The organism is Antiquaquibacter soli (genome assembly GCF_030580675.1).
GTDB classification, from domain to species: domain Bacteria; phylum Actinomycetota; class Actinomycetes; order Actinomycetales; family Microbacteriaceae; genus Rhodoglobus; species Rhodoglobus soli.
The window spans coordinates 112,999-168,426 of record NZ_JAUQUB010000001.1 but is presented as its reverse complement, the minus strand read 5'-3'; the positions used below and the strand labels follow the sequence as shown (position 1 = coordinate 168,426).

At 70.4% G+C, this 55,428-nt stretch carries 54 protein-coding genes (2 of these 54 cut by a window edge); 17 read left to right on the top strand and 37 right to left on the bottom strand.

Going from position 1 to position 55,428, the window contains the following annotated elements:
• A protein-coding gene (locus Q5716_RS00765) for an MFS transporter (protein ID WP_434056572.1) crosses the window boundary here: on the top strand, positions 1-1,198 show its 3' portion. It extends 149 nt beyond the left edge of the window; the window shows 1,198 of its 1,347 coding nt (coding positions 150-1,347); its start codon lies beyond the left edge, outside the window; its stop codon occupies positions 1,196-1,198.
• Between the two features lie 61 nt (positions 1,199-1,259).
• On the opposite strand, the gene Q5716_RS00760 is transcribed toward Q5716_RS00765, so the two are convergent.
• The 4 genes from Q5716_RS00760 to Q5716_RS00745 form a co-directional block, all read right to left on the bottom strand.
• Entirely contained in the window at positions 1,260-2,327 is a 1,068-nt protein-coding gene (locus Q5716_RS00760) for an LPXTG cell wall anchor domain-containing protein (RefSeq protein WP_305001183.1), read from the bottom strand.
• A 106-nt stretch (positions 2,328-2,433) separates the two neighbouring features.
• Positions 2,434-3,282: a transglutaminase family protein gene (locus tag Q5716_RS00755; protein WP_305001182.1), complete on the bottom strand. Its 849-nt coding sequence runs from the start codon at positions 3,280-3,282 to the stop codon at positions 2,434-2,436.
• Positions 3,279-4,208, bottom strand: coding sequence for an alpha-E domain-containing protein (locus Q5716_RS00750; RefSeq protein WP_305001181.1), 930 nt, complete (start codon positions 4,206-4,208; stop codon positions 3,279-3,281). Before Q5716_RS00750 ends, Q5716_RS00755 begins: the two co-directional genes overlap by 4 nt.
• Entirely contained in the window at positions 4,202-5,863 is a 1,662-nt protein-coding gene (locus Q5716_RS00745; RefSeq protein WP_305001180.1) for a circularly permuted type 2 ATP-grasp protein, read from the bottom strand. The genes Q5716_RS00750 and Q5716_RS00745 overlap by 7 nt, the downstream gene beginning before the upstream one ends.
• A gap of 122 nt (positions 5,864-5,985) precedes the next feature.
• On the opposite strand from Q5716_RS00745, the gene Q5716_RS00740 reads away from it, so the two are divergent.
• Both Q5716_RS00740 and Q5716_RS00735 read left to right on the top strand, forming a co-directional pair.
• On the top strand, positions 5,986-6,381 hold the full coding sequence (locus Q5716_RS00740; RefSeq protein WP_305001179.1) for a DUF4260 family protein: 396 nt from the start codon (positions 5,986-5,988) through the stop codon (positions 6,379-6,381).
• Between the two features lie 25 nt (positions 6,382-6,406).
• Positions 6,407-6,913 carry a TetR/AcrR family transcriptional regulator gene (locus tag Q5716_RS00735; protein WP_305001178.1) on the top strand — a complete coding sequence of 169 codons (507 nt, stop codon included), beginning with the start codon at positions 6,407-6,409 and terminating at the stop codon, positions 6,911-6,913.
• A 5-nt stretch (positions 6,914-6,918) separates the two neighbouring features.
• Here Q5716_RS00735 and Q5716_RS00730 read toward each other — a convergent pair whose 3' ends face one another.
• The 3 genes from Q5716_RS00730 to Q5716_RS00720 are packed head-to-tail and all read right to left on the bottom strand — an operon-like array spanning position 6,919 to position 8,512.
• Positions 6,919-7,869, bottom strand: coding sequence for a quinone oxidoreductase family protein (locus Q5716_RS00730; RefSeq protein WP_305001177.1), 951 nt, complete (start codon positions 7,867-7,869; stop codon positions 6,919-6,921).
• Entirely contained in the window at positions 7,866-8,093 is a 228-nt protein-coding gene (locus tag Q5716_RS00725) for a helix-turn-helix transcriptional regulator (protein WP_305001176.1), read from the bottom strand. Before Q5716_RS00725 ends, Q5716_RS00730 begins: the two co-directional genes overlap by 4 nt.
• Entirely contained in the window at positions 8,093-8,512 is a 420-nt protein-coding gene (locus Q5716_RS00720; RefSeq protein WP_305001175.1) for a hypothetical protein, read from the bottom strand. The genes Q5716_RS00725 and Q5716_RS00720 overlap by 1 nt, the downstream gene beginning before the upstream one ends.
• A 167-nt stretch (positions 8,513-8,679) precedes the next feature.
• On the opposite strand from Q5716_RS00720, the gene Q5716_RS00715 reads away from it, so the two are divergent.
• On the top strand, positions 8,680-9,306 hold the full coding sequence (locus tag Q5716_RS00715; protein WP_305001174.1) for an alpha/beta hydrolase: 627 nt from the start codon (positions 8,680-8,682) through the stop codon (positions 9,304-9,306).
• Here Q5716_RS00715 and Q5716_RS00710 read toward each other — a convergent pair.
• The 7 genes from Q5716_RS00710 to Q5716_RS00680 all read right to left on the bottom strand — a co-directional run bounded on the left by Q5716_RS00710 (position 9,303) and on the right by Q5716_RS00680 (position 16,505).
• Complete coding sequence (locus Q5716_RS00710; RefSeq protein ID WP_305001173.1) at positions 9,303-10,316, bottom strand: LacI family DNA-binding transcriptional regulator; 1,014 nt, start codon at positions 10,314-10,316, stop codon at positions 9,303-9,305. The genes Q5716_RS00715 and Q5716_RS00710 overlap by 4 nt on opposite strands.
• A 137-nt stretch (positions 10,317-10,453) precedes the next feature.
• The gene (locus tag Q5716_RS00705) at positions 10,454-11,308 is read right to left on the bottom strand and encodes a phosphogluconate dehydrogenase C-terminal domain-containing protein (RefSeq protein WP_305001172.1); all 855 of its coding nucleotides are present in this window, start codon (positions 11,306-11,308) and stop codon (positions 10,454-10,456) included.
• Entirely contained in the window at positions 11,305-12,102 is a 798-nt protein-coding gene (locus Q5716_RS00700; RefSeq protein WP_305001171.1) for a sugar phosphate isomerase/epimerase family protein, read from the bottom strand. The genes Q5716_RS00705 and Q5716_RS00700 overlap by 4 nt, the downstream gene beginning before the upstream one ends.
• On the bottom strand, positions 12,099-12,839 hold the full coding sequence (locus Q5716_RS00695; RefSeq protein WP_305001170.1) for a triose-phosphate isomerase family protein: 741 nt from the start codon (positions 12,837-12,839) through the stop codon (positions 12,099-12,101). The genes Q5716_RS00700 and Q5716_RS00695 overlap by 4 nt, the downstream gene beginning before the upstream one ends.
• Positions 12,839-13,306 carry a ribose-5-phosphate isomerase gene (locus Q5716_RS00690; RefSeq protein ID WP_305001169.1) on the bottom strand — a complete coding sequence of 156 codons (468 nt, stop codon included), beginning with the start codon at positions 13,304-13,306 and terminating at the stop codon, positions 12,839-12,841. Before Q5716_RS00690 ends, Q5716_RS00695 begins: the two co-directional genes overlap by 1 nt.
• Positions 13,306-15,057, bottom strand: coding sequence for a dihydroxyacetone kinase family protein (locus tag Q5716_RS00685; protein ID WP_305001168.1), 1,752 nt, complete (start codon positions 15,055-15,057; stop codon positions 13,306-13,308). Before Q5716_RS00685 ends, Q5716_RS00690 begins: the two co-directional genes overlap by 1 nt.
• A 77-nt stretch (positions 15,058-15,134) precedes the next feature.
• Entirely contained in the window at positions 15,135-16,505 is a 1,371-nt protein-coding gene (locus tag Q5716_RS00680; protein WP_305001167.1) for an MFS transporter, read from the bottom strand.
• 155 nt (positions 16,506-16,660) lie between these two features.
• On the opposite strand from Q5716_RS00680, the gene Q5716_RS00675 reads away from it, so the two are divergent.
• A complete protein-coding gene (locus Q5716_RS00675; protein WP_305001166.1) occupies positions 16,661-17,395 on the top strand; it encodes a FadR/GntR family transcriptional regulator in 735 nt (244 codons plus the stop codon).
• Positions 17,392-18,207: an SMP-30/gluconolactonase/LRE family protein gene (locus tag Q5716_RS00670; protein ID WP_305001165.1), complete on the top strand. Its 816-nt coding sequence runs from the start codon at positions 17,392-17,394 to the stop codon at positions 18,205-18,207. The genes Q5716_RS00675 and Q5716_RS00670 overlap by 4 nt, the downstream gene beginning before the upstream one ends.
• A gap of 6 nt (positions 18,208-18,213) precedes the next feature.
• Here Q5716_RS00670 and Q5716_RS00665 read toward each other — a convergent pair whose 3' ends face one another.
• On the bottom strand, positions 18,214-18,621 hold the full coding sequence (locus Q5716_RS00665) for a carboxymuconolactone decarboxylase family protein (RefSeq protein WP_305001164.1): 408 nt from the start codon (positions 18,619-18,621) through the stop codon (positions 18,214-18,216).
• A 10-nt stretch (positions 18,622-18,631) separates the two neighbouring features.
• The gene (locus Q5716_RS00660; RefSeq protein ID WP_305001163.1) at positions 18,632-19,381 is read right to left on the bottom strand and encodes an SDR family NAD(P)-dependent oxidoreductase; all 750 of its coding nucleotides are present in this window, start codon (positions 19,379-19,381) and stop codon (positions 18,632-18,634) included.
• 288 nt (positions 19,382-19,669) lie between these two features.
• Between Q5716_RS00660 and Q5716_RS00655 the strand changes: the two genes are divergently transcribed.
• The 4 genes from Q5716_RS00655 (at position 19,670) to Q5716_RS00640 (ending at position 23,619) form a co-directional block, all read left to right on the top strand.
• Entirely contained in the window at positions 19,670-20,968 is a 1,299-nt protein-coding gene (locus Q5716_RS00655) for an ABC transporter substrate-binding protein (protein ID WP_305001162.1), read from the top strand.
• Positions 20,969-21,087: 119 nt separating this feature from the next.
• Positions 21,088-21,969: a carbohydrate ABC transporter permease gene (locus Q5716_RS00650; RefSeq protein WP_305001161.1), complete on the top strand. Its 882-nt coding sequence runs from the start codon at positions 21,088-21,090 to the stop codon at positions 21,967-21,969.
• Positions 21,970-21,977: 8 nt separating this feature from the next.
• Positions 21,978-22,862, top strand: coding sequence for a carbohydrate ABC transporter permease (locus tag Q5716_RS00645; protein WP_305001160.1), 885 nt, complete (start codon positions 21,978-21,980; stop codon positions 22,860-22,862).
• Positions 22,863-22,983: 121 nt separating this feature from the next.
• Complete coding sequence (locus Q5716_RS00640; protein ID WP_305001159.1) at positions 22,984-23,619, top strand: NAD(P)H-hydrate epimerase; 636 nt, start codon at positions 22,984-22,986, stop codon at positions 23,617-23,619.
• Between the two features lie 123 nt (positions 23,620-23,742).
• Here the strand turns inward: Q5716_RS00640 and Q5716_RS00635 are convergent, their stop codons facing one another.
• The 6 genes from Q5716_RS00635 to Q5716_RS00610 all read right to left on the bottom strand — a co-directional run bounded on the left by Q5716_RS00635 (position 23,743) and on the right by Q5716_RS00610 (position 27,228).
• Positions 23,743-24,183, bottom strand: a complete 441-nt coding sequence (locus Q5716_RS00635) for a nitroreductase family deazaflavin-dependent oxidoreductase (protein ID WP_305001158.1) — start codon at positions 24,181-24,183, stop codon at positions 23,743-23,745.
• Between the two features lie 44 nt (positions 24,184-24,227).
• Positions 24,228-24,467 (bottom strand): hypothetical protein, encoded by a 240-nt coding sequence (locus tag Q5716_RS00630; RefSeq protein ID WP_305001157.1) that lies wholly within the window; start codon positions 24,465-24,467, stop codon positions 24,228-24,230.
• Complete coding sequence (locus Q5716_RS00625) at positions 24,464-24,904, bottom strand: MarR family winged helix-turn-helix transcriptional regulator (RefSeq protein WP_305001156.1); 441 nt, start codon at positions 24,902-24,904, stop codon at positions 24,464-24,466. The genes Q5716_RS00630 and Q5716_RS00625 overlap by 4 nt, the downstream gene beginning before the upstream one ends.
• 54 nt (positions 24,905-24,958) lie before the next feature.
• A complete protein-coding gene (locus Q5716_RS00620; RefSeq protein WP_305001155.1) occupies positions 24,959-25,738 on the bottom strand; it encodes an endo alpha-1,4 polygalactosaminidase in 780 nt (259 codons plus the stop codon).
• Positions 25,739-25,837: 99 nt separating this feature from the next.
• Positions 25,838-26,677 (bottom strand): NAD-dependent epimerase/dehydratase family protein, encoded by an 840-nt coding sequence (locus Q5716_RS00615; RefSeq protein ID WP_305001154.1) that lies wholly within the window; start codon positions 26,675-26,677, stop codon positions 25,838-25,840.
• Positions 26,678-26,682: 5 nt separating this feature from the next.
• A complete protein-coding gene (locus tag Q5716_RS00610; RefSeq protein WP_305001153.1) occupies positions 26,683-27,228 on the bottom strand; it encodes a cupin domain-containing protein in 546 nt (181 codons plus the stop codon).
• 194 nt (positions 27,229-27,422) lie between these two features.
• Here Q5716_RS00610 and Q5716_RS00605 point away from each other — a divergent pair, with 194 nt between their 5' ends.
• The 7 genes from Q5716_RS00605 (at position 27,423) to Q5716_RS00575 (ending at position 36,760) form a co-directional block, all read left to right on the top strand.
• Positions 27,423-30,005, top strand: coding sequence for a glycoside hydrolase family 78 protein (locus tag Q5716_RS00605; protein ID WP_305001152.1), 2,583 nt, complete (start codon positions 27,423-27,425; stop codon positions 30,003-30,005).
• A 116-nt stretch (positions 30,006-30,121) separates the two neighbouring features.
• A complete protein-coding gene (locus Q5716_RS00600; protein WP_305001151.1) occupies positions 30,122-31,642 on the top strand; it encodes a sugar ABC transporter ATP-binding protein in 1,521 nt (506 codons plus the stop codon).
• Positions 31,642-32,631, top strand: coding sequence for an ABC transporter permease (locus tag Q5716_RS00595; protein ID WP_305001150.1), 990 nt, complete (start codon positions 31,642-31,644; stop codon positions 32,629-32,631). The genes Q5716_RS00600 and Q5716_RS00595 overlap by 1 nt, the downstream gene beginning before the upstream one ends.
• Positions 32,624-33,673 (top strand): ABC transporter permease, encoded by a 1,050-nt coding sequence (locus tag Q5716_RS00590; RefSeq protein WP_305001149.1) that lies wholly within the window; start codon positions 32,624-32,626, stop codon positions 33,671-33,673. The genes Q5716_RS00595 and Q5716_RS00590 overlap by 8 nt, the downstream gene beginning before the upstream one ends.
• Before the next feature lie 55 nt (positions 33,674-33,728).
• Positions 33,729-34,763 (top strand): rhamnose ABC transporter substrate-binding protein, encoded by a 1,035-nt coding sequence (rhaS, locus tag Q5716_RS00585; protein WP_305001148.1) that lies wholly within the window; start codon positions 33,729-33,731, stop codon positions 34,761-34,763.
• A gap of 71 nt (positions 34,764-34,834) precedes the next feature.
• A complete protein-coding gene (locus Q5716_RS00580; protein ID WP_305001147.1) occupies positions 34,835-35,854 on the top strand; it encodes a LacI family DNA-binding transcriptional regulator in 1,020 nt (339 codons plus the stop codon).
• A 102-nt stretch (positions 35,855-35,956) separates the two neighbouring features.
• Complete coding sequence (locus tag Q5716_RS00575) at positions 35,957-36,760, top strand: NAD-dependent epimerase/dehydratase family protein (RefSeq protein WP_305001146.1); 804 nt, start codon at positions 35,957-35,959, stop codon at positions 36,758-36,760.
• Between the two features lie 81 nt (positions 36,761-36,841).
• Here the strand turns inward: Q5716_RS00575 and Q5716_RS00570 are convergent, their stop codons facing one another.
• From Q5716_RS00570 to Q5716_RS00500, 15 genes are all read right to left on the bottom strand, one after another.
• Positions 36,842-37,849, bottom strand: coding sequence for a LacI family DNA-binding transcriptional regulator (locus Q5716_RS00570; RefSeq protein WP_305001145.1), 1,008 nt, complete (start codon positions 37,847-37,849; stop codon positions 36,842-36,844).
• Positions 37,850-38,022: 173 nt separating this feature from the next.
• Positions 38,023-38,439: a hypothetical protein gene (locus Q5716_RS00565; RefSeq protein WP_305001144.1), complete on the bottom strand. Its 417-nt coding sequence runs from the start codon at positions 38,437-38,439 to the stop codon at positions 38,023-38,025.
• Between the two features lie 23 nt (positions 38,440-38,462).
• On the bottom strand, positions 38,463-39,113 hold the full coding sequence (locus Q5716_RS00560) for a tetratricopeptide repeat protein (protein ID WP_305001143.1): 651 nt from the start codon (positions 39,111-39,113) through the stop codon (positions 38,463-38,465).
• Between the two features lie 66 nt (positions 39,114-39,179).
• Positions 39,180-39,791 carry a hypothetical protein gene (locus Q5716_RS00555; protein ID WP_305001142.1) on the bottom strand — a complete coding sequence of 204 codons (612 nt, stop codon included), beginning with the start codon at positions 39,789-39,791 and terminating at the stop codon, positions 39,180-39,182.
• Positions 39,792-39,795: 4 nt separating this feature from the next.
• A complete protein-coding gene (locus tag Q5716_RS00550; RefSeq protein ID WP_305001141.1) occupies positions 39,796-41,310 on the bottom strand; it encodes a D-apionate lactonase family protein in 1,515 nt (504 codons plus the stop codon).
• A complete protein-coding gene (locus Q5716_RS00545; RefSeq protein WP_305001140.1) occupies positions 41,307-42,065 on the bottom strand; it encodes an SDR family NAD(P)-dependent oxidoreductase in 759 nt (252 codons plus the stop codon). The genes Q5716_RS00550 and Q5716_RS00545 overlap by 4 nt, the downstream gene beginning before the upstream one ends.
• Complete coding sequence (locus Q5716_RS00540) at positions 42,062-43,810, bottom strand: DUF5605 domain-containing protein (protein ID WP_305001139.1); 1,749 nt, start codon at positions 43,808-43,810, stop codon at positions 42,062-42,064. Before Q5716_RS00540 ends, Q5716_RS00545 begins: the two co-directional genes overlap by 4 nt.
• Before the next feature lie 7 nt (positions 43,811-43,817).
• Entirely contained in the window at positions 43,818-46,595 is a 2,778-nt protein-coding gene (locus Q5716_RS00535; protein WP_305001138.1) for an alpha-L-rhamnosidase, read from the bottom strand.
• Complete coding sequence (locus Q5716_RS00530; protein ID WP_305001137.1) at positions 46,592-48,076, bottom strand: glycoside hydrolase family 43 protein; 1,485 nt, start codon at positions 48,074-48,076, stop codon at positions 46,592-46,594. The genes Q5716_RS00535 and Q5716_RS00530 overlap by 4 nt, the downstream gene beginning before the upstream one ends.
• 14 nt (positions 48,077-48,090) lie before the next feature.
• Positions 48,091-49,200 (bottom strand): serine hydrolase domain-containing protein, encoded by a 1,110-nt coding sequence (locus tag Q5716_RS00525; protein WP_305001136.1) that lies wholly within the window; start codon positions 49,198-49,200, stop codon positions 48,091-48,093.
• Positions 49,200-51,626 carry a beta-glucosidase family protein gene (locus tag Q5716_RS00520; protein WP_305001135.1) on the bottom strand — a complete coding sequence of 809 codons (2,427 nt, stop codon included), beginning with the start codon at positions 51,624-51,626 and terminating at the stop codon, positions 49,200-49,202. The genes Q5716_RS00525 and Q5716_RS00520 overlap by 1 nt, the downstream gene beginning before the upstream one ends.
• Positions 51,623-52,501, bottom strand: a complete 879-nt coding sequence (locus tag Q5716_RS00515) for an ATP-binding cassette domain-containing protein (RefSeq protein WP_305001134.1) — start codon at positions 52,499-52,501, stop codon at positions 51,623-51,625. The genes Q5716_RS00520 and Q5716_RS00515 overlap by 4 nt, the downstream gene beginning before the upstream one ends.
• The gene (locus Q5716_RS00510; protein WP_305001133.1) at positions 52,498-54,285 is read right to left on the bottom strand and encodes a dipeptide/oligopeptide/nickel ABC transporter permease/ATP-binding protein; all 1,788 of its coding nucleotides are present in this window, start codon (positions 54,283-54,285) and stop codon (positions 52,498-52,500) included. Before Q5716_RS00510 ends, Q5716_RS00515 begins: the two co-directional genes overlap by 4 nt.
• Positions 54,282-55,223, bottom strand: a complete 942-nt coding sequence (locus Q5716_RS00505) for an ABC transporter permease (protein ID WP_305001132.1) — start codon at positions 55,221-55,223, stop codon at positions 54,282-54,284. The genes Q5716_RS00510 and Q5716_RS00505 overlap by 4 nt, the downstream gene beginning before the upstream one ends.
• An 87-nt stretch (positions 55,224-55,310) precedes the next feature.
• On the bottom strand, positions 55,311-55,428 hold the end of the coding sequence (locus Q5716_RS00500) for an ABC transporter substrate-binding protein (RefSeq protein WP_305001131.1). Its footprint extends 1,400 nt past the window's final position; 118 of the gene's 1,518 nt are visible here — the last part of the coding sequence; the start codon falls outside the window, past its right edge — the gene reads right to left on this strand; its stop codon occupies positions 55,311-55,313.

The window sequence follows — 55,428 nt, the reverse complement described above, 5'->3', positions numbered from 1 at the left end:
CGGCGTCACGATGGCGCTCCAGTTCGGGCCGCTCCTGCTGCTCATGCCCGTCGCCGGGCTCATGGCCGACCGCTTCGACCGAAAGCGGCTGCTCGCGTGGACGCAGGGTGCGCAGCTCGTGCTCGCGCTGGGTCTGGGCATCCTCGTCGTCACCGGCCTCGCCACGCTCCTCACCGTCTTCGCGTTCGCGCTCGGGCTCGGCATCGCCACCGCGATCGACGCTCCCGTTCGGCAGGCGTTCGTCTCCGAGCTCGTCGACGACGAGAACCTGCCGAATGCGGTCGCCCTCAACTCGATGTCGTTCCAGGGGGCGCGGCTCGTCGGGCCGGCCGTAGCGGGAGTGCTCGTGGCGCTCATCGGGGCCGGCCCCGTGTTCCTTCTCAACGCGGCGTCCTTCGCCGGCGTGCTCACGTCGCTCGCGTTCATCAAGCGATCCCAGCTCGTGCCGGCCCCGCGGCTCGAACGGGCGAAGGGGCAGATCCGCGAGGGGCTCGCCTACGTGCGCTCGCGACCCGACATCGTCGTGGTGCTCGCGGTCGTGTTCATCATCGGCACGTTCGGCTTCAACTTCCCCATCCTCGTCTCGACGATGTCGACCGTCGAGTTCGGCGGCGGGTCGGAGCAGTTCGGCATCCTCTCCTCCGTCATCGCGATCGGCTCGCTCGTCGGGTCGCTGCTCGCCGCCCGTCGTGAGAAGGCGCGCTTCGGGGTCATCGTCATCGGCGCCGCGGGCTTCGGCCTCGCGTGCCTCGCGGGGGCGTTCTCCCCCACGCTGTGGGTCTTCTCGGGGCTGCTACTGCTCGTCGGCGCCGCCGGCCTCACGACCATGAACACCGCCAACGCCTACGTGCAGACCACCACCGACCCGGCTGTGCGCGGGCGCGTCATGGCGCTGTACCTGGCGCTGTTCGCGGGAGGCACCCCGATCGGCGCGCCGATCGTCGGCTGGGCGGCGAACGAGCTGGGGCCCCGCTGGGCCGTGGGCATTGCCGCGGCATCCGGGATCGTCGCCGCCCTCGTGGCGGTCGGCTGGCTCGTGCTCGGTCGAGGGATGCGCGTCATCCGGCAGCCCGGAGCGCGCTTCGGCCTCGGCCTCTCGTTCGCCGCGGACCGCACGGCTTCGGCTCGCGCAGAAGAGCGCGAGCTCGCCACCCAGGACATCGCGATCGTCGAGACGACTCAGCGGCGCACGAGCTAACTGCGCGGGCCGCCCCCTTCGGGAGCCGTCAGGGGACGGCCGCGCGACGAGTCGGGGAAGGTTATGCGGAGCGGCGGCGGCGCGCGGCGCCGATCGCCGCGAACCCCGCGAGCAGCGCGAGGGCGCCAGCCGCAACGATCGGGGTCGTGTCGACGCCGGTCGCGGCGAGCGCCGGGGCGGTGTGGCCGAGCGCGAGACCGCCCTCCGGTCCCCACAGCTCGAATGTCGTCGTCTTGGCTCCGATCGCGAAGTTGAGCTCGCTGTACGGAGCGAAGCCGTCGGCGAGGTCCTCGTCGCTCAGGTCCTCCCACGTCATGAGCACGAGGGTGTAGTTGCCCGGCGCGAGGGCCGCGCTGAACCACGGTTGGTGGCCCTCGATGATCGTGCCGTCGGAGAGGTACTCGGCGTCGTTCTCGTCGCCGATGTCGTTGAGGTCGTCGTTGCAGCCGACCACTCCGGCATCCGGGTTCGCCGGGTCGAACGAGGAGTACACCGCGAGCATCGGGTCGCCGATCGGGTCGAACGCGTTGATCGGGACATAGTCACCGGCGGGCGTCGAACGCATGCCACGGAAGGTGTACGTGCCTGCGGTCGTGACCGTGACCTCGAGAGTGCCGTAGACGTGGATGCCGTGCACGTAGGTCGAGAGGCCGCAGTCCTCATCGCCGCCGAGGAAGTGCTCGTCATCCTCGTCCTCGGTGAGCGTCATCTGGGGCGCACCGAGCGGGATCGTGATGTCCTCGGTGAAGAGGTGCGAGCCCGAGGGCACCGTCTCGGGAGCGGCCTCGAACACCCACGCATAGAAGCTCGCCGTGCACGGCCCGGAGTCCGAGTAAAGGTTGATCTCCGACCCCGCCCCGAGAACCAGCGTGTCGCCGGTCTCGTCGACGGCCACGGTCGACCCGCCCACGTAGTCGTAGTAGGAGTCGAAGCCGGTGACCTCGAGGGTGACGGTGTCGCCGGGCACGACCGGGAAGTAGGAGTAGTCGTTGACGAGCGTCTCGCAGTCGAGCGTGTAGCTCGTCGTCGCGGCGGAGGCGGCGAGCGGTGCTGCCGCGACGGCTCCGGCGAGAGCGAGGACTCCGACGGCGAGGGCCGAGAGTCGGCGGGTGGCGGAACGAGCGGTCACAGAATCCTCCGAAGGGGTGGTGCGGGCATCCCCGTATATCGGCCTACGCTATCAGCGCTTTCCCAGGCGGGGTACACGTCGTCTACCCCCACAACCGGGGGCACGCTCAGCTCTCGCGCGTGATCTCCACGGTGACGAACAGGGAGCTGCCGAAGGGCCCCGCGTAGACGCCGCGCAGCGGCGGGACGTCGTTGTAGTCGCGACCGCGCCCCACGAGGACGTGCCGGTCGCCGATCTCGATGCTGTTCGTCGGGTCGTAGCCGCGCCAGCCGTCGCCGCAGAACCACTCGACCCACGCATGCGACTCCCCGGCGATCGTCTCGCCGATCTCCGCGTCGGGCTTGGGATGCAGGTAGCCCGAGACATACCGTGCCGGGATGCCCACGTGTCGCAGTGCCCCGAGCGCGATGTGCGCGATGTCCTGACAGACGCCCTTGCGCACCGCCCAGGCCTCGGCAGCTGTCGAGTGGACTCCCGTCACACCCTGCATGTACTCGACCGCGTCGCCCACGGCGTTGCAGATCTGCAGCGCCGCGTCGCACGCGTCGCTCGTGGCGGCGGCGATCTCGCGCGCGAGGTCCTGCACCTCAACCGGCGGCGCGGTGCGGCGGGTCTGCTTGAGCTGCTCCACGGTCGACGTCGTGCGCTCCGCGGCGAGGGCGAGGGCATCCCAGTCGAGCTTGTCGTCTGTGTGCGGTCGCGGGCGCACCTCCACGAGGCTCGTCGCGGTGAGCGCGAGCTCCTTGTGCGGGGTGAGGATTTCGAACGACGAGACTCGGGAGCCCCAGTAGTCGACGTAATTGTGGTGGCTCGAGATCGGCAGGATCTCGAGGTTCGAGAACAGCACGAGCTGGCCGTCGGAGCTCACGGGCAGCATGCGCGCCTCGTTGTACGACGCCGTCACGTCGCCGCCGTAGTGGAAGCCCGTCATGTGCTTGATGCGCAGCCGGTTCACGAGGTCTCCCCCACCCAGCTCGGCGCGACCTGCGTCGGGAAGTAGCGCTGGCGGATCGCCTCCGAGGCGGCGCTCGTCGCGGCCTGGACGTTGTCCATGTGCATCGTCAGGTCCTCGAGGATCTCGGAGATGGGACGGTACTCGAGCTCGCTGCGGATCTGGCCGAGGAGCCGCTGCGCCTGGTCGGAGACGCCGACGCGGTCGCTGCGCGGCTCGATCTCGCGCAAGCAGTTCTCGGCGCGCGAGACGGAGAACAGGATGCTGCGCGGGAACAGCCGATCGAGCAACAGGAACTCGGCGGCGTTCCGCGCGCTCGGCACCCCTCGGTACGTCCGCAGGTACGCCTCGTAGGCGCCGCAACTCCGGAGGATCGTCGTCCACGACGGACCGGATGCCTCGGTCAACGAGCGAGTGGCGAGCAGCCGCGCGGTCATGTCCGCGCGCTCGATGCTGCGGCCGAGGGTGAAGAACTGCCACGCCTCGTCACGGCTCGTCGCCGACTCGATGATGCCGACGGCGAGCGCCGACCGCTCCCGAACCCAGCCGAAGAACTCGTGCACCTTGTCGCTCGACACCTTGCGGGGCATCCTCGCGCGCGTCGTGTTCAGGCACTCCCACAGCTCGGTGGAGACGATCTCACGGGCCCGGCGGGCGTTCTCGCGGGCGGCCCCGAGGGAGAACGCGATCGACGCCGGCTCGTTGCGGTCGACGGCGAGGATCGTGAGCACGTCCTGTCGCGTGAGCTGGGCGTCCTCCGGCGCATCGCTGCCCATGACGCTCAGCAGGGAGCGGCAGGCGAGGTCCTCCTCGATCCACGGATCCTCGAGCAGCAGCTGCAGGTGCACGTCGAGGATGCGCGCCGTGCCGTCGGAGCGCTCGATGTAGCGGCCGATCCAGAACAGGGACTCGGCGATGCGGCTCAGCATTCGCCCGCCCCTTCGAGCGCGTCAGGGAGCGAGCGGCTCTGCTGCTGCTGCTCCTGCTGTCCCTGGCCGAGCGGGCGATCGCTCGGTGCGTGGTCCTGCAGGTGCGACTTGAGCATCTCGGGCGTGATGATCGTGATCGCCTCGGTCGCCGCGGCCTGACCGGCGACGAGACCCTGGATGCTGTGCCTCGCGATCTGCAGCGGATCCTGTCCCACGACCCAGGTGTCCTTCGAGCCGCCGCCCTGGGACGAGTTCACGACGAGCTCTCCCTCGGGCAGGGCCACGCGAGTGAGGCCGCCGGGCAGTACCCAGATGTCGTTGCCGTCGTTCACCGCGAACGGGCGCAGGTCCGCGTGGCGCGGGCGCATCCCGTCGTCGACGAGTGTCGGGATCGTGGAGAGCTGCACGACGGGCTGCGCGATCCAGCCCCGCGGGTCGCGCAGCAGGCGGCCCTTGAGCTCCTCGAGTTCGGCCTTCGACGCCGAGGGGCCGATGACGAGGCCCTTGCCGCCCGAGCCGTCGACGGGCTTCACGACGAGTTCGTCGAGGCGATCGAGCACCTCCTCGAGGGCGCCCGGGTCTTCGAGTCGCCAGGTCTGCACGTTGGGCAGGATCGGCTCCTCGCTCAGGTAGTAGCGCGTGAGGTCCGGGAGGTAGGTGTAGACGAGCTTGTCGTCGGCTACCCCGTTGCCGACCGCGTTGGCGATGGTGACGTTGCCGAGCCGTGCCGCGAGCATGAGGCCCGGGCTGCCGAGCATCGAGTCGGCACGGAATTGCAGCGGGTCGAGGAACTCGTCGTCGACCCGGCGGTAGATGACGTCGACCCGAGTGGGGCCGGCGGTCGTGCGCATCCACACCCGCCCGCCGGAGCAGAACAGATCGCGGCCCTCGACGAGCTCGACGCCCATGAGACGGGCGAGCAGGGTGTGCTCGAAGTAGGCGGAGTTGTAGACGCCGGGCGTGAGGACGACGACCGTCGGGTCCTCGACGCCGGCGGGGGCGGATGCCCGCAGCGCGCTCAGCAGCTTGTGCGGGTAGTCCCCCACCGGTCGCACCCGCATGCTCACGAACAGCTCCGGGAGCGTCTGCGCCATGACCCGGCGGTTGGAGATCACGTAGGAGACGCCGGACGGGACGCGCACGTTGTCCTCGAGCACGCGCCAGGCCCCCTGCTCGTCGCGGATGAGGTCGATGCCGGAGACCTGGATGCGGACCCCGTTCGCCGGCTCGATGCCTGCGGCCTCGCGGTGGAAGTGCGCCGAGCTCGTGACGAGACGGGCCGGGATGACGCCGTCCTTGACGGCGTTCTGCGGGCCGTACACATCGGCGAGGAACGCCTCGAGGGCGCGGACGCGCTGCTTGACGCCCGCCTCGACGGTGAGCCACTCGGCCTGGTCGATGACGCGGGGCACAGCATCCAGGGGGAACGGGCGCTCCTCCCCGGCGAAGTCGAACGTGACGCCCTGGGCGAGGTAGCTCGCGCCGAGAGCCTCGGTGCGACCGCGCAGCTCGTCCTGCGTCATCTGCGCCAAGGCGGAGTGGATCTCCTTGTACGAGGAGCGCGCCTGGTTGGGACTGGCGAACATCTCGTCCCACGCGGCAGCGCCCGGTCGCCGGGTGGCGGTGGCGCCGTAGCCGTCGAACAGGTCTGCCATGGGGAGAGCATAGGGCCGCCGTGTTGCGGCGGTGTTTCAGCCGCGCGGGGTTGCGGAGTCCGGCTAACAGTATTAGCCTCTGACCGAGAAGCTAACGCTATTAGCCAGATGGGACAGCCCTGATGAAGTTCGCACAGATCGTGTACGCGATCATCGCCCTCGCCCTGCTCGGGCTCGCTATCGCCGGAGGGGTTGCTTACGGCTGGATCGCCACGGGCATCCTCGTCGCCGGGGTCATCGTCCCCGACCTGGCCCTCGTCGGCGGATTCTCGCCCGGCCTCGAGAAAGGCCAGCTCGCCCGCCGAGCCGTCGTGCCCTACAACATCCTCCACAGCTACTACGTGCCGCTCGCGCTACTGCTCCTCGGCCTCGTCGCGCCGGTAGTGTGGCTACCCACGGCGCTCGAACTGCCGCTCCTCGCCCTCGGCTGGGCGCTGCACATCAGCACCGACCGCGCCGTCGGCTACCGATTCAGGACGTGGGATGGACTCCAGCGCACCGCCTTCACCTTCGCCTAAGGCCCCCTCGGGGCGACGCGAGCAGGTGCTGGATGTCGCCCTCGAGGTTCTCGAGAGCGACGGGCTCGAGCACCTCTCGCTCGGCGAAGTCGCGCGGCGGCTCGGCATCAAGACGCCCTCGCTCTACAAGCACGTGGAGGGCAAAGCCGATCTCGAGCTCGGGCTCGTCGAGCAGGGGTTCCGCCGCTTCACCGCCGAGGTCGAGTCGGCCCTCGGCGCCGTGCCCGATACCGCGGACCGGCGCACCCGGGTTGCGGCGTACGCCGCCGCCTACCGCGGCTTCGCGCTCGGGCATCCCCAGCTCTACCGACTGATGAACGACCGGCCCATCGACCGGTCGCGGCTCGCACCCGGGGTCGAGACGCGCGCCGCCCTCGCGCTGTACCGCCTCCTTCCCGACGTTGACCTCGGCCGCAGCACGTGGGCGTGGGCGCACGGGCTCGCCATGCTGGAGATCGCCGGAAGATTCCCCGACGGTGCCGACATCGACGCCGCGTGGGCGGTGCTCGTCGACGTCGTCACGGGCGCCTGAGCAGGCTACTCGCCGGGCCGCAGCACCACGGTGCCGCGCTTGCGGCCCGTGTCGACCCGGGCGTGCGCTGAGCGGACGTCGTCGAGCGAGTACTCGCCGTCGACGAGCGGATCGAGGATGCCCGCCGCCGCGAGCAGCGCGAGCTCGTCGAGATCCGGGCGCTTGTCGGCATCCTTCCGCAGTCCGGTGAACGCGATGCGCGCGCGGCGGGTGACGAGGCGGTCGAGCAGCACCGCGCCGGGAACGGTGGTGAGGTAGGCGCCCTCGGGCGACAGGATGCCCCGCACCCGTCGGAACGAGGTCGAGCCGACCGCGTCGAACACCAGGTCGAAGCGCTCTCCCTCGGCGGTGACGTCGCGCTCCCGGTAGTCGATCGCCTCATCGGCGCCGAGGGCGAGCGCGAGCTCGGTGTTCGTCGTGACCGCGGTGACATAGGCGCCGAGGTGCTTCGCGAGCTGCACGGCCGCGGAGCCCACTGCCCCGCTCGCGCCGATGACGAGCACGCGCATGCCGGCGCGGAGGCGACCCGTGTCGCGGAGGAACGGGAGGGCGGTCATCCCGCCGTCGGTGAGGGCCACCGCCTGCGCGGGGGTCACTTCGTCGGGGAGCGCGGCGATCGCGCCGCGCTCCTTCACCGTGATGAGCTCGGCGTGGCCGCCCCAGCTCGCGCCCGTCGCCCCGAAGACGCGGTCGCCGGGCATCCACTCGGTCACGTCCGCGCCGACCCGCTCGACCGTGCCGGCGAAGTCGCTCCCGAGCACCTGGTCTCGCGGCCCCAGGCCGAACATGAGTCGCGCGATCCGCGGCTTCCCGCTGCGCCCCGCGGCGTCGGATGCCCCGACCGAGGCCGCCTCGACGCGCACGAGCACCTCCCCCACGGCCGGCTCGGGGTCGCGCACCTCCCGGACCTCCACCACATCGGGACCGCCGAACCGGCTGAAGACCGCTGCTCTCATGACTCCGACTCCTCCGGGTAGTGGAACACCGCGTCGAGCGGGACACCGAACACGCGGGCGATCTGGAACGCGAGCTCGAGCGAGGGCGAGTACTTGCCTTGCTCGATCGCGAGGACGGTCTGCCGCGTTACGCCGATGCGGTCGGCGAGCTCGGCCTGGGTCATCTCACCGTTCGCGAAGCGCAGCGCGCGGATGTCATTGGTGACGCGGGTGGGCTTTCCCATCAGAATCCCCGGCGGTAGAGGCCGATGCGGATGATCGACGTCAGTACGGCCTGAGCGGCGAAGCCTAGGTACACCGCGTTGGCGATCCAGAAGTAGTCGACGCGGAGGATCGCGAGCACGAGTGCGGCGACGGCTCCCGCGACGAGGGGCCAGGCGCCGAGGCGCTCGGCGGTGCGGGCGATGTCGCGGTCGCGGTCATCCGCCCGCTGGCTCGCGCGCGGGGTGACCATCTCGACGAGGATGCGCAGCACGATGGCCGACGCGATCGAGATGCCGATCGACCAGAGCAGCGGGCCGACGTAGTCGATATCGCCCGCGGGCGTTGTGGCGAGCTGGCTCAGCACGATGCCGAGGTAGACACCGTAGGTGCCGAGAACGACGACGAGGTACACCCACGTGCCGCGTTCTTCGTAGGTCATGGGGGCTCCTTCGTGACGCCATGTACAGAATCTTTGACATCGACCACTGTAAAGAATCCCGTACCTCATGTCAAATTTTCTTTACTCACTACCCAGTTTCTCAGGAATATGCCGCCGCCGACGGGATAGTGCACTCGGCGACCGCATATTCCTGAAAAGCTGGGGGGATGAAGCGCAGCATCCTCGTCCTCCCCGGCGGCGGGTACGCCGGGCACGCCCCCCACGAGGGCGAGCCGGTCGCCGAGTGGATCCGCGGCCTCGGGTGGGATGCCCGAGTCGTCGAGTACCCCGTCAAGACGCGGCATCCCGGCCCCCTGCGGGCGGTGCAGCGCGAGCTCGCCGCCGAGCGCGCCGCGGGATACGAGCAGGTGGGCATCCTCGGCTTCTCCGCGGGCGGCCACCTCGCCGGGCACGCGACGCTCGTGAAGGATGCCGTGGACCGGCCCGACTTCGCGGTACTGTGCTATCCCGTCACGACCATGCAGGCGTCGACCCACATCGGCTCGCGCACCAACCTGCTCGGACCGCGCCCCTCGTGGTGGGCCAAGCGCGCGGTCTCGTTGCCGCGGCTCGTCACCCCCGAGACGAAGCCCATGTTCATCTGGACGACCGCCGGCGACCACGGCGTCGAGTACGCCGACCACGCCTACCCGCTCGGGCAGGCGCTCGCCCGGCACAACGTCGAGCACGACTTCCATGTGTTCGCGGACGGCGGGCACGGGCTCGGGTTCGCCGAGGGCAAGCCCGCCGCCGCGTGGCGCGAGCTCTGCGCGGCCTGGCTGGAGCGGTTCTAGCGGCCCGTCGTCGACGCGCGCACGATGAGCTCGGGCTGGAAGATCACTTGCTTCGGGGCATCCGGGCGCGGCTCGTCCGACATCGCGTCGACGAGCAGGTCCACCGCGGCGAAGCCGAAGCCCTCGTGCGGCGCGCGGATCGTCGTGAGCGGGATGATCGACGCCTCCCCGAACTCGATGTCGTCGTAGCCCACGAGCGCGATGTCCTCCGGCACGCGGATCCCGCCGTGCACGAGCACCTGCAGGATGCCGAGAGCGAGCAAGTCGTTGACCGCGAAGACGGCGTCGGGTCGGGCATCCGCGGGTCGGGCGAGGATCGCGCGGCCGATCTCCCGGCCCTCGGCGATCGTGCGGTTCGTGCCGTTGACGATCTCCAGCACTGCGCCCGGAACCTCGCGCACCGCCGAGTTCGCGCCCTCGAGCCGGTCGGCGACCTGCCGGATCCCGAGCGGGCCGCCGACGAACGCGACGCGCCGCCGCCCGAGCTCGAGCAAGTGCTGCACGGCCATGTGGCCGCCGGTCACGTCGTCGATCGACACGGACGGCTGCGTCGGGTCCGCGGCGCGCTGTCCGATGAGCACCGACGGGATGCCGCGGCTGCGGATCTGCGCCAAGCGGTCGTCGATCGGGTGGTGCGAGGAGACGAGCATCCCCTGCACGCGCTGGGATTCGAACAGCTCGAGGTACGCGTCCTCGCGCGCGCGCGAACGGTTCGAGTTGGAGATGAAGACGGAGAGGTCGTGCGTCGCGGCCCGCTGCTCGACACCCTCCGCGATCGTCGCGAAGAACGGGTTCGAGACATCCGGGGCGATGTAGGCGATCGTGCCCGAGCGGCCGAGCCGCAGCTGCCACGCGGCATTGTTGCGCACGAAGCCGAGCTGGTCGATCGCCCGCTGGATGCGCTCGCGCTTCTCCGGGGAGACCTTGTCGGGGTGGTTGATGTAGTGCGAGACGGTGCCGAGGGAGACCTCGGCGAGCGTCGCTACCTCTCTAATACCGACCCTGGCCATTGCAGGAGGATACCGCGTCGGTGGCGGAAGGGATCGCCACCCGTCTCGCGCAAGGGCACACCTAATTCCCTAGAGCGCTGCGAATTCGCCGCGCCAATGGGAAGTAGGTGTGCCCTTGCGGGGTGGAGCTTCGGGAACTACCTCGTGATCTCGTCGAGGTGGAGCATCCGCGCGAGGTTCTTGTCGAGCTCGTCGTCGCGGAAGATCTTCTTCCAGTCCTCCTTGATGATCGACTCGCGGCCGTAGTCCATCGCGATGAGGCACGCGTCGGAGAACGGGTTCGAGCCCTTGAGCGTGTTCGCGAGCGCGACCTGGGTGTGGCCGAGCAGGATGCTGCGCGCCGCCTCCCGCGGGACCCCCATGGTGTTCACGGTCTCCTCGAGGGCCTCCGCGAGCAGCGCGCCGACCATGCACGCGACCGTCTCCACGAGAGTCGGCTCGAGCTGCGCGAGCTGCTTGACGGTCACCCAGTGCACGTCGATGACGGGCGCGAAGATGATGCGCACGACGGCCTCGAGGATCTCCTTCTTGGCCGGGTCGTCTGACTCGATCGCGGCGATCGCGTCTTGCGGGGCCGCGATTCCGCCGAAGGTGTCCGCGTACTCCTCGGGGGTGTGGCGCTCGAGGAACACCGACGGGTGGCACGGGTGGGTGACGCCCTGGATGACGTCCTCGCGGGTGGCGAGGAGGCCGGCGTACGCGGCGGCCGGGTCGAGGGTCAGCATGATCGATCCGGACTTCATCTGCGGGATGACCGCGGCCGACACCGCCGCGAGGGCGAGGTCGGGCACGGCGAGCACGACGACGTCGGCGTCGGCGACCGCGGCATCCGTGTCGGTGAGGGTGCGGCCGGTGGCGGTGACGCGCTCCTGGCCCGCGGGCGAGTTCTCGCTGTAGTAGACGGTGTGGTCGGTCTTCACGAGGTTGTTGGACACTCGCATGCCCATCTTCCCGCCCGCGCCGATGACCGCGATGGTGAGCTTGTCACTCATGATTGCTTGCTCCTTAGATAACTGAGGTTGTGGGAGTTCCACTCGTTCTCGAGGCGGGCGGTCTCGTCGAACGAGTCGCGCCAGGTGAGCCAGTGCTCGATGACCTGGTTGATGCCGCGCTCCTCCGGGCGCACGGTCCCCACCAGATGGTCGTAGTCGAGGAGTCCGGTGCCGAGCGGCACGCCCTCGAGGGTGAAGCCGACCCATCCCCCGCGACGGGAGAAGGCGAAGTCCTTCACGTGGATGCCGCGGACGTACGGCGCGGTGCGCTCGACGACGTCGCGCGGATGCTCGAGCGCCGCCACCGAGTTCGCCGGGTCGAGCGTGATGCCGAGGGCGGGGCTCGCGACGGTCTCGACGAGGGAGACGAGGTCGGTGGATGACACCTGCTCGTAGGTCTCGAGGGCGAGCGTCACGCCGGCCGCCTCGAACGCGGGCAGCGCCGCGCGCAACAGCGACTCGGCCTCGACGAGGGTGGGCGTCGAGTCGGGACCGTTGACCATACTGCGCACGAAGGTCGCGCCGAACACCTCGGCGATCGACAGGAACGTCGCGAGATGCTCGGTCTGGAGCCCCTTCGTGCCGAGCTCGAGGGTGATCCCGAGGTCGTCGGCGAGCGACCGGATGCCCTGCAGCTCCGCCGCGGAGTAAGAGAGGAGTGGGGCGTAATCGCACACCTGGAACAGGTCGACGCCCGACGACCGCGTGCGGTGCAGCATGTCGGCGAGCGTGAGCGGTGCGGGGGCCCGATCGGAGTGCTGCCAGAAGAAGGCGTAGGTGGACAGGCCGATCACGATGCCGCCGCCTCGTCGAGTACCGCGGCGAGCGCGGCCGGGTCGTGGGCGAAGCGGCCGAGGAACAGCCCATCCACGCTGTCGCCGAGGCGGGTGAGAAGCCCGGGTCCGGCGCTGCCGCCGTAGATCACGGTCCCCCCGCGCCCGATCGCGTCGAGGTGCTCGCGCAGCGCGCGGCAGACGGGCGAGATGTGGTCGGGACCGGCGGGCTCTGCGGCACCGATGGCCCAGACGGGCTCGTAGGCGACGATGATGCGGCCGGCCGGAGCATCCTGCACCGCAGCATCGAGCTGCGAGATGACCTCGGCGGCGGCGACCGCGGGCGTGACCTCCGCGACCTCGCCGATGCACAACACGGGGGCGATGCCGTTGCGCAGGGCGGCGGCGGTCTTGGCGGCGACGACGGCATCCGTCTCGAAGAACAGGCGGCGTCGCTCGGCATGGCCGACCTCGGCGACGCGCACCCCGATCTCGGCGAGCTCGGCGCCCGACACCTCGCCGGTGTACGCGCCGGAGTCCTCCCAGAAGAGGTCCTGGGCGCCGACGAGAACGCGAGTGCCCTCGAACGCCGCGATCGCCCCCGGGATCGCCGGGAACGACGGGATCACGAAAAGCTCGACCTCCCCCGACGCGACGGCGCGATGCTCGCGCGCGAGCTCCGCCACGCGATCGAACCACGACAGCGCGGCGGCGTGCCCGAAGTACATCTTCAGGCTCACACCGACCGTGCGGGGCATCAGCAGGATCCGGTCAGCTCGTACTGGTCGAGCACGGCGACCTTCTCGGCCGACGCGCTGGACTCGTCGAAGCGGTAGGTGAGCCACTCGCGCACGAGTCGGCGGGCGAGCTCGGCACCGATGACGCGCTGCCCGAGGGCGAGCACCTGGGCGTTGTTCGACAGGATGAGCCGCTCGACCGAGAAAGAGTCGTGCGCGACGGACGCGCGGATGCCCGCCACCTTGTTCGCCGCCATCGCGACACCCATGCCGGTGCCGCAGATCAGCAGGCCCCGGTCCGCGTCGCCGCGCGCGATGGTCTCGCCGACCGCGACGCCGACTTTCGGGTACGGGGTGTGGCCGTCCGCGTCGACGCCGACGTCCTCGACCGACTCGACGAGGTCGCTCGCGAACAGGTCCTTCTTGAGGAGTTCCTTGTAGTCGTAGCCGGCGTCATCCGAGCCGATCACGATGCGGAGCTTGTCCATTACTTACTGTCCTGTTCCTTGAGTACGGTCGCGATGCGCTGCACGATCAGCGCGAACGAGTGAGCGCCCGCGTCGGGCGTGCCGAGGCTCTTCTCGGCGTGGGGCCGGGCGCGGCCCATCTTCGGGAGGAGCTGGGCGGTGGCGGCGGCCGCCGTAGTGGCTGCGTCCGCGGCATCCGCCCAGGCCTGGGTCAGCGGGCGGCCGGCCGCGATGCCCGCCTCGAGCGCGTCCGCGAACGGCACGAGGGCGTCGACCATGGTCTTGTCGCCGACCACGGCGCCGAAGCCGAGGATGCCCGTCGTCGCGCCGCGGACGCCCGCAGCCACCGCGGCGCCGCTCGCGGCATCCGAGTCCCCGAGGGTGTCGCCGATCGCGCGGAGGGCCACTCCCCAGAGGGCACCCGACGTTCCCCCCGCGCGATCGGCCCACGCGTCGCCCGACCGCTGGAGCAGTGTGCGCGCGCCGGAACCAACGGCGAGCAGCTCGACAGCGGCGGACGACGCGGCTCGGGAGCCCCGCTGCATTCCGATGCCGTGGTCGCCGTCCCCGGCGACGGCATCGATGCGGCCGAGCTCGCCGACGTTCTCGTCGATGACCTCGGCGATGGCCTGGAGCGCGGCGGCCGCGACGGCGGCGGCGGCGCGGGAGTCGTCGGTGGCGGGAGGGATGTTCTCGGTCAGGCCCGCGTCGAGAGCCTCGGTTGGCGCGGGGGCCGCTTGCTCCACGGCGCCGACGGAGCCCTTGCGGTAGGCGGGGGTGTCGGCCGGGGCTCGCCAGAAGCGCTCCAGCTCGCTGCCCTCCTCGGTGCCCAGCCAGAAGAGCGTGAGGGATGCCCCGGCCATGTCGAAACTCGTGACGAGCTCGCCGACCTCCGGCTCGACGATGACGACCCCGGCTTCCTCGAGCAGCTGCGCGACCCGGCGGTAGACGACGAAGAGCTCCTCGTACTTCACCGAGCCGAGGCCGTTGAGCAGCACCGCGGCGCGCTGGCCGTCGGGCGAGGAGATGCCCTCGGGGAGCTCGGACAGCAGCGTGGAGACGAAGAGCTCGGCGAGACCGTCGGCGGTCGGGACATCCGTCTCGTCGATGCCGGGCTCGCCGTGGATGCCGATGCCGACGCCCATGCGGCCCTCCGGGATCGTGAACAGGGGCTCGGCCGCACCGGGGAGCGTGCATCCCGTGAAGGCGACGCCGAAAGAGCGGGTGCGCTCGTTGGCCAGCTCCGCCACGCGCACGACCTCGTCGAGCGAGTAGCCCGCCTCGGACGCGGCGGCGGCCGCCTTGAAGACCGTGAGGTCGCCGGCGATTCCGCGACGCTTGTGCTTCTCGGCGAGAGGGGCGCTCGCGATGTCGTCGGTGACGACGACCGTGCGGGTCTCGATGCCCTCGGAGTTCAGGCGATCCTGCGCGGCGGTGAAGTTGAGCACGTCGCCGGCGTAGTTGCCATAAGTAAGGAGTACGCCCCCGCCGAGGTTCGCCGCGGCGGCGACCGAGTGGACCTGCTGCGCGGACGGCGAGGCGAAGAGGTTGCCCATGGCCGCACCGTGCGCGAGGCCCTGGCCGACGATGCCGCCGAAGGCGGGGTAGTGACCCGAGCCGCCGCCGATCACGACCGCGACGGTGCCGGGAGTGGAGACGGTGCTGCGCACGACGCCACCCGAGACCCGGCGCACCTGGGCGGAGTTCGCGGCCACGAAGCCGTCGATCATCTCATCGGCGAAGGCGCTCGGTTCGTTGAACAGGCGGGTCATGGAGTGCTCCGGGTGGTTCGAGTGGATCTGAGGGAGACCCCGGGGCGGTCGGGTGGACGACCGCCCCGGGGTAGTCGTTACTCGGCTGCGACCGTCTCGGCGACCGCCGGGGCGGTCGTCTTGGTGCGGGCGGCGAGGCCGATCATGAGCACCGCGGAGAGCAGCATGAAGCCGCCCACGATGAACATCGGCGCGACGTAGCTCGGCTCGCCGTCGACCGCCGTCGCGTCGGCGACGAGGCCCGTGATGTACGGGGCCGAGAAGCCGGCGAGGTTGCCGATGGTGTTGATGAGCGCGATGCCCGCCGCGGCGGCGGCACCGGTGAGGAACTTCGTCGGCAGCGTCCAGAAGTTGGGCAGCGCCGAGAAGATCGCCATCGCCGTCACCGCGATGACCGCGATGGTCGCCGCGGGCGAGCCCGCGAAGAGGGCGAGCGGGATGCTCACCGCGCCGGCGAGGGCGGGGATGACGATGTGCCAGGTCTTGAGGCCGCGGCGCGAGGCATCCCGCGACCAGAAGTAGAGCGCGATCGCAGCGGGGACATACGGGATCGCCGTGATGAGGCCCTTCTGGAAGACGTCGAACTCGGTGCCGAACTGCTCCTGGAAGCCGCCGATGATCGTCGGGAGGAAGAAGCCGAGGGCGTAGAGGCCGTAGATGAAGCCGAAGTAGATGCCCGAGAGCACCCACACCCGGCCGGACGTGAAGGCGTCGCGGATGCGGTGCGTGTTGTTGGCCTTCTCGGTGTTCGCGCGCTCGAGGGCGAGGGCGCCGGTGAGCCACTCCTGCTCCTCGGTGGTGAGCCACTTGGCGTCTGACGGCTTGTCCTTGAGGTAGAACCACGCGACGATGCCGACGATGATCGCGGGGATCGCGACGCCGAGGAACATGAAGCGCCAGCCCTCGAGGCCGAAGAAGATTCCGTGCTGCTGGATGAGCCACCCGGCGAACGGGGCGCCGATGACCGTCGTGAGCGGCTGCGCCAGGTAGAACAGGGCGAGAATCTTCGAGCGGTGCTCCGCCGGGACCCAGAGGCTGAGGAAGAGGATCGCGCCCGGGAAGAATCCGGCCTCGGCGACACCGAGGATGAAGCGCAGGGCGACGAGCTGCTCGAAGTTCTGCACCCACGTGAAGAGCAGGGCGACGATGCCCCAGCTCACCATGATGCGGGCGAGCCACTTGCGGGCGCCGAAGCGGTGCAGGGCCAGGTTCGACGGCACCTCCAGAAGGATGTAGCCGATGAAGAACACGCCCGAGGCGAAGCCGAACTGGGCGGCCGACAGGGCGAGGTCCTCGTTCATGCCGTTCGGGGCGGCGAACCCGATCGCAGTGCGATCGAGGTAGTTGATGAAGAACATCAGGGCGACGAACGGCACGAGCCGGATCGCGACCTTCTTGATGGCAGATTTCTCGACGGCAGACTGCACGCGAGCTGTGGTGGTGTCCACGTTGACTCCTTCGGTGAGGCGGGATGGCGCGCCGCCCTGGCCGGTGAACCACGGTGGTCGCGCGAACGAGTATGCGGGGCGGTCCTCGGGTTTGTCAACCGGTTGACCAATTTCGGTCCACCGGTTGGCCGAATGCAATTGCTAGCCTGTGACTCATGCCCGCCTATCCGAACGATTCCTCAGCCGAGATCGCGGCCTCGCTCGGCACCCTCGAGGCGGGCACGGCGGTCTCCGGAGTCGCAAAGGCGCTGCTGGAGATCTTCACCCGCGGCGACATCGAGCCCGGGACCCGGCTCCCCCCGGAGCGACAGCTCGCCTCGACCCTCGGCGTCGGCCGCTCCGCCGTGCGCGAGGCGCTCGCCGCCCTCGAGATCCTGGGAATCGTGCACGTGCGACCCGGCTCCGGCACCTACCTGCGCGGCTCCGCGAGCGAGCTGCTGCCGCAAACGCTCAGCTGGGGGCTCATGCTCGACGAGCCCAAGACGCGCGAGCTCATCGACGTGCGCGGTGCCCTCGAGATCTACGCCGCGCGGCTCGCCGCGACCCGCATGAGCGACGAGGAACTCGCCTCGCTCGGCGCCCGCGTCGAGGAGATGCGCGCCTCCGTCGACACGCTCGAGCGGTTCGTCGAAGCGGACCTGCAGTTCCACCTCGAGCTCGCGCGCAGCACGGACAACTCCGTGCTCCTCGACCTTCTGCAGAGCATCCGCTCGCTCCTGCGCGTCTGGGTCGACCGTGCCGTGCAGGAGCCCGCCGAGGCGCTCGCCGCGATCGAGGAGCACGCCGCCGTGCACGCCGCGATCGCCACGCGCGACCCGGATGCCGCGGCGAGCGCCATGGCGCTGCACATGAACACCGCCGCGCGCCGCCTCGCCGGAGCCCTCGAGTGATCCCCGAGGGCGCCGCGCCCGAGCGGCTGTGGACGGGCGGGGAGTGGCTCGAGGGGCCCGCGTGGCTCGCCGCCGACGGGGTGGTGCGGTTCAGCGACATCCCGAACGACCGCATCCTGCAGTTCGACGAGGCGACCGGCGACGTGGTCGAGTACGCGACGGCGGTGGAGTTCACGAACGGGCGCACCGTCGACGCCGACGGCAGCGTCATCCAGTGCAGCCACGGCCTCCGCCGCGTCGAGCGGGATGCCGCCGGCGTCGTCACCCCGATCGTGGCGGAGTGGGCGGGCGGCCGCTTCAACTCCCCCAACGACGTCGTCGTCGCCCGGGACGGCGCCGTGTACTTCTCCGACCCCCCGTACGGACTGCACGAGAGCGGGCGGGAGGGGCATCCGGGCACGCAGGACTACGACGGGTGCTTCGTGTTCCGCGTCATCGACGGGGTCGCCGAGCCGGTGATCACCGACATGGTGCACCCCAACGGGCTCGCGTTCTCCCCCGACGAGTCGCTGCTGTACGTCGCCGACACCGCCGAGGTGTGGAACGCCGGCCCGCGGCACATCCGGGTCTACGACACGGCAACGTGGGAGGGGCGACTGTTCGTGCAGCCCACCGGTTTCGCCGACGGACTGCGGGTCGATCCCCTCGGGAACGTGTGGACGTCGTCGAGCGCGGCCATCGAGATCTATGCGCCGGATGCTCGGCTCCTGCAGCGCGTCGAGTTCCCCGAGACGGTCTCGAACCTCTGCTTCGGCGACGGGGTGCTCTACGTCACGGCGACGACGTCGCTGTACCGCCTGCCCCTCGGCTAGCCCGGGCTACTCTCCCGGACCGAGCGCCGGCGGGATCTCCTGCCCCTGCAGCTGCAACTCGTCGGTGATGACGCGCATCGCGTTGAGCGCCTTCGGGAACCCGCAGTACTGCACGGTGTGGATAACCGTCTCCAGGATCTCGGTGGGCGAGCATCCCACCCGCAGTGCCCCGCGCGTGTGGCCGCGCAGCTGCGGCTCGAGCCCGCCGATGGTCACGAGCGAGGCGAGCGACAGCAGCTCGCGCTGCGCGAGCGAGAGCCCGGGCCGCGAGTAGATGTCGCCGAAGTTGAACTCGATGCCGAAGCGGGCGAGATCCTGCCCGAGCCCGGTCTGCATCTCGATGAGGCCCTCGGACTTGCCCTCGCCGTAGACCTTGTCGAACCACTCCTTGCCCTTGTCGAGTCGGTCGCTCATGGGGTGCTCCTTAGATCGAGTGTCCGCCGTCGAGCGGCAGGATGACTCCGGTGATGTTGACCGCCTCGGGAGCGGCGAGGAACACGATCGCCTGGGCGAGGTGCTCGGGTTCTCCCAGCAGTCTCGTCGGGATCTGGTCCAGGAGCGCGGCACGCCGCTCGGGGGTGTCGTTGTCGCGGCCCGGGGTCGCCTGGGCGCCCGGGGCGATCGCGTTGACGGTGACGCCCTGCTCGGCGACCTCGATCGCGAGCGCCTTCGTCAGCCCGACGACGCCGGCCTTCGCTGCGGCGTAGGCGGTGGCGCCGCGCACGAGCCGGCCGCCCGAGACCGCGGCGATCGAGGCGATGCTGATGATGCGACCGTGCTTCTGCTCGAGCATCGACGGCAGCACCGCGTTGGTGACGTTGTAGACCGTCGTCAGGTTCCGCTCGATCTGCGTCGCCCACACGTCGGGCGTCATCTCGTGGAACCACGCGACCGCCCCGCCGCCGGCGCCGTTGAGCAGGATGTCGATGCCGCCCCACTCGGCGACGATGCCGTCGACCGCGCTCTTCACGGCGGCGTGGTCGGTGAGGTCCGCGGTCGCCGACAGCGAGCGCCGACCCTCGGCCCTGACGAGCTCCGCCGTGGCCTCGAGACCCTCCGCGTTCAGGTCGAGTCCGGCGACATCCGCGCCCTCGCTCGCGAGTACGCGCGCGATGACGCGGCCGAGTGCTCCTGCTGCTCCGGTGACGATGGCGCGCTGACCCTCGAGCCTCATGAACGGCTTCCTCTCTGAAGCGGGCGCCGAGCATCCCGGCGCTCTTTGTAACGTTTCAACTGCTTTGGACTGTAGCACAGCCCCCAGCGGACGAGGACACGCCGAGGTACGCTGACACCGGGAGGCTCCGGCGACGCGTCGTCCTCCACTCGAGCAGGATCGAGGGTTTGACACGTTTCAGCGGGATGCTCGGGCCGCAGCCGAATTCGCTTGACAGTGGTGACGCACGGCAGTTAGCATCCCCGATTGAAACGTCTCAAAAGGGGCGTCGCATTTCAAGGAGGAATTGTGACCACAGCACACCGTCCCCGCGCTGCGCGAGGGCTGCTACTCACGGTCGGCGCCCTCAGCGTCGCCACCCTCGCCCTCGCCGGCTGCGCCGGCGGCGGCTCGAGCGCTCCCGAGGCGCTCACGTTCCTGAAGAACGCCGAGAACACCACCACCGAGCCCATCCTGCAGGCCCTCGCGGACGACCAGTGCGCCGCCCAGGAGGAGACGCTCCCGCTCGAGATCAGCTCGGTGCCGCAGGCGGACCTCGACGCCCAGGTGCAGCTGCTCGCCAGCCAGAACGGCCTCCCCGTCATGTTCTCCGCCGGTGGCAACCCGGCCGAAGGCGCCAAGCTCTGGGACCAGGGCGTCATCCTCGACCTCGACGAAGCGCTCACCGACCTCGGCGTCAAGGACAAGATCGCGCCCGGTGCGATCTCCACGATCGAGAAGCTCTACGGCGGCGCGTTCAACTTCCTGCCGTTCCAGTACAACATCGAGGGCGTCTTCTACAACAAGGCCCTCTTCGAGGAGAACGGCTGGGAGGTTCCGACGACGTTCGACGAGCTGACCGCGCTTTCCGCCGAGATCCAGGCCGCCGGCTACACGCCGCTCTCCGCCTCCGGTGAGCAGGGCTGGCCGCTCACGCGCCTCATCTCCGGCTACCTGTTCCGCGACCTCGGGCCGGATGCCCTCAAGAAGGTCGCCGACGGCGAGGCCAAGCTCACCGACCCCGAGTACGTCGCCGCCGCCCAGGCGATCGCCGACCTCGGTGCCGCGGGCTACTTCGGCCAGAACGTCACGTCGCTCGACTACGACGCCGCGACCAACGAGTTCCTCACGGGCAAGGCCGCGATGATCTACATGGGCTCGTGGCTGCTCGGCAACATCAACGGCGACGGCAACCAGATCGGTGCCGAGAACGTCGGCTTCTTCCCGTACCCGGCGGTCGAGGGCGGCGCTGGCGACATCGGCCAGTACCCGGCGAACGTCGGCCTCCCGGCCACCTTCGGCTCCAAGACCTACACGCCCGAGGTCGGCGAGTGGCTCAAGTGCATCGCGGAGAACTACGGCAACGAGGCGGCGGAGCAGGGCCAGATCACCGGCTTCATCTCCGACGTCGAGGTGGAGCAGAACGAGGTCACCGCGACCATCGCCGACACCATCGCGACGAGCACCGACTCGGTGCTCTGGTTCGAGGCGCTGTTCAACGCCAAGGCGAGCAACATCTCGTCCACCAACGCGGCGCTCCTCGTGACCGGCCAGATCTCCGCGGAGGAGTTCATGGGCCTCGTCCAGGACGCGCTCGACAACCCCTGATCCCACAGTGATCACCCCGTGTGGCCGCGTGGGGCAGCTGCCCCCGCGGCCACACGGCCTTAAGCGATACTCGACACCACGCGTCGTCCCGATCGGCGCCCGCACCACCGGAAGGCCCCATGAACTCAGTCCTCGCTGACAAGAGAGCGATCGCGATCCTGCTGGGGCCCGCTCTTCTCGTCTACACGCTCATCACGATGGTGCCGGTCGTCTGGTCGTTCGTGCTGACCTTCTTCAAGGGCAACCCGCTCCAGGGCTTCGACTTCGCGGGCATCCAGAACTTCCAGCGGCTGTTCACCGACAGCTACGTTCACGACGCGTTCTGGTTCACCGTCAAGTACGCGCTGCTGACCTCCATCGGCCAGGTCGTGCTCGGCTACGGCCTCGCCCTGCTCTACATGTTCGTGCTCAAGAAGTCGTCGTCGATCGTGCGCACTCTCGTGTTCTTCCCCGTCGTGCTGCCGACGGTCGCGATCTCGCTGCTGTACCAGAAGCTCTTCCAGTCGGCCCCGAACGACGGGCTCGTCAACGAGCTCCTCGTCAACGTCGGCCTCTCCGGCGTCGACTGGCTCGGCGCCGGCGACACCGCCTTCATCGTCATCATCATCATGGATGTCTGGCGCTCCATGGGCTTCTACGGAGTGCTGATCTTCTCCGGCCTCCTCGACATCCCCGAGGACATCATCGAGTCGGCCAGGATGGACGGCGCCCGCTTCTGGTCGCTCTTCCGCCACATCATCCTGCCGATGTCGCTGCCGATCCTCTTCGCGTCGGCGATCTTCTCCATCAACGGCACCGTCAAGGTCTTCGACTCGGTGTTCGCCCTGACGGGCGGCGGCCCCGGAAACTCGACGACGCCGCTCACGCTGTACATGTACCGCACCGCGTTCCAGTACAGCGACTACGGCTACGGCTCCACGATCGCACTCCTGCTGACGATCATGTGCCTGCTCATCACCCTGCTCCTGTTCCGCTCGTCGCGTCGCGACAACACCCTGTGAGGCACGACATGACCGAACTCACCGCACCCCTGAGCAGCCGGCGCCGGGCATCCGACAACCCGGTCGTGAAGCTGGCCAAGCGCATCCCGGCCTTCCTCGTCATCGTCTTCCTCATCCTCATCACGGCCTACCCGCTGTTCTGGATGGTCATCAACTCGCTCAAGGGCAAGTCCGACTTCCTCGACAACCCGTCGTACGCCCTGCCCGAGGTGTGGATGTGGGACAACTACGCCCGCGCGTGGGAGGTCGGCAACCTCGGCACGACGATCACCAACTCGATCATCGTGACGATCCCGTCGCTCGTGCTCATCGTCATCCTCGGCACCGCCGCGGGCTTCGCGCTCGAGGTGATGATCTGGAAGGGCCGCGGCGGAGTGCTCCTCTACGTGCTCGCCGGCATCATGATCCCCGGGCAGATGATCATCCTGCCGCTCTTCACGACGTTCTTCTCGATCGGGCTCGTCGGCTCGCTGTGGCCGCTCATCATCATCTACACCGCCGGCGGACTGCCGCTGACGATCTTCATGATGGCGACGTACTTCCGGGCGATCCCGCGGGAGGTGTTCGAGGCATCCACTCTCGACGGCGCGAGCATCCTGCGCTCGTTCCGCTCGGTCGGCTTCCCGATGGTGCGCAACGCGGTGCTGACGGTCGCGATCGTGCAGTTCTTCCTCATCTGGAACGACCTGCTCATCGCCCTCATCTTTGCCGGGCAGCGCAAGCTCAACACGATTCAGGTAGGGCTGCTGAACTTCTCCGGCGAGTACGGCGCGATCGACTACGGCCCGCTGTTCGCGGCGATCTGCATCACCGTCGGCGGCATCCTCGTGCTGTACCTGTTCCTCAACCAGCGCATCATGAAGGGGCTTGCGGCGGGAGCGGTGAAGGGCTGACGCTGCTCCTCGCTGCGTTGCCGAGTGTTCCGAAAGTGCCGCTTGCGGGCGTCTCGAAGCGGCACAATCGGAACACTCGCGACTCAGGTGCCCGGATGCTCGCGACCGATAGTCTCTGATCGTGAAGGGCTATTCGGCGCAGCAGGTCCGGGACGCGGAGGCGCCGCTGCGCGCGCGGGGCATCCCCCTCATGCAGATGGCGGCGACCGCTCTCGCGGGCGAGCTGCGGCGGCCGGGCATCCAGCGCGTCCTTCTGCTGGTCGGCACCGGCGACAACGGCGGCGACGCCCTGTACGCGGGGGCGCAGCTGGCGGAGTCGGGGCTGGATGTCTCGATCATCGCGTCCGGCGAGACGATGCACCATGACGCCCTCGGCGCCGCCCTCGAGATGGGCGCGGTCGTCGAACCCGCATCGCGCGCGGCCGAGCTCGTGGATGCCTCGGACGTCGTCGTCGACGGACTCGTGGGCATCGGCGCCTCGGGGCCGTTGCGCGGAGGCGCCCTCGACCTGGTGATCGCCGCGGCCGGGACGCTCACCCCCGTGGTGGCGGTGGACATCCCGAGCGGCATCGACCCCGACTCGGGCGCGCTGCCCGGGCCGGTGCTGCCCGCGCGGCTGACGGTGACGTTCGGCGCCTATAAGGCGGGGCTTCTGCTCGAGCCGGCGCGCCGCGTCGCGGGCAAGGTGAAACTCGTCGACCTCGGTCTGGACTTCACCGGGGTCACCCCGCTCGTGGAACTGCCCGACCCGGTCTGAGCCGTGACCCGACGTCCCGAGCGTTCGCGCGGGAGTTGCTGCCGTCTGCGGGAGTTGCTGCACCCGCGCGCGGCACGAACTCCCGCGCGAGCCAGGAAGTGGGATGCGCGGGCCTAGCCGCCGCTACGCCTCGAAGGGCTCCAGCACGAAGACCGGGATCTCGCGATCCGTCTTCTCCTGGTAGTCGGCGTAGGGCGGGTACGCCGCCACGGCTCGCTCCCACCAGACGGCCTTCTCGTCGCCCGTGATCTCACGAGCGATGTAGTCCTTCTTGACCGCGCCGTCCTGCAGCTCGACGTGCGGGTTCTTGACGATGTTGTAGTACCAGACCGGGTTCTTGGGGGCGCCGCCGAGCGAGGCGACGACGGCGTACAGTCCGTCGTGCTCGACGCGCATGAGGGCGGTCTTGCGGAGCATCCCGGTCTTCGCGCCGACGGTCGTCAGAACGATGACGGGCATGCCGCGCAGGTCGCCCTTCTCCTGCCCGTTGGTGGCCTCGTACTTCTCGGCCTGCTCGCGGGCCCAATCGGCGGTGCTCGGTGCGTACTCTCCCTGAAGTGGCATGACACTAGTCAACCGCACGGGGGCGGCGAGCATTCCGTCCGAGGTCAGCGAGTCGCCTCCACGACGCGGGGGTGGTCGCGCCACGCAGGCATCGTCGCCATGTAGGCGAGCGTCGCGCGCTCGATCTCCTCGCGGGATGCTCCGGGCGTGCTGCGCTCCTGCCAGGAGGTCATCCGCGCGAAGCGGGTGTCGAAGTCCTGCAGGGCGCCGGACTCGTCGGTGCAGCGGGCGCAGTAGCGGCCCGACTCGATGGGCATTCCGCAGCTCTCGCAGTGGGCGGTCATGAGGGGGTCCTTTCGTGGGTGGCGGGGGCGGCATCGACGAGACGCCGGAGGGATGCGAGGAGCGAGGTGGCCTCGGCGGCGGGCATCCGCTCGAAGGCATCGGTGAGGAGGTCGAGGCCGAGCACCCGCTCGTCGGCGCGCAGGGCATCCACTCCTTCGGGGGTGATCCAGACGTGCGTGCGCCGGCGATCGGCGCTGTCGGCGCGGCGCTCGACGAGCCCCTTGCCCTCGAGCTGGGTGACGATGTCGCTCACGACGGACTGCGCCCGGTCGAGGTGCTGGGCCGCCTCGCCGACCGTGACCGGGCCGGTGAGCGACAGGTGCGTGAGCACGGCCCAGGATGCGCCCGTCAGCCCGCTGCGTCGCCCGTCGCGCCGGTGAAAGACGCGATAGGTGTCACGGAAGAGCTGCTCGAACTCGCTCGCGGAACCGGTCATGAGCCCACTCTGGGGCGCGGGGAATCCATCGTCAATCCCGATGGAATTGCGGCGTCAGCAGTGCTCGTAGACGTAGTCGGGTTCTCCGGCGGGCACGAGGTCGCGGTCGCGCAGGATCGTGGATGCCGGAGTCTCAGGGTCGGCGCAGATCTCGGCGAAGCTGCGGTCGAGGTCGTCGGCGTACTCGATGTCGATCACGCGGTCGCCGTACACCTCGGTGTAGGCGGCGCACTCGCGGTAGCGGGCGCACTCCTCGGCGACGGCGAAGGTGAAGCCGATCTCGGGGCCGCGGTCTCCGAGCTGCGGGGTGTTCTTCTGGCCGGCGACGAGGCCGTGGTCCTGCGCTTCCTTGACGAGCAGCTGTGCGAAGGCGATCGCGTCGTCCTCGGTGAGCAACCCGTCGGAGCGCGTGAACGAGTCGAGGTTGTCGAATTCGACGGCGTCGAAACCGGATGTCGCGCACCGCTCCACCGCGGCGCCGATGCGGTCTGCTGCCTGGTGTCGCTTCTCCGCCGTCGAGATGTCGATGAGGGTTTCGTCGGGCCAGTTCGGGTCGAGGAACGGGTCGCCCTGCGGGGTGTGCAGGAGGAGGGCATCCGGCCACTCCTCCCCCGGCTGGGTCTGGAAGCCGTTGACGTAGCAGATGCTGTAGACGCCCGGCGCGGGCTTCTCGAGGCTGTCACGGGCGACGATCGCCACGCCCGCGGGTGGGTCGTAAGAGCCGCCGAGCTGGTAGTCCGGGCGGCCGCCAGCGGGAAACGTGGCGTCGGATGCGGGCGCCGTGCATCCCGTCAGCAGCAGCGCCGCCGAGAGTACGCCGATTAGCGGTCTCACGGTGTCGAGGGTACGCGGGGCAGGCGATCGGCGGCGCGAGTTGCCTCTTGTGGCGGCTATTCGAGCGCTCGAACCGCCACTAGTGGCAACTCGACGGCGTCAGCCGCGGTATTCGTCGCGCCAGAGGTGCTCGGCGCGCCAGCCGAGCGACTGGAGCTTCGCCGTCGACATGAGGGACTCGAACTCGCCGCCCGGGGTGAGCGGCACGCCCGGGAACCACTGCTTCGCGAGCTCCGCGGTCGGGATGCTCAACCCCGAGTCCGGGGCGGCGACGTTGTACACCTCGAACCCGGGTGCCCGGTGCCGCAGTGACACCGCGACGGCGCTGGCCCCGTCGCGGGCATCCACGTAGGAGCCGATCAGGTCCCGGCGGTAGGTGGGGTCGCCCGCGCGGGCGAAGGACTCGTAGCCGTCAGCCGGCACCACGTTCGTGTAGCGCAGCGCGGTGATGGAGGTGTCGTGGTGCCAGCGCACGAGCTGCGCGGCCATCGCCTCCTCGAGCACCTTGCCGAGGCCGTAGGTGTTGTTCGCGGCGGTGTAGCTCTCGTCGACGGGCAGCGCGGGCGGGGCCTCCTCGAACGGGAAGCCCATCGCCGTGATCGACGACGCGTAGACGATCGTGCGGATGCCCGCCCGCAGCGCCCCGAACATCACGTTGAACGACACCGTCATGTTGTTGTGGAAGGTGGTGGCGTCGGGCACGAGTCCGTTGACGGGAATGGCGGCGAGGTGCACGAGAGCGTCGAGACCCGAGTGGCGCGCGGTGACGCCGAGGAGGGCATCCAGCGTCTGGCCGTAGTCGGCGAGGTCGACCTTCACAAAGCCGGGGCCGGCGGGGCGGGAGACGTCGAAGCCGACGACCTCGTGGCCGTCGGCGCGGAGGAGGTCGACGGTGGCCCGGCCGAGAAGGCCGTTCGAGCCGGTGACGGCGATGCGCATGGGGACTATCTTTCCGGGAAGTCGGCGGGCAGGGGCAGCCCGGGCACGTCGTGGGCGACGCCGTCGAGGTGGCCGATGCGGCCGCCCGCGGGGTGGCCCGACTCGAGGAAGAACCCTCGCACGGTCTCGTAGACCTCGACGATGTCGTGGATGTCTCCCGCCCGGGTCAGCACGATGTCCCCGGCCTGCACGTAGCGCTCCCCGCCGTCGACGAAGATCTTCGCCTTGCCCTCGGCGATGAACCACACCTCGTGGTCGTCGTGGTGGTGGCGCTCGAAGCGGCCGCCCTCCAGGGGTACGGCGAAGCGTCCGATGGAGCCGATCTCGCACCAGTCGGGGCGGGTGTCGGGGTTGAGCCAGGTGCCGGGTTCGAGGACGGGCATGGGCGGGGCATCCAATCGGGGCGGCGCGGTGGGCGCAGAGCGGTGGCGAGACAGGCCGGCGGGGCGGTCGCGCGCAGCGAGCCGGAGCCCGCCGCCACCGAGCGCGGGTGCCCCGCCGGGCCTGTCCGGTGCGAGACGGATGCCGCGGACGGCGTCGTCTCCCGGCACGACAACGTCGACACCACGGTCGCTGGTGTGCCGGTGGCCTGTTGTGTTCGGTGGGCCCATCCTGCCCCACGCTTTGAAACGTGTCAATGGGGCGGGTGCAATTGGCCGAGCGGCATGTACTATCGCATTTTGAAACGTGTCATTACGGGCGGAGCATCCGCTGCCCGCCACCGCTGAAAGGACTGTGACCAACGATGGCCACTCCGAGCTCCCCCCGCTTCGAGCACCACCGCGAGGCGCTCGGCATCGGCGAGGCCGCCCCGCGCCTGTCGTGGAAGACGGTGGCCCCCGCGGGGTGGCGGCAGGCCGCCTACGAGGTCGAGGTCACGCGAAGCCAGCGAGTCCACACCGAGCGCATCGAGTCGGGCGAGTCCGTCCTCGTGCCGTGGGTCGGCGCGCCCCTCGAGTCACGGGAGTCCGCATCGGTGCGGGTGCGCGTGGTCGGCGAGTCCGGAGACGAGAGCGACTGGAGCGAGGCATCCGTCGTCGAAGCCGGGCTGCTGCACCCGACCGACTGGGTGGCGGTGCCGGTCGGCGCCCCCTGGGACGAGGGCGACGACCTGGATGCCCGGCGCCCGCCCCTCGTGCGCCGGGGTTTCACGCTCGGCAAGCCCGTCGCGAAGGCCCGCCTCTACGCGAGTGCCCACGGCCTCTACGAGGTCGAGCTCAACGGGTCGCGCGTCGGCGACGACGCGCTCGCCCCCGGCTGGACGGTCTACGGCCAGCGCCTGCGGTACTACACCTACGACGTCACCGGGCTGCTGCAGCCGGGCGAGAACGCGATCGGCTCGTGGCTCGGCGACGGCTGGTACCGCGGCCGCCTCGGCTGGCGCGGCGGCTTCTACAACCTGTTCGGCAGCGACCTCGCCCTGCTCGCGCAGCTCGAGGTGACCTATGCCGACGGCTCGGTCGAGACCATCGCGACGGACGACTCGTGGCGCGCCCACGTCGGCCCGATCGTCCGCAGCGGACTCTACGACGGCGAGGTCTACGACGCTCGCGACGAGCTGCCGGGATGGTCCGCGGCATCCTTCGACGACTCCGGGTGGAGCCCCGTCGCGACCGGCGAGCGCGACCCGGCGACCCTCGTCGCTCCGCAGGGTCCGCCGGTGCGGTGCACCGAGGAGCTCGCGCCCGTGGCCGTGCTCACCACGCCGAGCGGCAAGCGCATCCTCGACTTCGGCCAGAACTTCGCGGGTCGCATCCGCATCCGGGTGTCGGGTGCCGCGGGCGACACCGTGACCATCCGCACCGCCGAGGTCCTGCAGCACGGCGAGCTCTACACCCGCCCGCTGCGCGAGGCGAAGTCGACCGACGTCTACACGCTGCGTGGCGAAGGCACCGAGGAGTGGGAGCCCCGCTTCACGATCCACGGCTTCCGCTACGCGGAGGTCACCGGGTGGCCGGGCGACCTCGACGCCGCCGTCGCGGCGGGCGATGCGGTGGGGCGGGTCTACCACTCAGACATGGAGCGCACGGGGTGGTTCGAGTCATCCAACCCCCTCGTCAACCGGCTGCACGACAACGTGCTGTGGGGAATGCGCAGCAACTTCGTCGACGTGCCGACCGACTGCCCGCAGCGCGACGAGCGCGTGGGCTGGACGGGCGACATCCAGGTGTTCGCGCCGACCGCCGCCTTCCTCTACGACGTGTCCGGGATGCTCGGCAGCTGGCTGCGCGACGTCGCCGTCGAGCAGCTCCCCGACGGAACCATCCCCTGGTACGTGCCCGTCATCCCGGCTCACCAGATGTGGACGCCGATCCGCCCCGGCGCGGTGTGGGGGGATGTCGCGGTGCTCACGCCGTGGGTGCTCTACGAGCGCTCCGGCGACGCCGGCATCCTCGCCGCGCAGTACGAGAGCGCCAAGAAGTGGGTCGACCTGCAGGATCGCCTCGCGGGCGACGACCACCTGTGGAACGAGGGCTTCCAGCTCGGCGACTGGCTCGACCCGGATGCTCCCCCGCAGGACCCGGCGGACGCCAAGACCGACAAGTACCTCGTCGCCACCGCCTACTTCGCGTGGTCGGCACGGCACCTCGCGAAGGCCGCCGAGGTGCTCGGGCTCGCCGACGACGCCGCCCACTACTCGCGACTCGCCGATCTCGTGCGCGACGCCTTCGTCGCCGAGTACGTACTGCCCGACGGCCGCATGTCGAGCGACGCGCAGACCGCCTACGCCCTCGCGCTGCGCTTCGACCTCATCGTCGACCCGGAGCTGCGGGCGGCAGCCGGCGCCCGGCTCGCGGCTCTCGTCGCGGAGGGTCGGAACCGCATCTCGGTCGGCTTCGCCGGAGTGAACGTGCTCTCGGACGCCCTCACGCTCGTCGACGCGAACGACTCCGCCTACGACCTGCTCCTCGAGGAGGAGTGCCCGTCGTGGCTGTACGCCGTGAAGAAGGGCGCGACCACCGTGTGGGAGCGCTGGGACTCGCTGCTGCCGGATGACACGGTCAATCCGGGCACGATGACGTCGTTCAACCACTACGCGCTCGGGTCCGTCGCCGACTGGCTGCACCGCGTCGTGGCGGGGATCGCCCCCGCGGCCCCCGGCTACCGCAGCATCCGGTTCGCTCCGCAGCCGGGCGGCGGGCTGACGTCGGCCTCGGCCGCGCACGAGACGCCGTACGGGCGGGCATCCATCGACTGGCGCATCGCCGACGGAGTGCTGAGCGTCGACGTCGTCGTGCCGACCGGGGCGGACGCCGTGGTCGAGCTGCCGGGCGCGGAGCCCGTGGCGGTGGGGAGCGGGATCCACTCGTTCAGCGCACTGCTCTAAGCGTTCTCCCTCTGCGACTTGACGGATCGATGGATCGCGCCTATCGTCTGAACACCACCTGAAACGATTCACCCGGTGTTCAGCACACGCGACCGGGGAACCCAGAGAGACAGACAATGACGTCGATAGGCACGGCTCCGCCCCCGGCACTGGAGCTCTCGCGCATCGCCAAAGCGTTCGGCGCGGTGATCGCGCTCACGAACGGCACCCTCCGCCTCGAGTCCGGATCGATCCACGCCCTCGTCGGCGAGAACGGCGCCGGCAAGTCCACGCTCGTCAAGATCATCGCGGGGCTCTACCAGCGCGATGCGGGCGAGTTCCTCCTCGAGGGGCATCCCGTCGACTTCACGTCGACCGCCGCAGCGAAGGCCGCCGGCATCGCGGTCATCTACCAGGAGCCCACGCTCTTCCCCGACCTGTCGGTCACCGAGAACATCTTCATGGGCCGCCAGCCCACCGGCGCGCTCGGCATGATCGATCGCCGCGCGATGCACGACGAGGCCCTCGCCCTCTTCGAGCGGCTCGGCGTGCGCATCGACCCCGACCGCCCGACGCTCGGCCTCTCGATCGCCGACCAGCAGATCATCGAGATCGCCAAGGCCATCTCCCTCGACGCGAAGGTGCTCATCATGGATGAGCCGACCGCCGCGCTCTCCGGGGTCGAGGTCGACCGCCTGTTCGCCGTCGCCCGCAGCCTGCGCGATGAGGGACGGGCCATCCTGTTCATCTCGCACCGGTTCGACGAGGTGTTCTCGCTGTGCGACACCGTCACCGTCATGCGCGACGGCGCCTACATCGCCACGAGCGCGATCGAGGACACCACCGTCGACGCGATCGTGCGCCAGATGGTGGGCCGGGATGTCACGACCCTCTTCCCCAAGACGCCGGCGACGATCGGCGACGACGTGCTCGTCGTGGAGGGGCTGAACCAGCCGGGAGTGTTCCACGACGTGTCGTTCACCGTGCGCTCGGGCGAGATCGTCGCCCTCGCCGGACTCGTCGGCGCCGGGCGCAGCGAGATCGCCCGCGCGGTGTTCGGCATCGACCCGTACTCGAGCGGAACGGTCCGCGTCGGCGGGCAGCTGCTGCGCAAGCGCAAGCCGACGGCCGCGATGGCCGCGGGCATCGCGCTCGTGCCGGAGGACCGCCGCCAGCAGGGGCTCGTGCTCGAGGCATCCGTCGCCCGCAACGCGACGATGGCGATCCGCCGGGCGCTCTCGCGCTTCGGACTGCTCACGACGGGCATGGAGAACGCGAGCGCCCGCATCTGGGCGAGCCGGCTCGAGGTCAAGACCAATGCGCTCGACACCGAGGTCGGCACCCTCTCGGGCGGCAACCAGCAGAAGGTGGTTCTCGCGAAGTGGCTCGCCACCGACCCGCGCGTGCTCATCGTCGACGAGCCCACCCGCGGCATCGACGTCGGCACGAAGGCGGAGGTGCACCGGCTGCTCTCGGAGCTCGCCGGCCAGGGGCTCGCGATCATCATGATCTCGTCGGAGCTGCCCGAGGTGCTGGGAATGGCCGACCGCGTGCTCGTCGTGCACGAGGGACGCATCACCGCGGACATCCCGCGCGCCGAGGCGACGGCCGAATCCGTCATGTTCGCGGCGACGCACTCGAGCGGGGAGGCCGCGTGATGGCTCGGATCACCTCTCTGCTGAAAGCGCGCGAGACGGGCATCCTGCTCGCTCTCGTGCTCGTCGTGATCGTCACGACGGTGCGCAACCCGAACTTCCTGTTCTCGCCGGACGGCTTCCGCGACCTGCTGCTCACGCCGTCGATCCTCATGCTCGTCGCGGTCGGCCAGGCGATCGTGATCATCACGCGCAACGTCGACCTGTCGGTCGGTTCGGTGCTCGGCCTCTCGGCCTACCTGACCGGCCGCATCTTCATCGACCTGCCGTGGTTGCCGTGGCCAACCGTGTTCCTCATCGGGATCGTCTTCGGCGGACTGCTGGGGCTCATCAACGGCGCGCTCGTCGCGTTCGCGAAGGTGCCCGCGCTCGTCATCACCCTCGGCACGCTCTACGCCTACCGCGGCATCAACGTGCTGTGGACCGGCAGCGACCGCATCAACCCGTCGGACATGCCGAAGGAGTTCCTCGCCCTCGGCACGAGCTCGCTCGCCGGGCTGCCGTGGCTCACGGTGATCGCCCTCGTCGTGCTGGTGGTCGCGGGATGGTTCATGCGCACGCAGCGCGCCGGTCGCGAGCTCTACGCCATCGGGTCCGACCCCGCCGCCGCGAACCTCTACGGCCTCAAGGTCACCCAGCGGGTGCTCGCCGCGTTCGTGCTCTGCGGAGCCCTCGCCGGCCTCGCGGGAGTGCTCTACGCCGCCCGGTACGGCACCGTGAACTCGCAGGCCGGATCCGGCTGGGAGCTGGATGCCGTGGGCGCCGCCGTCATCGGAGGCGTCGCGATCTTCGGCGGCAGCGGCACGGTGTGGGGTGCCGCGATCGGCGCCTACCTGCTGCTCACCATCAACCGCGCCCTGCCCGTGCTCGGCGTTCAGGACTTCTGGCAGCGCGCCGTCGTGGGCGTGCTCATCCTCGGGGCGATCGTGCTCGACCGCGTTCTCGCGGTGAGGGCCAGCCGACGACTTGCGGAGGCGAGGGACAATGACTGACACCGCCCAGCGCGCACCGCGCACCTACAAGGACTTCGGCCAGCCGCTGTGGCGCCGCATCCTGCTCACGCGGGAGATGGCGATCGTCGGCCTGCTCGTGATCGTCTACCTCGTCGCCGCCCTGTCGGTGCGCAACTTCGCGGCACCGATCACGATCACCTACCTGCTGCTGGATGTCGCGGCGATCCTCATGATCGCCCTCCCGATGACCCTCATCATCATCACGGGCGAGATCGACCTGTCGGTCGCGAGCATCGTGGGGCTGTCGAGCGTCGTGCTCGGCACCCTGCACCAGGCGGGGCTGCCGATCGAGGCGGCCGGGCTCGTCGCGATCGTCGTCGGCGCGATCGCCGGAGCGGTGAACGGCTTCTTCATCACCGTCGTCGGGCTGCCGTCGCTCGCCGTGACGATCGGCACGCTCGCCCTGTTCCGCGGGCTCGCCGTGGGCCTCCTCGGCACGACAGCCGTCACCGACTTCACTGAGTTCTGGACCGACCTCGCCAAGTCGAAGATTCCCGGCACGCCCATCCCGAGCGTCATGATCCTGTTCGTCGTGCTCGCGATCGCGTTCGCGATCGTGCTGCACTTCACAGCGTTCGGCCGCGGCATCTTCGCGATCGGGCTGTCGAGCGAGGCGGCGCGTTTCTCCGGCGTCAACGTCGAGCGCACCAAGTTCATCCTCTTCGTGCTCTCCGGAGCGGTCTCCGCCCTCGCGGGCATCTACTACACGCTGCGCTTCGGCAGCGCGCGCGGCGACAACGCGACGGGCCTCGAGCTCAGCGTCATCGCGGCCGTGCTGCTCGGCGGAGTGTCGATCTTCGGCGGGCGCGGCGCCATCCACGGCGTCATCGCGGGAGTGCTGCTCATCGGCATCCTGTCGAGCGCCCTGCGACTCGCGAACGTCACGAGCGACGTCATCAACATCATCACGGGGGCCCTGCTGGTCGCCTCCGTGGTGTCCACGAGCATCCTGGCCTGGGCCCGCCGCCGGCGGGTCGGGCCCGGAGTGAAGAAGGGGCCCCCGGCACCAGGTCAGGACTGAGGACCCCCCAACCGTCGATGCAATCACACATCGGCACCAAGATAGGGAGAAAACAATGAAGTTTGCACGAAAGGCCCGCGCCGGCGCGATCGTCGCGGCCGCCCTCTCGGTGGCGCTCGTCGCGACCGGTTGCGCCGCCGGAGACTCCGGTGACGGTGGCGATGGCGGCGACGGCGGCAACCTGTCGATCACCTTCCTGCCGAAAAACCTCGGCAACGCGTACTTCGACACGTCCAACGGCGGTGGCGAGGAGGCGATCTCCGAGTTCGGCGGCACCTACGCCGAGGTCGGGCCCACCGAGGCGACGCCCGACTCGCAGGTCAGCTTCATCAACACGCTCACCCAGCAGGGCGTCGGCGCGATCGCGGTCTCCGCGAACGACCCGGAGGCGATCTGCGACGCGCTCAACGAGGCGCGTGACGCCGGCGTCAAGGTCGTGACCTTCGACTCCGACACCAACCCCGACTGCCGCGACGTCTTCATCAACCAGGCCACGGCCGAGGGCATCGCCAAGATCGAGGTCGACCTCATCGCCGAGCAGATCGGCGGCGCGGGCGAGATCGCGATCCTGTCGGCGACAGCGAACGCGACCAACCAGAACGCCTGGATCGAGCTCATGAAGGAGGAGCTCGCCGCGAACTACCCCGACATCACGCTCGTCGAGGTCGTCTACGGCGACGACGACGACCAGACGTCGTTCGACAAGACCGCGGCGCTGCTGCAGACGTACCCGAACCTCAAGGGCATCATCTCGCCCACGACGGTCGGCATCTCGGCCGCGGCTCGCTACCTCTCCACCTCGGAGTTCAAGGGCAAGGTCGCGCTGACCGGTCTCGGCACTCCGAACCAGATGCGCGAGTACGTCGAGGACGGCACCGTCACCGCGTTCGCGCTGTGGAACCCGGCCGACCTCGGCTACCTCGCGGCCTACGCCGCGAAGGCGCTCATCGAGGGCGAGATCACCGGCGCTGAGGGTGACACCTTCGACGCTGGCAAGCTGGGTTCGTACACGGTCGGGGCCGACGGAGTCGTGCTCCTCGGCGACCCGTACGTGTTCGACGCCGACAACATCGGGGACTTCGACTTCTAAGTCGTTCTTCCCCTCCGTGGCCCGGTCGGTTTCGCACCGGCCGGGCCACGACCACCCCTGAACCCGGAGAGATGATGGCCACCACGAGCATCCGCGACGTCGCACGGCACGCCGGCGTCTCGGTGGGCACCGTCTCCAACGTGCTCAACAAGCCCGACGAGGTCGCTGCCGAGACCATCGTGCGCGTTCAGGCCGCGATCGACGAGCTCGGCTACGTGCGCAACGACGCCGCCCGGCGGCTGCGTGCGGGAGTCTCCTCCACCGTCGGGTTCGTCGTGCTCGACGGCCAGAACCCGTTCTTCAACGAGGTCGTGCGCGGCGCCGAGGACGAGGCATCCAAGAACGGCATCGCCGTTCTCGTCGGCAACACCGACGAGGATCCCCGCCGCGAGGGGATGTACCTCGACCTCTTCGAGGAGCAGCGGGTGCGCGGCGTGCTCATCGCGCCGTACGGCGACATCACCCGGCGCCTTCAGCAACTGCGGGCGCGGGACATCCCCGCCGTCCTCGTCGACCGGGTGAGTGTCGACGGGCTGTTCAGCTCGGTCGCCGTCGACAGCGTCGCAGGAGGGCGGATGGCCGCCCAGCACCTCATCGACACCGGGCGGCGTCGCATCGCCTTCGTGGGCGGGCCCTTCGACATCCGGCAGGTGCGCGACCGGTTGGACGGCGCGCGGTGGGCAGTCGAGAACAGCGACCTGGATGTAGACATCGAGGTCATCACGACGGAGGCGCTCACCGTCGCGGAGGGGGCCAAGGCGGGGCTGCGCATCCTCGATCGCCCCGCCGCGCTGCGCCCCGACGCGCTCTTCGCCGCCAACGACCTCGTCGCCCTCGGGCTTCTGCAGTCGCTCGTCGTGGGCGGCACTCTGCTCGTTCCCGACCAGATCGCCATCATCGGATTCGACGACATCGCCTTCGCTGGGGCGGCCGCCGTGCCGCTCTCCTCGGTCGGGCAGCCGAGCCGCACCCTCGGGCAGACCGCGCTGCGCGTGCTGCTCGAGGAGGCGGACGACTCGGAGCTGATCCCGCGGCAGACGATGTTCCAGCCGGAGCTCGTCGTACGGGAGTCGACGCGCCCGAAGCGCTAGGGGCGTCCCGGTTTCGCGAGTGTTCCGAAAGTGCCGCTTCGGAGCCCTGTTTAGCGGCACTTTCGGAACACTCGCGGTGCTGCCCCGGCATAGGCTCGACGGATGCAGTCGATCGTGATCACGGGGGCGGCGGGTCGCATCGGGCGGACCATCGCGCCCCTGCTCGAGCGGGAGGGGCGCCGGCTCGTGCTCCTCGACCACGAGGTGCCGGCTGATGCCACGGGCGACTGGGTCGAGGCGACCGTCACCGATCGGGATGCCCTCGCCGCCGCACTCGCGGGAGCGGACACCGTCGTGCACCTCGCCGGGATCCCGGTCGAGGACGAGTGGGAGAGCATCCTGTCGACCAACATCGACGGCACGCACGCCGTCCTGTCGGCGGCGCACGACGCGGGAGTGGGCCGCGTGCTGCTCGCGAGCTCCATCCACGCCGCCGGCTACTGGTCTGCGGCGGACCTCCACGACCACCCGTTCGAGCCGCGGCCCGACACCCTCTACGGCGTGAGCAAGGCGGCCATGGAGGCGCTCGGCAGCGTCTTCGCGGACCGGTTCGGGATGTCGATCGTGTCCGCCCGCATCTGCACCTTCTTGGAGCATCCCGCCGTCGACGCCGTGCCCGGTCGCACCATCGCGACGTGGCTGTCCCCCGCCGACATGGTGCGGCTCGTGGAGGCGGTCGTAGCGCTCGAGGAACCCGGCCACCACCTGGTCTGGGCGGTGTCCGCGAACGCGCAAGGGTGGTTCCCGCTGGAGGCGGGCCGCGCGATCGGCTTCGAGCCTCAGGATGACGCGGTGCAGTGGTTCCTCGACCGGGATGGTCGCACGCCCGACCTGCCGTCGCGGGACGACCTGCTCGCCGGCGGGTTCGTGGGGGACGGGCATCCCCTCGGCGAGCGGTGGGGGTAGCGACTTTCGCCGCGAGTGTTCCGAAAGTGCCGCTTCAGGCGCCGCCCAAGCGGCACTTTCGGAACACTCGGCGCCGGCGGCCTACTGCGTGGATGCCCGCACGATGAGCTCCGGCTGGAACACCACTTGCGACGGCGCCACCTCGGGGTCCGCAGCCTCGGCGAGCAGCAGCTCCACCGCGGTCTGCCCGATGAGCGCCGACGGCTGGCGGATCGACGACAGCGGCACCACCGCCGCGGAGGCGAAGTCGATGTCGTCGTAGCCGATGAGGGCGATGTCCTGCGGAACCCGCAGCCCGCCCTGCCCCTGCATCATGAGCGCCTGCAGCACCCCCATCGCGACGAGGTCGTTGGCGGCGAAGATCGCGTCGGGACGCTGATCGGCCCGGCGGGCGAGCACGGAGTTGCCCGCGTCGCGACCGGCGAGCACGCTGAGGGCCGGGGTCTCGATGAACTCGAGCGTCGCATCCGGATGCCCGGAGACAGCCTGGCGGGCCCCCTCGAGTCGGTCCGCGACCTGGCGGATCATCGACCCGCCGACGAAGGCGATGCGGCGACGGCCCTGCTCGAGGAGGTGCTCGGCGGCGAGGCGGCCGCCGGCGACGTCATCCACCGAGACGGAGCTGAACGAGAGGTCGTCGCTCGTGCGGTCGACGAGGACGACCGGGATGCCGCGCTGACGCAGCCGCCGCAGCCGCTCCGTGATGTCGCTGTACGGGGAGATGAGCACGCCGTGCACGCGCTGCTGCTCGAACAGGTCGAGATAGGTGGACTCGCGCTCGGTGGAGTCGTCGGAGTTGCCGAGCGTTACCGTGAGCCCGGCGTCGGCCGCGCGGTCCTCGGCGCCGCGCGCGACATCCGTGAAGAACGGGTTGCGCACGTCGAGCACGACCAGCCCGATGGTCTTGGATCGCCCGTCGCGCAGCTGCCGGGCGGCGTCGTTGCGGATGAACCCCAGCTCGTCGATCGCCGCCTGCACACGCGCCACCGTCGTGGCCGACACCTTGTCGGGGTGGTTCATCACGTTAGAGACGGTGCCCACCGAGACGCCCGCGCGCTCGGCGACGTCTCGAACGCTAACCACCGCCATGGTGTGTGCTCCCCCGGTTAGTGGATCTTGAATCGTTCCATTATCGCGGGTTGCGGGCCGTGGGCGGCGGGATGCCCGTGCCGCGAGCCGCTCGGCGGGTGCGCGCCGGTCCTGGCGCGCATTCCGGCGGGTGGCCGGTGCCGCGGCACCCGCCACCCGCCGGAAGCCCGCTTCTAACAGGGGCGCTTGACCAACTCGCCCGATGGGGTGAGCCACGTCGAGTCACTGCCGATCCAGTCATCCGGAATCAGGAACTCGGTGCTGAGCACATCGCCCCCGGTGGCCTCGCGCAGGAGGAACGAGACGCTCATGCCCGGTCGCACTTCGATACGTCTTGGGTTCGTGACTGCGATCGGAGCACCGGCGTGAACACTCAGCGGACCGTAGTTCTCGACGAGCGGATCCCATGACGACCCCGCTTGAGAGAAATCCCTCGCGGACGACAGCAGAAGATCAGCATCGACATCGTGGCACACGACAAAGACGGGCACACCCTCGACGACTTGGAGGGCGGCGTCTGCATCCGGGTCGTCGATCGGGTCACACGCGACCAAGGACGCGACAAGCGCAACACCCGCGAGGGCCGTCATCGCTGGTGTATGAGTCATCCGCCTCACGCTCGGTCACGCTTCACGAGGTATCGCTCCAACTCGCTCTCGGCGGTGCGCGCCCCGGCCTCCACTGCGGCCCGGAAGTCGGGCACCGGGTCATCCCCGAGTGCTTCTCGGGCCAGCGCTCTCGCGAGGTGAGCTCGAGGCTCGCCCGCGGCGATCGCGAGATCGGCCACCGCGATCGCGCCGTTCCAGTCGGCCGATTCGAGATACACGTCGCTGAGCTGCCAGTTCGCCGTCGGGTCGATCGCCGCCGCCCGCTCGAGAAGCTCTCGGGCTGACGGCAGCTGCCCCTCCTCCACATAGAGCGTGCCGAGGTTGATGAGCGCCTCCAAGTCACCCGGATCGCGGCGGAGCGCCTCGAGGTAGTCCGCCGTCGCCTCCGCGTTCATCAGCAGATACTCGTAGGCAAGGCCCCGGCTCACGAGACTCGGGTTGTAGTCGTGCTGGATGGCTCGGCTGAAGCTGTCGATGGCTCCCTCGTAGTCCCCCGCGGACACCTGGAGGCGTCCCAGGTTGTGCCACAGCCCGTAGTGGTTCAGCGTTCGCTGAGCATCGGTGAGGTACTGAATGGCCGCCGGGATGTCCCCTTTCGAGGCAAGGCTCTGGGCGACTGCGTCCGCGGCAGTCGCCTTGTCGTCGTCATCCATCATCAGAGCACCATCGCGATGGCACCTAGTGCAGCCATGCTGCCACCGGTGGCGACCTGTGCCAGGACTCTACCAACGGACGTCTACCGCAGTCGGCGTCCCGAGACCTAGACGAATCCTATCGGCGAGTTCCCGCACGCTCGCCTCGGTGGGCAGGGGCACGAGCACATCGCCTTCTCGTGACGGGATGAACTCCAAACATCCACCGCTCCGAGCATCCAGTCGAACCGTGCTCCACGTTCGCCAGCCGACCATCGTCGATCCGACACCCACCTGGGCGACCTGCTCGGCGTCAATACGGAGGAACTGGCGCGAACCCGCATCGATGAACCTGAGCTCGCCGTCGGAGCACGCCACGATGAAGTACGCGGGGAAGTCCGCGATTGGACCTACGCGGCGGAAGGGGGACTCCTTGGTGACGCGCTGAGCCATAGTCACCAAATCGGCGGGGTATTGCTGCCGGACTCGACGAAGAGAGGCGACAAGCGGGAGTGCGAACCCCGCCATGACGATCCAGGTGATCACCAGGCTCACCCCGATCCCGCCCATCAGGACGACGAGATCGACGTTCCGCGCCCGCACCGTGTTCACGGAGAGACTGACGCCCGCCGTCGTCAACGCGACCGAAAGTACCGTGAGCAGTACTGCGATTGCGCCCAACCCCCAGAACCAGAACTTCACTCCTTCACCCTAGGCGCAGCGCGGTCAGCGGCGGGATGCTCACCCCCCGGTCGAACGGCGTTCCGAGTCGCACGGTCACGGGCTCGTCGCGCAGGTTGGCGACGAGGGCCACGGGCCCGGTCGGGAGTTCCGCCGCGACCGCCCAGACGTCGCGCGGCAGATCCTCGGCGATGAACAGTGGATGCCCGGCCAGCTCGCGGAGCCAGCGGATAGCCTCCTCGACCGGGAAGCCCGCAACCCCTTTCGGCCCTGACTCCTCGAACCACGACACCGAAGCCACGCCGGGCTGGAAGAGGGCCGCGGCGCTCGCGATCGTCCACGCGGCGAGGGCGGGCGACGACTGCCGCTCGTCCGCGGGCGCCGGCTCGACCACCCCGCTCGTCGCGACGGCGTTGAACCTCGGGCGAAGCGTGACCGGGCCGACGTGGAGGGGGCGGCCGGCAGCGATTGCCCGGGCGTCGCGGACGACGAGCCGCTGCATCCCGATCGACTCGACCAGTTGGGCGTTCTCGCGGGCGTGCATCTGCGGGGTGATCGAGAAAGTGAGGGCGGGGAGGTCGGCGGGGAGCCGCTCGTGGGTGCGGTTGAGTTCGGTGAAGTGGGCGCGGGTCCCGCCGACGAGTTCGAAGCGGCCGGCGGCCGCGGCCACTAGGGCGTCCCAGAGTGCGGGCTCGGTGATGTGGGTTGCGGCGTCGAAGACGGCGACGCGGCGAGTGCGGGGCGGCAGGGCCGCGACGGCCGGGGCGACCTCCGTGGGGGCGCCCACCACGAGGTGCTCGACGGCACTGCCGGCGGAGACCTCCGGGACGAGAGCGTCGGTGCGCGTGAAGACAATCGCCGGGTCATCCTGAATCGCGGCGGGGGCGACTCGCGACACCGACAACTCAAGAGACTGCGAGATCTCCGTGCCCGCGGGCACGAGCACCGGGAACGGCACGTCGAGCGGGGTGCTGTAGGTCTTGAAGGAGGCGTCGGTCCAGTTGCGCTGGTCCTCCATCTCGAAGGTGTCGCCGGTGAAACGCGCGGCGATGTCGAGGCCGCCGGCCGACCACGCGAGCGCGGCGATATCGCGCGCGGGCTGGTGCGGGGCGATCGTGTCGGGGTACTCCGCGAGCGTGGTGGTGCCGTCGGGGTGGGTGATCGCGAGAGGGTGACCGGCGAGCGTCGGGGGATGCAGCGCGACGAGTCCGATTCGGTTACGGAGGAAGTCGCGGTGGGCCGTCGCCGAGAAGGAGACGGTGAGGATGTCCCCCTCCGCAGTGACCGACAGCGTGCCATCGAACTCGGCGCCGAAGCCGTCGAACCGCAGCGACAGCGACAGTGGGTCGCCGAGCTCAGCCGACACGACCGTGGTCGGCACCGTGTTCCAGTCGCGGTCTCGGATGACGGCCCGCACGGCGCGCAGCACGAGCGACCCGTCGAAAGTGACATCCGCGAGCTCGTCGCCGCGCACGTCGACCGACCACGGGCCCGAGGTCCAAGACCTCGGTTCAGGCTCGTCCCGCCCCCACGAGGTCACAGTGTCGTCATCCCCCCGTCCACCGCGAACACGGCACCGGTCGCGAACGCGGACTCGTCGCTCGCGAGGAACACCATGATGCCCTCGAGGTCGGCGGGCGACCCGGCTCGGCCCATCGGGATGCGGCCGATGATCGCCGCGCGAGCCTCCGGATCGTTCGTGATCGTCGAGACGAGACCGGTCTCCGTGTACGCCGGGCCGACGGTGTTCACCCGTATTCCGCGGCGGGCATACGCGGCCGCCACGGTTCGGCCGAGGCCGTGCATCCCGGCCTTCGACGTCGAGTAGGCGGTGAAGTCGCTGCCCTCCCCGCGCACCGCGGTCGGCGAACCGGTGAGGATGATCGAACCGCCGCCGAGGGCGAGCATTCCCCGAACGGCATGCTTCACCGTTAGGAACGCGCCCGTCAGATTGACGTCGATCGTGCGGCGCCACACGTCGAGGTCGAGGTCGGCGACCTCCGCGTCCTGGCCGAAGAGCTGCACTCCCGCGTTGGCGACGACGACGTCGGGCGTCCAGCCGTCGGCGGCGAGGTCGGCGAACGCGGCGGCGACGGATGCCTCGGCCGAGACATCCATCGTGACGGCCCTCGACGACTGGCCCGCAGCGGCAGCCGCAGCAGCCGCCCCCGCCGCATCGCGGTCCGCGTAGACGACGCGCGCGCCCTCGCGGGCGAAGCGGTCGGCGACGACGCGGCCGATTCCGGTCGCCGCGCCCGTGACGAGCGCGGTCTTGCCGAGGAGTCGGTCGGTCATGACGATGCCCCTTCCGCGACCACGCGGATCGCCATGTACTGCCGCGCGGGCAGGTCCACCCGCACGAGTCCCTCGTGGAGCCCCGGGAGCCGCTCGACGGTCATGTTCCACGTGTCGATCACGTCCACGAAGAAGCGACCCGACGGCGGCAGCACGACGTTCCGGAAGCGCGGCCGGAAGAACCCGAAGTAGCCAATGAGGTACTCGCCCGCGACGCCGCCCCACGGCACGTCCCACTCCGACGGCAGCGGGTCGAGGGTGCCCGTCGGCGACTCGGCGAGGATGCTCTCCAGGAACGCGATGCGCGCCGGGCTCGAGCCGATCAGCTCGCCGCCCTTCGACCACCAGAGCTCCTCGGCGTCGTTGAGGTACGTCTCGCCGTGGCCGACGTAGCCGCCGCGAACGGCGCCCTCCCAGAACCGGCGCACGAGCTCCTCGCCCGTGACGTTGCCCCAGCCCTGGTCGATGTCGCCCTCGTACGCGCACTCGTCGATGACGACGGGCTTGCCCCACTGCTCGCGCCAGGCATCCGTGTTCTCGGCAGTGCGGTACACGTCGATGCGCTGCGTGCTCGCGTGGGTGATCCACGGCTTCGAGTAGTCGTAGAAGGCGAGGCAGTTGTGGATCGAGTTGAGGTGCCCGTGCGGGTCGTTCGCGCCGACGACCGCGGCGAGCCGCTCCCAGTCATCCACCGACTTCGCCCACATGAGGTCGTACTCGTTGGCCATCGACCACCACACGTTCGCGAAGGCCGACAGCCGCCGAACTGTATAAGAGAGGTAGCGGTCGTCCACCGCCGCCCCCAGGTCGGCGAACCCCCAGCGGTCGTAGGGGTGGAAGAGGATGAGGTCGGCCTCGATGCCGAGCTCGCCGAGCTGCCGGATGCGCTGCTCGAGGTGACGGTAGTACTCGGTATCGAAGCGCTCGACGTCCCAGCCGTCGGCGAGGGAGCCCGGGAAGGGGAAGCGCTCCGGCTCGTTCTGGTTGTAGAGGTACGACTTCGGGAAGACACACATGCGGATCTTCGTGAACGGCGAGTCGGCGAGCGCGGCGAGGGTGCGCTCCTCGAGGGCGTCGCCCTGGTGCGTCCACGCGTAGGCGGTCGTGCCGAGCGGGCGGTGGCGCGTTCCGTCGGCGTGGGCGAAGTGGAAGCCGTCGACCCGCACCGGCCCGTGCGACCCGGCCGCCGGGGCGGTCACCGTCACCGTGCCGGACAGTCCGTCGAGGGATGCCGCGGTCGAGCGCGTCTCGAACGACCACTCCCCCTCGTCCTCCGCGAGCAGCCGCAGCAGGTAGCGGCCGTCGCCGTCGTAGAACCCGCCGACCTCGAGCGACCGGTCGCCGTGGTGGAACACGGCCGAGAGCTCGACCTCGACGAAGGGGTTGCCGTGGCTCGGGCCATCCAGCACCACCTCGACGACGCCCCACCGCGGGGTCGGGCCGGGCAGCGACACGGTCGCCTTCGGGGCGCCGGACGCCTCGTACCCGGGGTTGGGGGCGATGGCCGCGCCGTAGACGCGCGGCTCTTCCCCGTCGGTCACCTCGGCGAGCTCCGCCCATAGGGCGTCGGCGAGCGACTCGTCGTCGCGCGTCGCCGGGTTCATCATGAGCAGTTGGCCGAGGCGCAGCGACCCGAGCTGCGCGAGCATCGGCGACGAGACGACGCCCGGCAGGTGGCGGTCGAGCACGGCGCGGGCCTCGCTCGAGGCGAGGGCGGCGGTGAGGGTGGAGCTGCGGTCGAACATGGCTTTCCTAGAGATCGGCGAGGGCGCGCTCGATGCTCTCGAACACGGCGGGCGGGGTGAAGATGAGCGATTGGCGCAGGGTGCGGCGCTCGGCCCACACCGTCTCGGTGCGGAACGTCGCGGCGCGGTCAGGGTCGATCGCGGCGATGGCGTCGACGACGGCGTGGTACGCCCGCTCGTCGTCGATGATCGCCGCGACCGACGAGTCCAGGCCGAGCGGCGAGCTGCGCTCGGGCGCGGGCGCCTCCTCGAACGAGAATCGGTGCTCGCCCGACCCGACTTCGGTGATCGGATGTCCGGGCAGATCCACCACGGCGGTGGTGTTCGGCGGCACCACCGCGACGACGGAGACGGTCGAGCCATCCCGAGTCCACGACACCGACGCGAGACCGTACGGGGTCTCGTGGCTCGCGCTCGCCCACCCGAGCTGACGCAGCGGGCGGGGTGCGATGCGGAGGCGACGGTAGCCGGGGGCGTCGGGACCGAGTCCGGCGACGGTGCGGTGCATCCAGTCGGCGATCGCGCCGAGCGCGTAGTGGTTGAAGCTCGTCATCTCGCCCGGGTTGACCGAGCCGTCGGGCAGGAGCGAGTCCCAGCGCTCCCACACCGTCGTGGCGCCCATCGTCACCGGGTAGAGCCACGACGGGTTCTCGGTCTGGAGGAGCAGGCGGCCCGCGGCATCCGTGCGCCCGCTCGCGGCGAGCGCGTCGGCGACGAGCGGAGTTCCGGCGAAGCCGGTGCCGATGCGGTAGCCGTCCTCGCGGACGATCTCGGCGAGCCGCCCCGCGAGCGCCGCGCGCTGGTCGGGGTCGGTGACGAGGTCGAACTGGAGGGCGAGGGCGTAGGCGGTCTGCGCGTCGGACATCATGCGACCGGCGGGCGTCACGTACTCGGCGACGAACGCTGCGCGGGCGTGCTCGGCGTGCTCGCCGTAGCGCCGGGCGTCGTCGTCGTGCCCGAGGAGCACCGCGGTGTCCGCGACGATGCGCAGGCTCCGGGCGAGGTACGCGCTCGCGACGATGTCGGAGTGGGTGCGCGCCTGCTGCGGCTTGTCCGGCGGGGCGGCCGGGTCGAGCCAGTCGCCGAGCTGGAAGGTGCCCGCCCACAGCCCGGTGCCGCGGCTCTCCGCGAGCAGCACGTCGGCCCACGCGCGCATCGAGTTGTATTGGTCGCGCAGCACCCCGCGGTCGCCGAAGCGCTCGTGCAGCACCCACGGCACGACGGTCGTGGCGTCCCCCCACGCCGCCGTCGCGCCGCCGAACGCCGACAGCACCGACGGCACCACGAGCGGGGTCACTCCCCCGGCGCGCGACTGCTCGAGAGCGAGGTCGCGCAGCCACGACGTGAGGAACCCGTCGCAGTCGTAGAGGAAGCTCGCGGTGGGCGTGAATACCTGGATGTCGCCCGTCCAGCCGAGCCGCTCATCGCGCTGCGGGCAGTCCGTCGGGATCGACAGGAAGTTGCCGCGCATGCCCCACACGACGTTCTCGTGCAGCCGGTTCAGAAGCGGCTCGGATGACTCGAACCACCCGGTCCGGCGCAGGTCGCTGTGCAGCACGACCGCCGTGACCGCGCTCGCGTCGAACTCGCCGGGCCACCCGTCGATCTGCGCGTACCGGAAGCCGTGGAAGGTGAACCGCGGCTCCCACTCCTCCCCTGCGGGGTCGCCGCGGAGGATGTAGCGGTCGGTCGCGGCGGCGCGGCGCAACGGGCGCAGGGCGAGCTCGCCGTGCTCGAGCACCTCCGCGTGGCGGAGCGTGAGCTCGGTGCCCGCCGGGCCGGTGACGCGCACGCGCAGTCGGCCGACGAGGTTCTGGCCGAAGTCCAGCACGAGCTTGCCGCTCGGGCTCGAGAGCACCTCCACTACCGGCAGTTCGTCGATGCGGCGCACCGGCTCGGCGATGCGCGCCTCCGGGGTGGGGGCGTCGACCTCGGCGACTGCGACCGGGGCCCACACCGAGTCGTCGAACCCGGGCGCCGACCAGCCGCGCTGCTCGAGCCGGGCGTCGTACGCCTCGCCGTCGTAGAGGCTGCTCGCGCTGAGCGCCTCGACGGATGCGCGCCAGGAGCCGTCCGTGACGATCGTCTCGCGGCTGCCGTCCGCGAACTCCAGCTCGAGCTGCGCGAGCGCCGCGGGCTGGTCCCCGTACACGCGCGACGCGAACTCGAAGAAGCCGTACTGCTCGGTGTACCAGGCGCCGGCCAGTCTCAGGCCGAGCACGTTCTCGCCGGGGGTGACGAGAGCCGTGACATCCGTCGTCTCGTGCACGAGGCGGTCGCGGTAGCTCGTCCAGCCGGGGGCCAGCACGCCGTCGTCGACCGCGGTGCCGTTGAGTTCGGCGTCGATCACGCCGAGGGCGGAGTAGTACAGGGTCGCGCGCGACACCTCGCGGTCGACGGAGAACGCGGTGCGCAGCAGCGCCGGCTGGGCGGGGGCGGCCGGCGCGGCGAAGCCGATCGGCTGGGCGCGCCACGCTCCCTCGGCGAGGAAGCCCGCGACGATCTCGAGGGGCTCGCTCCACTCCGTGACAGTGCCGGATGCCGCGACGGCCCGCACCGACACGGTGCGGCGCTCCCCCGGGTCGAGCGGCGCGAACGGCCACTCGACGAGCACGCTCTCGGGGCCGTCGAGCACGACGGACTCGTCGCCCGAGCGCACTTCGGCGGAGGACTGCATCCAGTCGCTCTCGTCGGTGGCGACCGACCACGTCAGCCGCGGGGTCGCCGTCGCGACGATCGGCGAGTCCTCGCGCAGCTCGGCGCGGAAGCGGGAGATGGTGCTCATTCGTTCGACCCTTCGTACGCGAACCAGTCCACGGAGACCTCGCCCTCGAGGGCGACCACGCCGACGACGCGACCGGTGAACGACTCCGCGACCTCGGAGGAGAGGTAGCGGCCGTCGACCTCGAGCAGTACGCGGCGCTCTCCGCCGATACGGGCCGCGAGGGTCACGAGGTCGGAGGTCGGGTTCTCGAAGGGGTCGCCCTGCGGCGGCGCGCTCGACAGCTCGAGCTCGACCGAGCCGCCGTCGAACGCCAGCTCTTCGACGCGCTCGAAGCCCGAGATGCACGCCCAAGCGACGATGCGACCGCCGCCCACGACGATCGAGTAGTGGAAGCGCTCGTCGTAGCGCACGGCGAGCCCGCCGACCCCGTCCGTCGCCGACACCCGAGCCGTCACCGCGGCGGTCTGGTGCTGCTGGCGGCGGCCGAGGAAGGCGGGCGCCGGGTCGGACAGGGATGACCCGTCCGCCCGCAGCACGAGAGCTCCGCCGGTCACCGACCCGACGGACTCCGGCTGCCGCCGCACCGCGACCCACTCCGGGCCGAGGCCGGACGCGAACCCCTCGCGGTACCCGCTCGCGGGCCGTGGGTTCAGCTGCACCGGCTCGAACACCGGCCAGCCGTCCCGCCACTCGAGCGTCGTCACGAACGTCTCGCGACCGAGCGCCGAGAACGCCTGCGTCATCGACCGGGGCCGGACACCGAGCAGCACGAGGAGCCACTGCCCGTCCGGGCCGAGAACGAGGTCGCCGTGGCCGGTGTTCTGGACGGGGCGATCCGTGCCGCGCGCCGTGAGCAGCGGCGTGCCGGGCGCCGGCTCGAACGGGCCCTCGGGGCTCGACGAGCGGGCGACGCTCACGCTGTGCCCGCGCTCCGTGCCGCCCTCGGCGATCACGAGGTACCACCACTCGCCGATGCGGTAGAGGTGCGGCGCCTCCGGGAACTTGCCGCCGACGCCCGACCACACGGTGCGCGGCTCCTCGAGCGCGCGGCCCGAGTCGAGGTCGACACGGGCCTGCAGCATCCCGCGATGGCTCATGAAGGTGGGGAGCGCGGGGTTCACGCCGAGCCCCGAGTAGGTGATGTAGGCCGTGCCATCCTCGCTCCACGCGAGGTCCGGGTCGATGCCGTCGATGCCGTCGAGCACGACGCCGTCGCTCCACGGGCCCGCCGGATCGGTGGCGGTGAAGTGCAGTGTGCCGCGACCGAATGCGTCGGTCACGACGAGGTGGAAAACACCGTCGCGGTGCCGGATCGTCGGCGCCCATGCGCCGCCCGCCGTCGGCACGTTCTCGACCCCGAGCTGGCCGGGCCGGGTGGCGACGTTGCCGATGTGCGTCCACTCCACGAAGTCGCGGGAATGGTAGATCGGGATGCCCGGCAGGTACTCGAACGTGCTCGTCGCGAGGTAGAAGTCGTCGCCGACGCGCACGACGCTCGGGTCGGGGTTGAAGCCCGGGATCAGGGGGTTGGGGTACGTCATCGTTCTTCCGCGGTCTAGTCCAGCAGTCGGGGGATGTCGGTCGCCAGTGCCAGCGCGCGCGGATCGGCACCACCCGGCCACGGCCCGCGGGCGACGGTGTACGCGAACGCGAGGCCGGAGTCGGGGTCGACGACCGCGAGGCAGCCCTGCGCGCCGTCGTGGCCGAACGCCCGCGGACCGCCGAACGCGAGCGCCGGGGTCGGCTTCTGGAACACGATCGCGTGCGCCCGGTGCGGCTGGCCGAGCACCTCGTCGTAGCCGCGCACCTGCTGCTGCCCGATCATCGCGACCGTCTCGGCCGTGAGGAACGGCGCCTGTCCCTCGAGCCCCGTCACCGCCGACGCGAACAGCCGGGCGAGACCGCGCGCCGAGCCGGTGCCCGACGTCGAGGGATGCCCGAACCGCCACGACTTCGGATCGTTCGCGGTATCCATCGGGGGCCCCGCGTGCGTCCACACCACCGGGCCGAGCACCGACCAGAACTCGGGCGGAGGCAGGACGGCGGGCGGGATGATCGGCAGCACCGTCGCGCGGCGCGAGGCCTCGGCATCCGGGAGCCCCAGATAGAAGTCGATGCCCCGCGGGGCGCGGATCTCGCGCTCGTAGTACTGCTGCAGCGTGAGCCCGGTGATGCGGAAGACGAGCTCCGACGCGAGCGTGCCGATCGTGACCGCGTGGTAGCCGAAAGCGCTGCCGGGGTGCCACAGCGGCGTCGTGTCGGCGAGGCGGGCCGCCGCCACCTGCGGGTCGAGGAGCTCGTCCCACGACAGCGCCGGGCTGGCCTGAGGCAGGCCGGCCTGGTGCGAGAGGAGCTGGCGCACGGTGACATCCTGCTTGCCCTTCGCGGCGAACTCGGGCCAGTAGGCGGCGACGCGCTCATCGAGGTCGAGCTCGCCGCGCTGCACGAGCAGACCCGCGACGAGCCCGATCGTGTTCTTCGTGACCGAGAACGGCACGATCACCGAGTGCTCGCCGAGGGAGGGGCCGCCCCACACGTCGAGCACCCGGTCGCCATGGCGGTACGCCGCAGCCTGGAACGAGTACTCCGGGTCGGCGGCGAGCGCCGCCTCGAGCCGCTGGAGGACCGGCTCGAGGCGCGGGTCGGCGTAACCGTGCACGCTCATCAGTCCACCCGGACGGTCACCGACTGCGGCAGGTCGACGACGGACGTTCCGACCCGCAGGGTGTACTCCCCCGGCTCGAGCGTCCAGCCGTCGGCCCAGTACGAGAGCGAGCGCGCGGTGACCGGGATGCTCGCCTCGACGGACTCTCCGGCTCCGGCACGCACGACCGCGAAGCCGACGAGCCAGCGCACCGGGCGCTCGACCGCGGACTCGCCGCGCTCGGCGTACACCTGCACGACCTGCTTGCCGGCTCGGCCGCCGGTGTTGGCGACCGGTACCGTGACGACGAATCCGCCGTCCGCCCCCGCCGCGGTGGCGGAGCCGAGCTCCCATGTCGTGTACCCGGTGCCCGCACCGAACGGGAACGCCGGTTCGGCATCCGTGCGCAGCCACGCGCGGTAGCCGATGTGGATGCCCTCCTCGTAGCGCAGGACACCGTCCTGGGGGGTTACATCGAGAACGGGCACGTCGGCGAGGGCGGCCGGCCACGAAGTCGTGAGCCGGCCGCCGGGCTCGGCGACGCCGAACACCACGTCGGCGATCGCCGAGCCGAACTCCTGTCCGCCGAAGTGGCCGAGGACGATCGCGGCCACCTCGTCACGCCAGGGCAGGAGTACGGGAGCGCCCGAGTTGACCACGACGATCGTGCGCGGGTTCGCCGCCGCGACGGCGCGCACGAGCTCGTCCTGACGGCCGGGCAGGTCGAGGTCGGAGCGGTCGAAGCCCTCGGACTCGACACGCGAGTTCGTGCCGACGACGACGATCGCGACGTCCGCCGCCGATGCCGCCTCGGCGGCCTCGCGCAGAAGCAAGTCCGGGTCGGAGTTGTCGGGGGCGAGGCCCACGGTGACACTCAGGGCGTTGTCAAGGGCGCCGCCCGTCGACCCGAGGGCGAACTCGACGACGAGCTCGATCGGGGTACCGGCGACCGTGTCGACGGCGGCCGTCGCGGCCGGCGGATTGAGGAACGCGGCGCCGAGATCGGTGCCGTCGACCACGGGCGACTCGTCGACGATCAGCTCGCCGTCGACCCACACCTTGCCGGGCTTCGCGCTCGCGAAGCCGAGGCGCACGCGCTCCGACTCGGCAGGCGTGTACGTGGTCGAGAGGCGCAGCGCGCTCGATCGGGCGATCGGGGCGTCGCCGCCGAACCACACGAGGGCGGTCGCGCGACGGTCCTCCGCGAAGAGCTCGATGCCGTCGGCGTCGAGGAAGGAGACGCGGATGCCCGGCTCTCCCGTCACCGGGTTGACAAGCTGCTCGAGCGGGAGCTCCGACAACCCCTCCTGCACGACGGCGCCCACCGCGTAATCGACGCGCGCACCCGGAAGGGCGGCACGGACCGCTTCGAGCGGCGAGACGACGTGCTCCGGGATGACCGTCGCCGAGCCACCACCCTGGGTGCGGGCGTCGCGGGCGTTGTGCCCGATCACCGCCACTCGGGAGAGAGCCGAGGCATCCCACGGCAGCTCGCCCGCGTTCTTCAGGAGCACCGACCCCTCGATCGCGGCCTCGCGCGCGAACGCGACACCGTCGACGGGGGCGGGCTCGACCGCTGAGTAGCCCGCGAGCGCACCGACCCGCGCGGCGAGGGCGAGCAGGCGCAGCACCTTGCGGTCGAGGTCCGCTTCGGCGACGCGGCCGTCGCGGATGGCGGCGAGGAGGGCATCCCCCCACGCCCCGTCCGGACCGGGCATCGCGAGGTCCTGCGACGCGGACGCTGCGGCGACGCTGCGCACGGCGGTCCAGTCGCTCACGACGACGCCGTCGAAACCCCACTCGCTGTTAAGAGGACTCTCGAGCAGCTCGTTCTCGGTGAGGGTCACGCCGTGCACCGAGTTATACGAGCTCATGATCGCCCACGTGCGGGCCTCGACGACGGCGCGCTCGAACGGCAGCAGGTACAGCTCGCGCAGGGCGCGGTCGTCGAGCTCGACATCGACGGTGAAACGGTCGGTCTCCGAGTCGTTGGCGACATAGTGCTTCGGGGTCGCCGCGACGCCGTTGTCCTGAAGTCCCCGCACGTAGGCGGCGCCGAGCACGGCGGTGAGCTCCGGGTCCTCGCTGAAGGCCTCGAAGGTGCGACCGCCGAACGGCGAGCGGTGCAGGTTGATCGTCGGGCCGAGCACGACGTCGACGCCCTTGCGGCGGGCCTCGGAGGCCGAGACGCCGCCGTAGCGGTACGCGAGTGCTGCATCCCACGATGCGGCCAGGGAGGTCGCGTTCGGCAGGTTGAGGGAGGGGTCGCGCTCGTCCCACACGGGGCCGCGAACCCCGGCGGGGCCGTCGGAGAGCACCATCGAGCGCAGCCCGATCTTCTCGATCGGCACGGTCGTCCAGAAGTCGCGGCCCGTGACGAGCTGCACCTTCTCCTCGAGGGTGAGCTGCGCGAGCAGCTCCTGCAGGGGGGCGGGTGCGGGGGTCATGCGGTCCTTCCGGGTGAAGCGGTGGCGAGGGCCTGCTCGTCGGCCTCGCGCTGCTGCTCGAGCAACCGGAGTCGCTCGGCGCGGCGCTGCTCCTGCCGGACGGGGTCCGGAACGGGGGCGGCCATGAACAGTCGTTGGGTGTAGGGATGCTCCGGCGCGCCGGTCACCTGGTCGCCATCGCCCGACTCGACGATCTCGCCGTGGTACATGACGGCCACGCGGTGGCTGATGTGGCGGACGACCGCGAGGTCGTGGGAGATGAAGAGGTAGGCGACGCCGGTGCGCTCCTGGATCTCGATGAACAGGTCGAGCACGCGCGCCTGGGTCGACAGGTCGAGGGCGGAGACGGGCTCGTCGCACACGATGAGCTGCGGATCGAGGGCGAGCGCGCGGGCGATGGCGATGCGCTGGCGCTGGCCGCCGGAGAACTCGCGCGGCAGGCGGTCGCCGGCATCGGCGGGCAGGTTGACCTGGCCGAGCAGCTCGCGCACGCGGGTCCGGGCCTGCGACCCGGCGACGCCGCGCGCGGTGAGCGGCTCGCTGAGTATCTGCTCGATCGTGAGCGCCGGGTTGAGCGAGCTGTACGGATCCTGGAACACGACCTGGATCTCGGAGCTGAGCGCACGCCGCTCGCGACGACCGAGGTGCGCGATGTCACGACCGCGATACTCGATCGAGCCGCCGGTCACCGGGGCGAGCCCCAGCACGGCTCGACCGAGGGTGGTCTTTCCCGACCCGGATTCGCCGACGAGGCCGACGGTCTCACCGGGACGGATGTCGAGCGAGACGCCGCGGAGCGCCTGGAACGGCTTCTTGCCGAAGCCCTTCACGGGGTAGGTGACGTCGAGGTCCTTGACCTCCAGCAGCGTCGTCATCGGGCCACCTCCGGGGTGCCGGCGAGGGCGCCCCGCGCGGGGCCGTCCTCGAGGATCGCGTCGAGCAGGGACTGCGTGTACGGATGCTCCGCGTGCGCGAAGATCGACCGCACGGGGCCGGTCTCGACGATGAGGCCCGACTGCATGACCGAGACCCGGTCGCACAGGTCGGCGACGACGCCGAAGTTGTGGGTGACCAGCAGCAGGCCCATCTGGCGCTCCTCCTGCAGGTCGCGCACGAGGTCGAGCACCTCCGCCTGCACGGTGACGTCAAGGGCCGTCGTGGGCTCGTCGGCGATGAGCAGCTCCGGGTCGCACGACACGGCACCGGCGATGAGCACGCGCTGGGCCATCCCGCCCGAGATCTCGTGCGGGTACGCCGCGAACGTGCGCTTCGGGTTCGGGATGCCCACCCGCTCGAGAAGACCGAGTGCGCGCTCCTTCGCTTCGGCCTTCGAGATGCCGAGCGTCAGCCGCATGGGCTCGACGAGCTGGCTGCCGATCGTGAAGGCGCCGTCGAGGTTCGACATCGGCTCCTGGGGGACATAGGCGATGCGCGAGCCGCGCACGCCGCGGTACACCTTCTCGCCCGCACCGGCGAGCTCGAGCCCGTCGAAGCCGATCGAGCCGGAGACGACCCGGCCGCCCGCGGGCAGCAGGCCGAGCACGGCGAAGGCGGTCTGGGTCTTGCCGGAACCGGACTCGCCGATGAGGCCGTGCACCTCGCCGCGACGGATGTCGAGGGAGACGCCGCGCACCACGCGAGTGAGGCTGCCGTCGGGCTTGTCGTAGCCGACGACGAGGTCGCGGACCGAGAGCAGGACCTCCCCGGTGCGGGTCTTCGCGTCATCCGCGTGAACCACGACGGCGGGCCGCTCCTCGGCGACCACCGCAGCTGCCCGACGGCGACGGCGGCCGACCGGCCGCACCGAGCGCTCGAGCTCGTCGCGCATCGCGTTGGCGAGCAGCACGAGCGCCATGCAGGTGAGGCCGATCGCGAGCGACGGCCACAGCATGAGCAGCGGCGCCTTGTAGATGTTGGAGAAGCCGTCGTTGAGCATCGAACCCCACGTCGGCACCGACATGTCGCCGAGGCCGAGGAACTCGAGCCCGGACTGGATCGCGATCGCGATTCCCGCGATGATCGCCGACTGGATGATGACGGGCGCCCGCACGACGGAGAGGATGTGTCGCGCGATGATCCGCAGGTCGCTGAGACCCGAGACGCGCGCCGCATCCACGTACAGCTCGTTCTTCACCGCCGTGACCGCCGCGTAGACGAGCCGGAAGTACGCGGGCGACAGCAGCACGCCGAAGATGAGCATCGAGTACCAGACCGACGGGCCGACGACCGCGCGGGCGGCGAGCAGCACGACGATGCCGGGCAGCGCCATGACCAGTCCCGTGAACCACGACGAGACCTGGTCGAACCAACCGCCGTAATAGCCCGCGATGAGGCCCGCGGTCACGCCGACGACGAGCGCGACGACGAGGCCGAGGAGAGCCGCGGCGATCGAGATCTGGGTGGCCGCGAGCAGCCGCGAGAGCACGTCTCGACCGGCGCTGTCGGCGCCGAGAATGTGGTCCGGGCTCGGTGGCGCGAGCACGAGTTGCAGGGATGCGAGGTTCGGGTCGTACGGCGCAAGAGCACTGCCGATGACCGCGACGAGGCCGACGATCGCGAGGAACGCGAGCGAGACGACGCCCACAGGGTTGCGCAGGAGTCGGCGCAGGAGCGAGACGCGCGCCGCCGCCGGCGCGATCGGGGTCGTGAGCTCGGTCATGAGAGCCTCACCTTCGGGTTGAGCGCGGCCTGCGCGAGGTCGATGGCCAGGTTGACGATCACGACGATGACCGCCATGACGGTGACGAGGCCCATGACGATGGGGATGTCGGCGGAGCTCGTGGCCTGCACGGCCATCTGCCCGAGGCCGGGGAGGGCGAAGATCTGCTCGACGATGACCGCCCCGGAGAGCAGGCCGACGAACTGGACGGCGAGCACCGCGAGAGCGGGGCCGCCCGCGTTGCGGAGCACGTGCTTGGCGACGACGCGGCGCATGCTGAGCCCGCGGCTGCGCAGGGTGCGCACGTAGTCGCGCTCGAGCGCGTCGATCACCGAGCCGCGCACCTGCTGGGCGACGGTCGCGATGACGCCGATCGAGAGGGCGATGATCGGCAGGGTCACCGAGGTGAGCCAGCCTGCGAACGAGGTCGTGATCGGGATGTACCCGGTCGCCTTGAACCACTTGAGGTTGATGGCGAAGACGATGACGAGGCCGAGGGCGATGAGGAAGCCGGGGATCGCGAACCCCAGTACCGAGCCGACCTGGACGACCCGGTCGACGGCGCCGCCCCGGACGGCGGCGAGCACCCCGAGGAAGACGGAGACGATGGCGGCGAGGAGGGTCGCGCCGATGACGATGGAGAGGGTGACGGCCAGTCGGCTGGAGACGCCGTTCATGACGAGCTGGCCGGTGAACCAGGAGCGGCCGAAGTCGCCGGTGACGGCGTGGCTGAACCAGTCGCCGTACTGCTCCCACAGGGGGCGGGTGAGGCCGAGCTCGGCGGCCTTGCGGTCGACGATGTCCTGGGTGGCGTTCTGGCCGAGGATGCGGCGGGCGATGTCGCCGCCTCCCGCGTAGAGAAGGGAGAACGCCACGACGGTGATGACGAAGACGAGCACGACACCCGACAGCAGGCGTCGAAGGATGAACTGGAGCATGAGCGTCCCTGTGGTGTGAGGGTCGAGGAGGTGGGGGTGGGATGCCCGGTCGGCCGCGTGAGGCGCGACCGGGCATCCCGAATCCGACTAGCCCTTGGGCTGGAAGTCGTAGATCGCCGGGTACGCGTTGGTCGGGAGCATCTCGACCGTCGTGTTCGCGTCCGTCGCGACGCTGCCCTGCACCCGGTAGAAGGGAGCGAACCAC

What these genes read in the sequence shown, in the direction of transcription:
- Q5716_RS00710 (WP_305001173.1), bottom strand. Translation starts at nt 10,316, where the DNA reads ATGGCCAGGGTCGGTATTAGAGAGGTAGCGACGCTCGCCGAGGTCTCC.
- Q5716_RS00615 (WP_305001154.1), bottom strand. Translation starts at nt 26,677, where the DNA reads ATGCGCATCGCCGTCACCGGCTCGAACGGCCTTCTCGGCCGGGCCACC.
- Q5716_RS00645 (WP_305001160.1), top strand. Translation starts at nt 21,978, where the DNA reads ATGACCGAACTCACCGCACCCCTGAGCAGCCGGCGCCGGGCATCCGAC.
- Q5716_RS00650 (WP_305001161.1), top strand. Translation starts at nt 21,088, where the DNA reads ATGAACTCAGTCCTCGCTGACAAGAGAGCGATCGCGATCCTGCTGGGG.
- Q5716_RS00685 (WP_305001168.1), bottom strand. Translation starts at nt 15,057, where the DNA reads ATGACCCGCCTGTTCAACGAACCGAGCGCCTTCGCCGATGAGATGATC.
- Q5716_RS00665 (WP_305001164.1), bottom strand. Translation starts at nt 18,621, where the DNA reads ATGAGCGACCGACTCGACAAGGGCAAGGAGTGGTTCGACAAGGTCTAC.
- Q5716_RS00750 (WP_305001181.1), bottom strand. Translation starts at nt 4,208, where the DNA reads ATGCTGAGCCGCATCGCCGAGTCCCTGTTCTGGATCGGCCGCTACATC.
- Q5716_RS00570 (WP_305001145.1), bottom strand. Translation starts at nt 37,849, where the DNA reads ATGGCGGTGGTTAGCGTTCGAGACGTCGCCGAGCGCGCGGGCGTCTCG.
- Q5716_RS00565 (WP_305001144.1), bottom strand. Translation starts at nt 38,439, where the DNA reads ATGACGGCCCTCGCGGGTGTTGCGCTTGTCGCGTCCTTGGTCGCGTGT.
- rhaS (WP_305001148.1), top strand. Translation starts at nt 33,729, where the DNA reads ATGAAGTTTGCACGAAAGGCCCGCGCCGGCGCGATCGTCGCGGCCGCC.
- Q5716_RS00730 (WP_305001177.1), bottom strand. Translation starts at nt 7,869, where the DNA reads ATGAGAGCAGCGGTCTTCAGCCGGTTCGGCGGTCCCGATGTGGTGGAG.
- Q5716_RS00560 (WP_305001143.1), bottom strand. Translation starts at nt 39,113, where the DNA reads ATGATGGATGACGACGACAAGGCGACTGCCGCGGACGCAGTCGCCCAG.
- Q5716_RS00635 (WP_305001158.1), bottom strand. Translation starts at nt 24,183, where the DNA reads ATGCCACTTCAGGGAGAGTACGCACCGAGCACCGCCGATTGGGCCCGC.
- Q5716_RS00675 (WP_305001166.1), top strand. Translation starts at nt 16,661, where the DNA reads ATGCCCGCCTATCCGAACGATTCCTCAGCCGAGATCGCGGCCTCGCTC.
- Q5716_RS00600 (WP_305001151.1), top strand. Translation starts at nt 30,122, where the DNA reads ATGACGTCGATAGGCACGGCTCCGCCCCCGGCACTGGAGCTCTCGCGC.
- Q5716_RS00525 (WP_305001136.1), bottom strand. Translation starts at nt 49,200, where the DNA reads ATGAGCGTGCACGGTTACGCCGACCCGCGCCTCGAGCCGGTCCTCCAG.
- Q5716_RS00590 (WP_305001149.1), top strand. Translation starts at nt 32,624, where the DNA reads ATGACTGACACCGCCCAGCGCGCACCGCGCACCTACAAGGACTTCGGC.
- Q5716_RS00690 (WP_305001169.1), bottom strand. Translation starts at nt 13,306, where the DNA reads ATGGACAAGCTCCGCATCGTGATCGGCTCGGATGACGCCGGCTACGAC.
- Q5716_RS00575 (WP_305001146.1), top strand. Translation starts at nt 35,957, where the DNA reads ATGCAGTCGATCGTGATCACGGGGGCGGCGGGTCGCATCGGGCGGACC.
- Q5716_RS00505 (WP_305001132.1), bottom strand. Translation starts at nt 55,223, where the DNA reads ATGCTCCAGTTCATCCTTCGACGCCTGCTGTCGGGTGTCGTGCTCGTC.
- Q5716_RS00740 (WP_305001179.1), top strand. Translation starts at nt 5,986, where the DNA reads ATGAAGTTCGCACAGATCGTGTACGCGATCATCGCCCTCGCCCTGCTC.
- Q5716_RS00535 (WP_305001138.1), bottom strand. Translation starts at nt 46,595, where the DNA reads ATGAGCACCATCTCCCGCTTCCGCGCCGAGCTGCGCGAGGACTCGCCG.
- Q5716_RS00605 (WP_305001152.1), top strand. Translation starts at nt 27,423, where the DNA reads ATGGCCACTCCGAGCTCCCCCCGCTTCGAGCACCACCGCGAGGCGCTC.
- Q5716_RS00510 (WP_305001133.1), bottom strand. Translation starts at nt 54,285, where the DNA reads ATGACCGAGCTCACGACCCCGATCGCGCCGGCGGCGGCGCGCGTCTCG.
- Q5716_RS00625 (WP_305001156.1), bottom strand. Translation starts at nt 24,904, where the DNA reads ATGACCGGTTCCGCGAGCGAGTTCGAGCAGCTCTTCCGTGACACCTAT.
- Q5716_RS00745 (WP_305001180.1), bottom strand. Translation starts at nt 5,863, where the DNA reads ATGGCAGACCTGTTCGACGGCTACGGCGCCACCGCCACCCGGCGACCG.
- Q5716_RS00515 (WP_305001134.1), bottom strand. Translation starts at nt 52,501, where the DNA reads ATGACGACGCTGCTGGAGGTCAAGGACCTCGACGTCACCTACCCCGTG.
- Q5716_RS00530 (WP_305001137.1), bottom strand. Translation starts at nt 48,076, where the DNA reads ATGACGTACCCCAACCCCCTGATCCCGGGCTTCAACCCCGACCCGAGC.
- Q5716_RS00595 (WP_305001150.1), top strand. Translation starts at nt 31,642, where the DNA reads ATGGCTCGGATCACCTCTCTGCTGAAAGCGCGCGAGACGGGCATCCTG.
- Q5716_RS00520 (WP_305001135.1), bottom strand. Translation starts at nt 51,626, where the DNA reads ATGACCCCCGCACCCGCCCCCCTGCAGGAGCTGCTCGCGCAGCTCACC.
- Q5716_RS00545 (WP_305001140.1), bottom strand. Translation starts at nt 42,065, where the DNA reads ATGACCGACCGACTCCTCGGCAAGACCGCGCTCGTCACGGGCGCGGCG.
- Q5716_RS00580 (WP_305001147.1), top strand. Translation starts at nt 34,835, where the DNA reads ATGATGGCCACCACGAGCATCCGCGACGTCGCACGGCACGCCGGCGTC.
- Q5716_RS00660 (WP_305001163.1), bottom strand. Translation starts at nt 19,381, where the DNA reads ATGAGGCTCGAGGGTCAGCGCGCCATCGTCACCGGAGCAGCAGGAGCA.
- Q5716_RS00540 (WP_305001139.1), bottom strand. Translation starts at nt 43,810, where the DNA reads ATGTTCGACCGCAGCTCCACCCTCACCGCCGCCCTCGCCTCGAGCGAG.
- Q5716_RS00715 (WP_305001174.1), top strand. Translation starts at nt 8,680, where the DNA reads ATGAAGCGCAGCATCCTCGTCCTCCCCGGCGGCGGGTACGCCGGGCAC.
- Q5716_RS00725 (WP_305001176.1), bottom strand. Translation starts at nt 8,093, where the DNA reads ATGGGAAAGCCCACCCGCGTCACCAATGACATCCGCGCGCTGCGCTTC.
- Q5716_RS00695 (WP_305001170.1), bottom strand. Translation starts at nt 12,839, where the DNA reads ATGCCCCGCACGGTCGGTGTGAGCCTGAAGATGTACTTCGGGCACGCC.
- Q5716_RS00720 (WP_305001175.1), bottom strand. Translation starts at nt 8,512, where the DNA reads ATGACCTACGAAGAACGCGGCACGTGGGTGTACCTCGTCGTCGTTCTC.
- Q5716_RS00630 (WP_305001157.1), bottom strand. Translation starts at nt 24,467, where the DNA reads ATGACCGCCCACTGCGAGAGCTGCGGAATGCCCATCGAGTCGGGCCGC.
- Q5716_RS00705 (WP_305001172.1), bottom strand. Translation starts at nt 11,308, where the DNA reads ATGAGTGACAAGCTCACCATCGCGGTCATCGGCGCGGGCGGGAAGATG.